General features: G+C 27.8%; 54 protein-coding genes, 1 pseudogene and 1 other annotated feature (2 of these 56 running past the window's edge). Of the genes and pseudogenes, 41 read left to right on the top strand and 14 right to left on the bottom strand.

Annotation, left to right across the window (positions count from 1 at the left end; genetic code table 11):
- The 7 genes and pseudogenes from CLPU_RS04175 to CLPU_RS04140 all read left to right on the top strand — a co-directional run.
- Positions 1 to 48: the 3' end of a metallophosphoesterase family protein gene (locus CLPU_RS04175; protein WP_050354395.1), read on the top strand. The gene continues 1,152 nt to the left of window position 1, outside the view; only the last 48 of its 1,200 coding nucleotides appear in the window; its start codon lies beyond the left edge, outside the window; it ends in the stop codon at positions 46 to 48.
- A 1-nt stretch (position 49) separates the two neighbouring features.
- Entirely contained in the window at positions 50 to 3,586 is a 3,537-nt protein-coding gene (locus CLPU_RS04170) for an AAA family ATPase (RefSeq protein WP_050354394.1), read from the top strand.
- 155 nt (positions 3,587 to 3,741) lie between these two features.
- Positions 3,742 to 4,358: pseudogene (locus CLPU_RS17800) on the top strand (lactate utilization protein).
- A 151-nt stretch (positions 4,359 to 4,509) separates the two neighbouring features.
- Positions 4,510 to 4,977, top strand: a complete 468-nt coding sequence (locus CLPU_RS04155; RefSeq protein ID WP_050354391.1) for a YdeI/OmpD-associated family protein — start codon at positions 4,510 to 4,512, stop codon at positions 4,975 to 4,977.
- An 82-nt stretch (positions 4,978 to 5,059) separates the two neighbouring features.
- On the top strand, positions 5,060 to 5,704 hold the full coding sequence (locus tag CLPU_RS04150; protein WP_082154065.1) for a class I SAM-dependent methyltransferase: 645 nt from the start codon (positions 5,060 to 5,062) through the stop codon (positions 5,702 to 5,704).
- A gap of 76 nt (positions 5,705 to 5,780) precedes the next feature.
- Positions 5,781 to 7,547, top strand: a complete 1,767-nt coding sequence (locus CLPU_RS04145; protein ID WP_050354390.1) for an ABC transporter ATP-binding protein — start codon at positions 5,781 to 5,783, stop codon at positions 7,545 to 7,547.
- A 238-nt stretch (positions 7,548 to 7,785) separates the two neighbouring features.
- Positions 7,786 to 8,685, top strand: a complete 900-nt coding sequence (locus tag CLPU_RS04140) for a radical SAM protein (RefSeq protein ID WP_050354389.1) — start codon at positions 7,786 to 7,788, stop codon at positions 8,683 to 8,685.
- Between the two features lie 65 nt (positions 8,686 to 8,750).
- On the opposite strand, the gene CLPU_RS04135 is transcribed toward CLPU_RS04140, so the two are convergent.
- On the bottom strand, positions 8,751 to 9,137 hold the full coding sequence (locus CLPU_RS04135; RefSeq protein ID WP_050354388.1) for a hypothetical protein: 387 nt from the start codon (positions 9,135 to 9,137) through the stop codon (positions 8,751 to 8,753).
- A 273-nt stretch (positions 9,138 to 9,410) separates the two neighbouring features.
- Here CLPU_RS04135 and CLPU_RS17970 point away from each other — a divergent pair, with 273 nt between their 5' ends.
- Complete coding sequence (locus CLPU_RS17970; protein WP_268760445.1) at positions 9,411 to 9,542, top strand: hypothetical protein; 132 nt, start codon at positions 9,411 to 9,413, stop codon at positions 9,540 to 9,542.
- 112 nt (positions 9,543 to 9,654) lie between these two features.
- On the opposite strand, the gene CLPU_RS17965 is transcribed toward CLPU_RS17970, so the two are convergent.
- Entirely contained in the window at positions 9,655 to 9,783 is a 129-nt protein-coding gene (locus CLPU_RS17965; RefSeq protein ID WP_268760444.1) for a hypothetical protein, read from the bottom strand.
- A gap of 178 nt (positions 9,784 to 9,961) precedes the next feature.
- Between CLPU_RS17965 and CLPU_RS04130 the strand changes: the two genes are divergently transcribed.
- Positions 9,962 to 10,198: a DUF2164 domain-containing protein gene (locus CLPU_RS04130; RefSeq protein WP_235436098.1), complete on the top strand. Its 237-nt coding sequence runs from the start codon at positions 9,962 to 9,964 to the stop codon at positions 10,196 to 10,198.
- Between the two features lie 73 nt (positions 10,199 to 10,271).
- Here CLPU_RS04130 and CLPU_RS04125 read toward each other — a convergent pair whose 3' ends face one another.
- Entirely contained in the window at positions 10,272 to 11,363 is a 1,092-nt protein-coding gene (locus tag CLPU_RS04125) for a glycerol dehydrogenase (protein ID WP_200898479.1), read from the bottom strand.
- A gap of 372 nt (positions 11,364 to 11,735) precedes the next feature.
- Positions 11,736 to 12,572 carry a hypothetical protein gene (locus CLPU_RS04120; protein WP_050354385.1) on the bottom strand — a complete coding sequence of 279 codons (837 nt, stop codon included), beginning with the start codon at positions 12,570 to 12,572 and terminating at the stop codon, positions 11,736 to 11,738.
- A gap of 57 nt (positions 12,573 to 12,629) precedes the next feature.
- On the opposite strand from CLPU_RS04120, the gene CLPU_RS04115 reads away from it, so the two are divergent.
- Positions 12,630 to 12,908, top strand: coding sequence for a hypothetical protein (locus CLPU_RS04115; protein WP_050354384.1), 279 nt, complete (start codon positions 12,630 to 12,632; stop codon positions 12,906 to 12,908).
- 138 nt (positions 12,909 to 13,046) lie between these two features.
- Positions 13,047 to 13,544: a coiled-coil domain-containing protein gene (locus CLPU_RS04110; RefSeq protein WP_050354383.1), complete on the top strand. Its 498-nt coding sequence runs from the start codon at positions 13,047 to 13,049 to the stop codon at positions 13,542 to 13,544.
- A gap of 70 nt (positions 13,545 to 13,614) precedes the next feature.
- Here CLPU_RS04110 and CLPU_RS04105 read toward each other — a convergent pair whose 3' ends face one another.
- From CLPU_RS04105 to CLPU_RS04085, 5 genes are read right to left on the bottom strand one after another with little or no spacing between them, the layout of a single operon-like run.
- Entirely contained in the window at positions 13,615 to 15,036 is a 1,422-nt protein-coding gene (locus CLPU_RS04105) for a HAMP domain-containing sensor histidine kinase (protein WP_050354382.1), read from the bottom strand.
- Positions 15,033 to 15,722: a response regulator transcription factor gene (locus CLPU_RS04100; protein ID WP_050354381.1), complete on the bottom strand. Its 690-nt coding sequence runs from the start codon at positions 15,720 to 15,722 to the stop codon at positions 15,033 to 15,035. The genes CLPU_RS04105 and CLPU_RS04100 overlap by 4 nt, the downstream gene beginning before the upstream one ends.
- A gap of 45 nt (positions 15,723 to 15,767) precedes the next feature.
- Positions 15,768 to 16,538, bottom strand: a complete 771-nt coding sequence (locus CLPU_RS04095) for an ABC transporter permease (protein ID WP_050354380.1) — start codon at positions 16,536 to 16,538, stop codon at positions 15,768 to 15,770.
- 39 nt (positions 16,539 to 16,577) lie between these two features.
- Complete coding sequence (locus CLPU_RS04090) at positions 16,578 to 17,402, bottom strand: ABC transporter permease subunit (RefSeq protein ID WP_050354379.1); 825 nt, start codon at positions 17,400 to 17,402, stop codon at positions 16,578 to 16,580.
- Positions 17,403 to 17,405: 3 nt separating this feature from the next.
- A complete protein-coding gene (locus CLPU_RS04085; RefSeq protein ID WP_050354378.1) occupies positions 17,406 to 18,155 on the bottom strand; it encodes an ABC transporter ATP-binding protein in 750 nt (249 codons plus the stop codon).
- Positions 18,156 to 18,492: 337 nt separating this feature from the next.
- On the opposite strand from CLPU_RS04085, the gene CLPU_RS04080 reads away from it, so the two are divergent.
- The 3 genes from CLPU_RS04080 to CLPU_RS04075 all read left to right on the top strand — a co-directional run bounded on the left by CLPU_RS04080 (position 18,493) and on the right by CLPU_RS04075 (position 21,665).
- Positions 18,493 to 19,581: an ATP-binding protein gene (locus CLPU_RS04080; RefSeq protein ID WP_050354377.1), complete on the top strand. Its 1,089-nt coding sequence runs from the start codon at positions 18,493 to 18,495 to the stop codon at positions 19,579 to 19,581.
- 81 nt (positions 19,582 to 19,662) lie between these two features.
- Positions 19,663 to 19,827: a hypothetical protein gene (locus CLPU_RS17170; protein ID WP_157857701.1), complete on the top strand. Its 165-nt coding sequence runs from the start codon at positions 19,663 to 19,665 to the stop codon at positions 19,825 to 19,827.
- Positions 19,828 to 20,009: 182 nt separating this feature from the next.
- Positions 20,010 to 21,665: a glutamine--tRNA ligase/YqeY domain fusion protein gene (locus CLPU_RS04075; protein ID WP_050354376.1), complete on the top strand. Its 1,656-nt coding sequence runs from the start codon at positions 20,010 to 20,012 to the stop codon at positions 21,663 to 21,665.
- 81 nt (positions 21,666 to 21,746) lie between these two features.
- On the opposite strand, the gene CLPU_RS04070 is transcribed toward CLPU_RS04075, so the two are convergent.
- Positions 21,747 to 23,090: a uracil-xanthine permease family protein gene (locus tag CLPU_RS04070; protein ID WP_050354375.1), complete on the bottom strand. Its 1,344-nt coding sequence runs from the start codon at positions 23,088 to 23,090 to the stop codon at positions 21,747 to 21,749.
- Between the two features lie 350 nt (positions 23,091 to 23,440).
- Positions 23,441 to 23,700, top strand: a binding site (T-box leader).
- A gap of 57 nt (positions 23,701 to 23,757) precedes the next feature.
- Between CLPU_RS04070 and argC the strand changes: the two genes are divergently transcribed.
- The 6 genes from argC to CLPU_RS04040 all read left to right on the top strand — a co-directional run bounded on the left by argC (position 23,758) and on the right by CLPU_RS04040 (position 30,269).
- Positions 23,758 to 24,801, top strand: coding sequence for an N-acetyl-gamma-glutamyl-phosphate reductase (gene argC / locus CLPU_RS04065; RefSeq protein WP_050354374.1), 1,044 nt, complete (start codon positions 23,758 to 23,760; stop codon positions 24,799 to 24,801).
- 35 nt (positions 24,802 to 24,836) lie between these two features.
- On the top strand, positions 24,837 to 26,057 hold the full coding sequence (gene argJ / locus CLPU_RS04060) for a bifunctional glutamate N-acetyltransferase/amino-acid acetyltransferase ArgJ (RefSeq protein WP_050354373.1): 1,221 nt from the start codon (positions 24,837 to 24,839) through the stop codon (positions 26,055 to 26,057).
- Between the two features lie 97 nt (positions 26,058 to 26,154).
- Positions 26,155 to 27,012, top strand: a complete 858-nt coding sequence (argB, locus tag CLPU_RS04055) for an acetylglutamate kinase (RefSeq protein ID WP_050354372.1) — start codon at positions 26,155 to 26,157, stop codon at positions 27,010 to 27,012.
- 12 nt (positions 27,013 to 27,024) lie between these two features.
- Entirely contained in the window at positions 27,025 to 28,218 is a 1,194-nt protein-coding gene (locus CLPU_RS04050) for an aspartate aminotransferase family protein (RefSeq protein WP_050354371.1), read from the top strand.
- 336 nt (positions 28,219 to 28,554) lie between these two features.
- A complete protein-coding gene (locus CLPU_RS04045; RefSeq protein WP_050354370.1) occupies positions 28,555 to 28,944 on the top strand; it encodes a bacteriohemerythrin in 390 nt (129 codons plus the stop codon).
- An 80-nt stretch (positions 28,945 to 29,024) separates the two neighbouring features.
- On the top strand, positions 29,025 to 30,269 hold the full coding sequence (locus CLPU_RS04040) for an aminopeptidase P family protein (RefSeq protein WP_050354369.1): 1,245 nt from the start codon (positions 29,025 to 29,027) through the stop codon (positions 30,267 to 30,269).
- A gap of 107 nt (positions 30,270 to 30,376) precedes the next feature.
- Here CLPU_RS04040 and CLPU_RS04035 read toward each other — a convergent pair whose 3' ends face one another.
- The 3 genes from CLPU_RS04035 to CLPU_RS04025 all read right to left on the bottom strand — a co-directional run bounded on the left by CLPU_RS04035 (position 30,377) and on the right by CLPU_RS04025 (position 33,269).
- The gene (locus CLPU_RS04035) at positions 30,377 to 30,850 is read right to left on the bottom strand and encodes a phosphatidylglycerophosphatase A family protein (RefSeq protein WP_050354368.1); all 474 of its coding nucleotides are present in this window, start codon (positions 30,848 to 30,850) and stop codon (positions 30,377 to 30,379) included.
- 128 nt (positions 30,851 to 30,978) lie between these two features.
- Positions 30,979 to 32,178: an alanyl-tRNA editing protein gene (locus CLPU_RS04030; RefSeq protein ID WP_050354367.1), complete on the bottom strand. Its 1,200-nt coding sequence runs from the start codon at positions 32,176 to 32,178 to the stop codon at positions 30,979 to 30,981.
- Positions 32,179 to 32,243: 65 nt separating this feature from the next.
- On the bottom strand, positions 32,244 to 33,269 hold the full coding sequence (locus CLPU_RS04025) for a hypothetical protein (RefSeq protein WP_050354366.1): 1,026 nt from the start codon (positions 33,267 to 33,269) through the stop codon (positions 32,244 to 32,246).
- A gap of 362 nt (positions 33,270 to 33,631) precedes the next feature.
- Between CLPU_RS04025 and CLPU_RS04020 the strand changes: the two genes are divergently transcribed.
- The 6 genes from CLPU_RS04020 (at position 33,632) to holA (ending at position 41,502) form a co-directional block, all read left to right on the top strand.
- Positions 33,632 to 34,312 (top strand): Crp/Fnr family transcriptional regulator, encoded by a 681-nt coding sequence (locus CLPU_RS04020; RefSeq protein WP_050354365.1) that lies wholly within the window; start codon positions 33,632 to 33,634, stop codon positions 34,310 to 34,312.
- 254 nt (positions 34,313 to 34,566) lie between these two features.
- On the top strand, positions 34,567 to 35,481 hold the full coding sequence (locus tag CLPU_RS04015; protein ID WP_050354364.1) for an aminoglycoside phosphotransferase family protein: 915 nt from the start codon (positions 34,567 to 34,569) through the stop codon (positions 35,479 to 35,481).
- Between the two features lie 283 nt (positions 35,482 to 35,764).
- Positions 35,765 to 36,571 carry an ECF transporter S component gene (locus CLPU_RS04010; RefSeq protein WP_050354363.1) on the top strand — a complete coding sequence of 269 codons (807 nt, stop codon included), beginning with the start codon at positions 35,765 to 35,767 and terminating at the stop codon, positions 36,569 to 36,571.
- Between the two features lie 166 nt (positions 36,572 to 36,737).
- Positions 36,738 to 37,730, top strand: coding sequence for an ornithine carbamoyltransferase (argF, locus tag CLPU_RS04005; protein ID WP_050354362.1), 993 nt, complete (start codon positions 36,738 to 36,740; stop codon positions 37,728 to 37,730).
- Positions 37,731 to 37,981: 251 nt separating this feature from the next.
- Positions 37,982 to 40,450 (top strand): DNA internalization-related competence protein ComEC/Rec2, encoded by a 2,469-nt coding sequence (locus CLPU_RS04000; protein ID WP_050354361.1) that lies wholly within the window; start codon positions 37,982 to 37,984, stop codon positions 40,448 to 40,450.
- Entirely contained in the window at positions 40,447 to 41,502 is a 1,056-nt protein-coding gene (gene holA / locus CLPU_RS03995; protein ID WP_050354360.1) for a DNA polymerase III subunit delta, read from the top strand. The genes CLPU_RS04000 and holA overlap by 4 nt, the downstream gene beginning before the upstream one ends.
- 41 nt (positions 41,503 to 41,543) lie before the next feature.
- Here holA and rpsT read toward each other — a convergent pair whose 3' ends face one another.
- Entirely contained in the window at positions 41,544 to 41,807 is a 264-nt protein-coding gene (rpsT, locus tag CLPU_RS03990; protein WP_050354359.1) for a 30S ribosomal protein S20, read from the bottom strand.
- A gap of 218 nt (positions 41,808 to 42,025) precedes the next feature.
- Between rpsT and gpr the strand changes: the two genes are divergently transcribed.
- The 15 genes from gpr to CLPU_RS03915 form a co-directional block, all read left to right on the top strand.
- The gene (gene gpr / locus CLPU_RS03985; protein WP_050354358.1) at positions 42,026 to 43,000 is read left to right on the top strand and encodes a GPR endopeptidase; all 975 of its coding nucleotides are present in this window, start codon (positions 42,026 to 42,028) and stop codon (positions 42,998 to 43,000) included.
- A 118-nt stretch (positions 43,001 to 43,118) separates the two neighbouring features.
- Positions 43,119 to 44,387 (top strand): stage II sporulation protein P, encoded by a 1,269-nt coding sequence (gene spoIIP, locus CLPU_RS03980; protein WP_050354357.1) that lies wholly within the window; start codon positions 43,119 to 43,121, stop codon positions 44,385 to 44,387.
- 111 nt (positions 44,388 to 44,498) lie between these two features.
- Positions 44,499 to 45,026 carry a signal peptidase I gene (lepB, locus tag CLPU_RS03975; protein WP_050354356.1) on the top strand — a complete coding sequence of 176 codons (528 nt, stop codon included), beginning with the start codon at positions 44,499 to 44,501 and terminating at the stop codon, positions 45,024 to 45,026.
- 159 nt (positions 45,027 to 45,185) lie between these two features.
- On the top strand, positions 45,186 to 45,719 hold the full coding sequence (gene lepB, locus CLPU_RS03970; protein ID WP_200898478.1) for a signal peptidase I: 534 nt from the start codon (positions 45,186 to 45,188) through the stop codon (positions 45,717 to 45,719).
- A gap of 46 nt (positions 45,720 to 45,765) precedes the next feature.
- Positions 45,766 to 46,092: a hypothetical protein gene (locus CLPU_RS03965; RefSeq protein WP_050354355.1), complete on the top strand. Its 327-nt coding sequence runs from the start codon at positions 45,766 to 45,768 to the stop codon at positions 46,090 to 46,092.
- Between the two features lie 89 nt (positions 46,093 to 46,181).
- A complete protein-coding gene (lepA, locus tag CLPU_RS03960; protein ID WP_050354354.1) occupies positions 46,182 to 47,993 on the top strand; it encodes a translation elongation factor 4 in 1,812 nt (603 codons plus the stop codon).
- A gap of 52 nt (positions 47,994 to 48,045) precedes the next feature.
- On the top strand, positions 48,046 to 49,200 hold the full coding sequence (gene hemW / locus CLPU_RS03955) for a radical SAM family heme chaperone HemW (protein ID WP_235436097.1): 1,155 nt from the start codon (positions 48,046 to 48,048) through the stop codon (positions 49,198 to 49,200).
- Between the two features lie 154 nt (positions 49,201 to 49,354).
- Positions 49,355 to 50,389 carry a heat-inducible transcriptional repressor HrcA gene (gene hrcA / locus CLPU_RS03950; protein ID WP_050354353.1) on the top strand — a complete coding sequence of 345 codons (1,035 nt, stop codon included), beginning with the start codon at positions 49,355 to 49,357 and terminating at the stop codon, positions 50,387 to 50,389.
- Positions 50,390 to 50,442: 53 nt separating this feature from the next.
- Positions 50,443 to 51,024 (top strand): nucleotide exchange factor GrpE, encoded by a 582-nt coding sequence (gene grpE / locus CLPU_RS03945; protein ID WP_050354352.1) that lies wholly within the window; start codon positions 50,443 to 50,445, stop codon positions 51,022 to 51,024.
- 27 nt (positions 51,025 to 51,051) lie between these two features.
- Positions 51,052 to 52,899 carry a molecular chaperone DnaK gene (gene dnaK, locus CLPU_RS03940; protein WP_050354351.1) on the top strand — a complete coding sequence of 616 codons (1,848 nt, stop codon included), beginning with the start codon at positions 51,052 to 51,054 and terminating at the stop codon, positions 52,897 to 52,899.
- Positions 52,900 to 52,990: 91 nt separating this feature from the next.
- Positions 52,991 to 54,136, top strand: coding sequence for a molecular chaperone DnaJ (gene dnaJ, locus CLPU_RS03935; protein WP_050354350.1), 1,146 nt, complete (start codon positions 52,991 to 52,993; stop codon positions 54,134 to 54,136).
- A 158-nt stretch (positions 54,137 to 54,294) separates the two neighbouring features.
- On the top strand, positions 54,295 to 55,251 hold the full coding sequence (prmA, locus tag CLPU_RS03930) for a 50S ribosomal protein L11 methyltransferase (protein ID WP_050354349.1): 957 nt from the start codon (positions 54,295 to 54,297) through the stop codon (positions 55,249 to 55,251).
- Entirely contained in the window at positions 55,244 to 55,990 is a 747-nt protein-coding gene (locus CLPU_RS03925; RefSeq protein ID WP_050354348.1) for a 16S rRNA (uracil(1498)-N(3))-methyltransferase, read from the top strand. The genes prmA and CLPU_RS03925 overlap by 8 nt, the downstream gene beginning before the upstream one ends.
- Entirely contained in the window at positions 55,990 to 57,300 is a 1,311-nt protein-coding gene (gene mtaB, locus CLPU_RS03920; protein WP_050354347.1) for a tRNA (N(6)-L-threonylcarbamoyladenosine(37)-C(2))-methylthiotransferase MtaB, read from the top strand. Before CLPU_RS03925 ends, mtaB begins: the two co-directional genes overlap by 1 nt.
- Positions 57,301 to 57,361: 61 nt before the next feature.
- Positions 57,362 to 57,671, top strand: partial view of a histidine triad nucleotide-binding protein gene (locus CLPU_RS03915; RefSeq protein WP_050354346.1) — the 5' portion only. 35 nt of this gene lie beyond the right edge of the window; only the first 310 of its 345 coding nucleotides appear in the window; its start codon is at positions 57,362 to 57,364; the stop codon falls past the right edge of the window.

The raw sequence follows: 57,671 nt of genomic DNA, 5'->3' as shown, positions 1-57,671 counted from the left end.
GAGTTTATGACTGTGTTTTCTGAGATAGTATTGGAAGAAGGTGAATAGATTGAGACCTATAAATCTTAAGATAAAGGGATTAAATAGCTTTTTACAAGAAGAAGAAATAGATTTTTCAAAGCTAGTGGAAAAAGGTTTGTTCGGAATATTTGGACCTACTGGTAGTGGAAAATCAACTATACTAGATGCTATTACATTGGCTATATATGGACAAGTAGCTAGAAAAAGCACATCTTATATAAATACAGAAACAGATAAACTCTATATTTCTTTTGAATTTAAAGCTGGGAATGGAAAGAACAGAAAAAAATATAAAATAGAAAGAAGTATAAAAAGAAAAAAAGATGGTGGAATAAGTACTGTTTTTGCAAAGCTAATAACTTATAATAATCTAGGTGAAGAAGAGAATATAGTAGAGAAAACTACAGAAGTTAGAAAAGAAATAGAAAATAATATTATAGGATTAAATTTCGAAGATTTTATAAAAACAGTAGTTCTTCCTCAAGGTAAATTTAGTGAATTTTTAACTTTAGCAGGCGCAGAAAGAAATAGAATGTTAGAAAGAATATTAGGATTAGAAGAGTACGGAGAAAAGCTAAGTCAAAAAATAAAAGTAAGAAAAGACTTAGTCAATGAAGAACTGAGAATATTAAATGGAGAGCTAAATAGATACGAAGGAGTATCAGTAGAGAATATTAAAATCTTAAAAGAAGAACAAAAAAACTTGTTAGAAGAAGAAGAAAAATTAAAACAGCAAATAACAATATTAAATGAAAAGTATGAAAAATACAAAAGAGTTTGGGAACTGCAGCAACAACTAGCTTTACATGAAGTTAAACATGAAAAACTAATAGAGAATAAAGAAAATATAGAAGATAAGAAAACTATTCTACAAAAAGGTAGAAATGCCTTAGCAGTTATTCCATACATACATAGTCTAGAAAAAAACAATAGAGATATATCAGAAAGTAAAAGATTATTAGAGAAATATAAAGAGTCACTGAGAGATTTGACCGTCCAAACTAAAAATAAAGAAGATGAATATAAAGTTTTTTATGACAAAAAGGAAAATGATATTCCATTATGTAGAGATAAAAAAAGAGAAGTAGAAGAAGCAATAAAACTAGAAGAAGAAAAAAATGATTTAGAAGCTGAAAGAAAAATATTAATGCAAAAACAAGAAAACACAAAGTCTAAAATAAATAGCTTATCACTTAAACTAGAAGAGATAAGGACAAATAAAAAACATATAGAATCTGAAATGCAGAAAAGAGAAGAATACATATCTAAAAGAACTATATCGTCAGAATATAGAACAAAGATTATAGAGGGATCTAGACTGGAAGAAAAGTATATTGAAATTTTAAAAGATATAAAAGAAAGTAGTATATCAAAAGAAAATATACTAGTCCAAATAGAAAATCTAGAAAAAGATAAAAGAATACTAGAAGAAGAACTGAGTAATAAAAATAATGAAATAAAGAAGTTAGATAGCAGAAAAAAAGAGCTTGAAAACTCTAAACCAGATAATAATGATATTATCTTTATCTTAAGAGAAAATATATTTGAAATTACTAATAAAATCAAAGAATGTAAAGAGATAAATTTAAAAGTAAATGACTTAAAAAACATAAAATTAGAATTAGATAAAAATATAAATGAAAATAATGAAAAGCTGAAAGTTTTAAATAAAGATTTGAAGTCTAAAGAGAATTCATTAGAAAGTCTAAAGAAAGATATAAAAGACTTAGAATATAAAAACTTAGCAAATATTCTTAGCAAAGAGCTGAAAGAAGGTAACGAATGTCCAGTTTGTGGATCAACTACACATCCTAAACTAGCAGACATAGTAGATAATAGTGAGATAGAAGAAAAGCAACAAATACAAGTAAGACTAGAAAAAGCGATAAACGATTTAAGAAATAATATAAACAAAATAGAGATAGAAGTATCTTCTCTTAAGAAAGATAGTGAAAATAAAGAATCAGAGATAAAAGAGCTTTCGAAAAGAATATTAGGATTAAATGAGGAAGAGTTAAAAAGAGAAAAAAATAGTTTGGAAGAAAGGCTTAAAAAGTCTCAAGCTTATTTGGAGAAGTGGAATACTGAAAATGAAAAAATAGAGAATGAGCTGAAGGTAAAAACAGAAGAGAAATATAAACTAGAAAATAAAGAGACCGGATATATAACTAAACTAGAAAATCATATAAAAAATAAAAATGAACTAGAAGAAAAGTTAAAAATATTAGAAGAAGAGCATGAAATCATATTAGATAAATATATAAAAATAAAAGAAGAATTGAGCTTGAAAAATATAAAAGAAAAACTAGAGGAAGTAACTAATATAGATAAAGAGTTAGAAAAAATAAATAAAACCTTGAGAGAACAAAAAGAAAATGTAAAGAAGTTAGAACAAGATAAAGATGAAACAGAGTTAAATATAAATAACTATAAAGATGAAATGGTCAAAATAGAACAGTCTATAAATTCAAAAGAAGAAATAGTACAAAGAAACAATAAAAAGATAGAAGAAGTATCAAAGGGGAAAGACTTAAAAGAATTAAAAGTAAAAATAGAAAGATATGTAGAGAATGTATTAAATAAAGAAAATCGATTAAAGTTAGAGTTAGAAGGATTACAAGATAAATTAAATAAATTAAAAGAAGAAATAAGTGGAGTAGAAAAGACTATATTTACACTAGAAAACAATTTAAAAGATATAGAAGAAAAACTAGAAGTAGCCCTTAGAGAGAATAACTTTAAAAATGTAGAGGAAGTAAAGGAAAATAGTATAGAAAGAATTAAACTAGAAGCGTTGGAAAAAGAAATAAAAGCCTATGAAGAAGAATTAAATATACTAACATCAAATATAGAAAAGATAAAAATTCAACTTGAAGGAAGAAAGATAACGAAAGAAGAATGGGAGAGTTTAGTTGAAAATAGAGAAGAGAAAAATAACTATAACAATGAGATACAAGAGAAAAAAGGACAAGTAAGAGAAAAGATAAATGAAATGAGTAAGAATTTAGACAGAGTTAAGGAAATTCAAAAAGAAATTAAAAAGTTAGAGACAAAGAATGATTCATTAGAAGAAATGTTTGATCTAACTAAAGGAAAAAAGTTTGTTGAATATATAAGTAGAAGTCATTTAAAGCTAATAGCTAAAATAGCAACATCAAAACTAAAAGAAATAACTAGAGAGAGATATGGATTAGAAATAAGTGAAGATAATAACTTCATAATAATAGATAACTATAATGGTGGAGTAAAAAGAGAATGTAACTCCTTATCTGGTGGAGAAACTTTCTTAGTATCACTATCTTTAGCATTAGCCCTTTCAACTAAAATACAACTAAAAGGAAATACATCTATAGAGTTCTTTTTCTTAGACGAAGGATTTGGAACACTAGATACAACAACCTTAGATGTAGCTATGACATCTCTAGAAAAACTTCATAGAGAGAAGTTAAGTGTTGGAATAATAAGTCATGTTGAAGAACTTAAGAATAGAGTACCAGTAAAACTATTAGTATCACCACCTATACCAGGGGTTTGTGGTAGTAGAGTTAAGGTGGAGTATAGTTAGAAGATGTTAACTATAGATTTTAGCATCACTAAGCTAATTCATTATGTCAGTTATAAAAGATTAAAAAATACTCTATTGTTTTAGGTTATAGATATTATATACTATCAACTTAAAGAACTAAATGATAGTTACATTCTTAAATAGAGGGGGAAATCATGAATATAGATTTTGAATCAGAATTAATTAATAATTTTAAGACAAGGAATATAGAATTAACATTTTTTGAAACGTTAGAAGAGACTAAGAATAAAATTATTGAACTAATACCTAAAAAATCTACAGTTGGTATTGGAAATTCTAAAACGCTAAAGGATATGAATATATCTCAGGTTTTGAATGAAAGAGGGAACATTGTATTTGATAAAACATTAGCAAAAAATAAAGAAGAGAGTAAAGCGATGAAGAAAAAATCTTTATTGTCTGATTGGTTTATAACAGGGACAAATGCTATTTCAAAAGATGGACATATAGTAAATATAGATCTAGTGGTAATAGATTAGCAGCAATGATTTATGGGCCAGACAATGTAATTATTGTTGTCGGTAAAAATAAGGTATGTAATACATTGGATGAAGCGATTCAAAGAGCAAAGAATATTTCGGCACTCCTTAATGCGAAAAGAGCTGGATATAATCCTCCGTGTGTAGAATTAAGCAAGTGTGTAGATTGTAAAACTGATCAAAGAGTATGTTTTAATTTAGTTATTTTAGAAGGTCAATATGTAAAAAATAGAATGAAGATATTTTTGATAAGAGAAGATTTAGGATTTTAATATAAATTAACTAATTTACTTATGATATAACATATTTAAGTTAATATGTAAGATGCATATAAGGGATTCAAAAAATCTCTATAGAATTCACAACATACTGGACAAGCATATAAATAGATTATCTGATATCTAGAAAAGGAAGTGAATGCAAATGAAAATATATGAATTTGATGCTGTAATAAAAAAACATGATTCTATAGATGCTACTTTTGTTGAGTTTCCTTATGATGTGGAAAAAGAATTCGGGATAAAAGGACAGGTAAAAGTTAAAGCCATTTTTGATGATTATGAATATAGAGGGTCATTAGTAAAAATGGGACATCATTGTCATTGTATTGGAATAACTCAAAAAATAAGAAAAGAAATTAATAAACAGGATGGGGATTTAGTACATGTTGCTATTACAAAAGATGATGATCCACGAATTGTTGAAATACCTGAAGATTTTAAGATAGAACTTGAGGAAAATGTAGAAGCAAAAAATATTTTTGATAGTTTATCTTATAGCAATCAAAAAAAGTTTACTGAATGGATTACAAATGCAAAGAAAATAGAAACAAGAGATAAGAGACTTAAAAAAACTATATCGATGTTGTTAGAGGGAACAAAGCATCCTTAAGTATTTATGAGACTTAATTTATATATACTCTTATTAGATTAATTGTACTAAATCAAAAATTCAAAGAAAAGAATAACAGTTAATGTCAAACTATATTTCAAATATGGAAGATTATTGGAGTAATAGATTTATCAAAGAAGATCACATATGGGGAGAAAAGGCTAGTAAAACTGCTTTTTATGCACTAAATTTATTTGATAAAAGAAATATTAAAGATATTCTGGTTCCAGGCTCAGGATATGGGCGTAATACAAAACTATTTTCTTCAAATAATTACAATGTTGTAGGTATAGAAATATCAAAGAAAGCCTTTGATTTAGCTAAAGAATTTGATCCAAATACAACATTCTATAAAGGTAATATTATGGATATATCTAATAAAGATAAATTGTATGATGCGATATATTGTTTTAATGTAATACATTTATTTAGAGAAAAGAATAGAGAAATATTTTTAGAAAACTGTTCTAATAAATTGAAAGATAGAGGATATATATTTCTTACTGCTTTTTCTGAGAAAGAAAAAAGTTTTGGTAAAGGTAAAGAAGTTGAAAAAAATACAGTTGAAAGTAAACCAGGAAGACCTGTCCATTATTATGAAGAAGATGATTTAGTTAATCAGTTTAAGACTTTTAATATAATTGAAACTGGAATAATAGAAGACCCTGAAGACCATGGTGAAGGACCTCATACTCATATTTTAAGATATATTTTTGCACAGAAATAGTTATTAAATATTAACGATCTAACATAAAAAGAAGAAAAAATCAGATGTGTAAAAAACTCAAGGAGGAAGAAAATAGATGAAGGAAGGAATAAAATACAAGGAATTAGGAAACTGGAGAATGTTTATTCAGCTAATGAAAGAAACAAATCCATCTAAGTTAACACTAATAGTTGCACTATGTATGAGTGTAATAACAACAGGAATAGGATTTACTGTTCCGTTATTTACAAAGAAATTAGTAGATGGATTTTCATTGGATGCATTGAATCACTTGCAAATTATTATGTTAGTAGTTGCGTTTGTATTACAGGCAATAGCAAGTGGGCTTTCAATCTATCTATTGAATCGTATTGGACATAATGTAGTAGCAAATTTAAGAGATATGTTATGGAAAAAAATAATTCATTTACCGATACATTATTACGATAAGTACGAAACAGGAGAAACATTAAGTCGTGTAATAAATGATACAGCAGTTGTAAAAGAGTTAATTACAGAATATTTAGCAAACTGTTTAGCTGGTGTAATTTCAATTATTGGTTCAGTTATAATTTTATTATTTCTTGATTGGAAGATGACGTTAGTAATGCTTATTGCAATACCACTTTCAATGGTTGTTCTAACGTTATTAGGAAAAAAGATGTTTAATATTTCTAAAGGAATGCAAGAGGAAACTGCACGATTTACCTCAGTTCTTAATCAAGTACTACCAGAAATTCGTTTAGTAAAAGCATCAAATGCAGAGGAAATTGAATATGATAGGGGAAAAACTGGCATTACAAATATTTTTAAATTTGGTTTGAAGGAAGCAAAAGTTCAAGCTCTAATTACGCCAATGATTTCTTTTATTTTAATGATAATACTTGTGGCTATTGTTGGATATGGAGGAGTACGTGTATCTTCAGGTGCATTAACAGCAGGTGATATGGTTGCATTTATCTTGTATCTAATTCAAATAATTATGCCAATGGCTCAGCTAACAGTATTTTTTACACAATTACAAAAAGCAATGGGTGCAACAGAACGTATTACTACGGTTCTAGAACATGAAGTAGAAGACTTACATGTGGGAAAAAAATTAAAGGAAATAAATGAAACCATAACAGTAGAAAACGTTGACTTTGCTTATGAGGAAGAAAAAGTTTTATCTAATATGAACTTTACTATTGAACATGGAAAAGTAACCGCAATTGTTGGACCTAGTGGCGGAGGTAAGACAACTATGTTCTCTCTTCTTGAACGATATTATAAACCAACGAATGGAGTTATTAAGCTTGGAAATACACCAATTGATGAATTTACATTAGAATCTTGGAGAAGTAATATGGGCTATGTTGCACAAGAAAGTACGCTTATTTATGGAACAATTCGTGACAATATTTGTTACGGAATAGATAAAGATGTTAGTGACGAAGAGTTAGAAAGGGTAACAAAAATGGCATATGCTTATAATTTCATTAGTGAATTTCCAAATAAATTTGATACAGAAGTAGGAGAAAGAGGAATTAAGTTATCAGGTGGACAGCGTCAAAGAATTGCTATTGCACGTGCATTACTACGTGATCCACAAATTTTGATGCTTGATGAAGCAACATCAAGTCTTGATAGTAAATCAGAAATTTATGTACAAAAGGCACTTGATAACTTAATGAAAGGAAGAACAACACTTGTCATTGCTCATCGTCTTTCTACTGTTATAGATTCAGATAAGATATTATTTGTAGAGAAAGGCCATATTACTGGAAGTGGTACACATGAGGAATTATTTAAAACACATGATATGTACCGAGAATTTGCTACACAACAGTTACGAATTCAAGAATGTGAAAAAAGTGAGTTGTAGCTATGACGAAAATATTAGTTGTATATGATGGCCCACATATTAGAAAACTTATAAAAGTATTTTTACAAAACTAAGAAATAGAAGTAATTAAAGCGGTATGATATTTCTATATTATTACAACGAGTTAATTTAGAATCCATTTCATTTAAGATTAGTAGAAATTTTAAAACAAGTTTACATATTATTTTCTAATAAAGGCAAATATATATTTAAGTATCATTAGGAAAGGATGAGATATATGTACCAACCTAGTTATCTCAATTTATTAGAAAATGGTGAACTTGAAAAACGTGCTAATAAACTTAAAACAATGTTGGAAAATTGTGTCCTATGTCCACATCAATGTGAAGTCAATAGAATAAAAGGCGAGAGAGGTTATTGTAAAACTCTAGATAAGACTGTTGTCTCTGGAGCAGAAGCACATTTTGGTGAAGAAAATGAACTTGTTGGAAAATATGGATCAGGTACTATCTTTTTTTCTCATTGCAATTTAAAATGTGTATTTTGTCAAAACTATGAGATTAGTCACTGTGGTATTGGAGAAGAAGTTAGTGCTGAAGAATTAGCAGACATGATGTTATATCTTCAAAAAAGAAAATGTCATAATATAAATCTTGTTTCTCCAGGACATATTGTTGCACAAATTGTTGAGGCTATCTTTATAGCTGCAAAGAATGGATTAAATATACCTATTGTATACAATACTAATGGCTATGATCTAACAGACACTTTAAGATTTTTAGATGGTATTGTAGATATTTATATGCCTGATATAAAGTTTTCTGATGATAACACTGCACGAACATATCTAGGTGTAAAAAATTATTACTCTATAGCAAAAAATGCAGTAAAAGAAATGTATAGACAAGTTGGAAATTTAAAAGTTGATAATAATATAGCTTATAGTGGATTAATGATTCGTCATTTAGTTATGCCTGAGAATATTGCAGGAACAGAAAAAATTATGAAATTTATTGCAGAGGAAATATCCAAAGATACTTATGTAAATATTATGGCTCAGTATTATCCAATGCATAAGGCAAATGAATTTGAAGAATTAAAAAGGAGAATTACAAGAGAAGAATTTTTAAATGCAATTTCATCAGCTAAATCAGTAGGGTTAAAAAATATAAGATAAAAAATCTAGAAAATATTAAATATAAAAAAATAAGAGACTCTGAATCTAGAGTCTTTTTATTCTATTTACTTTCTATCATCCAAATCAGATCTAATTTCATGATTCAAGATTTCTTCAATTTTTCTTTCAATTCTACCTATATCAAGATTAGCTTCTTTTTTAATGCTTTTCCTAAGCATAGGTCCAATTTGTTCTACATCATCTAAAATATCTTGTAAAAGCTCTAATGCAGCAGTAGCTTCTAGTACTTCTTGAGGAATCTCAACAATATTGCCTATAATAGATGTTTCGGTACGAGAAGCAATAATAGGGTTAATCATTTCCTCAACATATACTTTTGTACGACGTCCAGGCCCTCTATCATCTTCTATAGGTTCTAAGGCAACAATTTTGTCAGATCTAACAAATTTACCATATCCTAAAGGAACAATAACATTTTCTCTTATTTCCATAATCATAATTCTCCTAACAAAATATTTATTATATGTATTTTCTGTTTATTCTCACTAAACTATACTTAAAAATAACCGTCAAATTCTGTTAGTTTATGTAGTTGAATCCAAAACCTTATATATAAAGTAAAGTTACTTATACAATTAAACACTTTAATTAGATTTAATAAAGACCAAAGTAATTATGGTAATTCTTATTACATAGTGCATGAATAGAGTATTATATTTTTTACAAATACTATAAGTACTAATGATCTAAAAGGAGAGAGTTAATTGAATTTTACTTGGCAATACATGTTTACTCCAGTATTACGCAATAGAGTTAATTTAGTTATTTTTATTATATATGCTTTGTTTATATTAGGAATAGCTATGTTAATAATGGTTAAAAGGCAAAGAAAGTGAAAAAAGTGAATATTATAAATTCAAATAAGGAAGTCTTATAGAAGAACTTCCTTAATTAAATACTTTGATTATATAAATTCTCTTATTTCTATTAGTCACTTATTTTCTAAAATTATCTATCTTTATTATCATCTCTTTTATTACTACAACAATCATTATTAGAGTTATTTTTCATATTATCTTGTTTTTTATTTTTTTGTTTCATTTTATTATTTTTATTATTATCTTTAGAGTTTTTCATAATTAACACCTCCTTTATATATACAAATGTATACTCCCAAATTAGTTTGCGTAAATTTTATAATTTAATACAGTAAAAAGTTTCAACTTAAATATAAGTTTTAATTTTGATGTATAATATATTAAAACTAGACTTGTAATAGTGTAATATTATGAAGACAAAAAATGGGGGAATTGATTTGAATAATAAAATTAATTTGAGTAAAGAAAAAAGGAATCATATGGTTTCTTTAATTCAATCTTACTTTCAAAATGAACGGGATGAAGATATAGGGGAGCTTGCTTCAAGTCTTATTTTAGATTTTATTATAGAAGAACTAGCACCAGTGTTCTACAATGAAGGTGTTGCAGATTCATATAAATATATGACTGACAAAATTGAAGACCTATTGGGAATTCAAAAACTTTTGAGATAATAATATTATTAATAAAATTACTACTAAAATAAAAACAACACACTATTAAAAAAGTGTGTTGTTTTTATTATAACTATTGATATTGTTTGCTCAACTCATTAGCAGCAAGAATTGCGTTATATACATCTTGTGGAGTAACATCAAATGGCATATTTCCCATAGTGTCTCCTTCTGCACAAGAAAGTTCTGCTACTTTCATTATATCTTCTTCATTAATATTTTCTAAACCTAATTCTTCTAAAGTTGTTGGTAATCCAACTTCTTTACAGAAATAAATCACTTCTTCAATTTCTTCTAATGGAGCATTTTCCAAAGTAAGTTGTGCTAATAATCCAAATGTTACCTTTTCACCGTGAGAAACATGATGTAATTCATTAATAGCAGTCATACCATTATGAATAGCGTGTGCAGCTGCAAGTCCTCCACTTTCAGCTCCTACACCACTAAGATAAATGGTTGCTTCAATAACATTTTCCACAGCTTTAGTAACAAGATTTTTATTTACGGCAACAGTTGCTTGGACGCCATATTCTAATAACATATCATAACACATTTCTGCTATTCCCATACCTGTTTGAGAGACTTTCATATTTACTAAGTTATCACCATTTGCTTGATAACATGCTCTTGCTTCAAAATATGTTGCCAGTGCATCGCCTATTCCAGCAACAAAGAAATGGGTTGGAGCATTGGCAAGAATTTGTGTGTCAGCTAAAACTACGTCTGGATTGCTAGGAAGGAAAAGATACTCATCAAATTCTCCCGTTTCTGTATAAATTACTGATAATGCTGTACATGGCGAATCTGTTGAAGCAATGGTTGGAATAATTACCACTGGTAGGTTCTCATAATAGGCTACTGCTTTAGCAGTATCAAGTGTTTTTCCGCCTCCAATACCAATAATTACATTACTTTTTGAAGTATGTATAAGTTCTTGTAATCGCTGGATTTCTTTTTTAGAACATTCTCCTCCAAACTTTTCAAATGTTACTTTATGATTGATAGCAGAAAAGCTTTCAGTCATTTTTCCCTTTGCTTCATTTAAAATAAATTCGTCACAAATAGCGAAAGCGCTATCTCCTAATACTTTTGTATATTCACTTGCATTTTCTAATATATTCTGTCCAATAATAAATTTTTTAGGTGAAGTAATTGATTTAACCATACTTAACATCTCCTTATTTTAATATTTAATTACCTTTACTTGTTTTACTAATAGATTAGCTAAATTTAGATTGATTCATTATTTTTGTACTTATATTATTTTGCATTATACTTCTTTTTTTAATTCGTTATTTTGTTAAAAGTTTTACAATAAGCTGTTATTATTTCTATACCACTAGATTAGTTTATGTAAACTTTATAATTAAATACAATAAAAAGCTTAAGTTAGAGAGAGAATTATAATTATTAAACAAAATTAAAGAGGCTTTTTCAAATGTGAATCTTAACTATCACTTTTGAGAAAACCTCTATTAATTGTGAGAAATTATAGTAAATAAAATATACAAAATAATAAATGCTTTATATAAGATTTTTAAACTCTAATATCAATGGTACTTTTCTTTTCATTTTCTGATGGAATCATATTTTTACTTATATTTTTATACACGTCTAAGACTACTTTATTCACTACTGTACCCATATAAGAAAATATTATAATATCAAATATAATACCTATTGTACCTAGCCTTAATAATAAATATATAGGTATACTTAAAACTGAAAAAATAACACTTGGGAAAAATATAACTTTAAGAGTCATCTTTAAATTATTACTTAATACTAATATACTTTTTTTACAATGATCTATAAATGACAAATTATCAGCTACAAAAGAATACTTGAGATAAAACAATAATAAAAATATAACTGCAAAAATAACAGATAGAAATGCAAAGTCTCTATTCATAATAAACAAAGCGATAGGTATAATTGAAATGATATCTACTATAAAGAACTTAAACCATACTTTATTACCAAGTATAAAAAAATCTTTTATACTGCTTTTTTCTTTATTTAACTTATTTACTATACTTAAATATCCTCCATTAATAAAACTAAGTATTAGAGTTACTAAAATTAGAAGAGATACATTAAATAAAGAAAAGCTGTTGACTACTCCACTTAATTTCATATTATTATATTCAAATAAGTAAGAAGGAAGATCTTCAAATATAAACTTAATACTAGGAGGAATAGACACTATACCTATTTTTATTAGAAAGAGTTTTGATGTTGGTGTATAAGTAGTGTTGAATATTTTATTGTATAAAAAGAATTTGTGTAAATCAAGTAATATTGGAACTATTATAATCCATAAAGATTTGTTTAGAGATTTTATACTTTCAATTAATTTATCAGTTAATCTCATTAGATATATTTCCCCCTTTACAAAAAAATCCATTATCATGTAATTGAATTATACCATATGGATGGAGGTAATTATGAAAAATATCATTTAGTTTATACATCATATAGTAAAAAACATAGAGGGAAAATAAAGTTACCAAGTAATAACAACAAGTCAAGAATAATTATAAAAGATAATAATTTATTTGGAACTTTTGATATTTCAAGAAAGAATATAAATGGAATAGACAATAATTATATTATTTATTTTACTAATGAAGAAAATAAAATAAAAGTTACAATATGTGATATTAATGGCAATAATATAAAGGATATTACTGATATGATTATAAATTAATTCATTATGATGTTTGAATTTTCAATTTGAAAGTTTTTACTAAAGAATGATATAATTAATTAACAGTTAATAATGATCGGGCATAAAAAACTTCTACATAGATATTAATTGTAATAATAAAAAGTAGGAGAGTGTAGAATGGAACATATGTTAAAAGAAATATTAGAAAAAATTAATACTATGGATAACAAGATTAGCACTATGGATGACAAAATCAATGATATGAGTAATGAAATTAGCACAATAAATAATAAAATTGGCATAATGGATGGTAGAATTGACTCAATAGAAAGTAAGATTGGCATAATGGATAGTAGAATTGACTCAATAGAAAGTAAAATTGACGTAATGGATGGTAGAATTGATTCAATAGAAAATAAATTTAATGATATGGATATTAGAGTAACTTCAATGGAAACTGAGATTAAAGAAACTAGAAAAGATATTAAATCTTTAGATGAAAGAGTTTCTGATGAACACAATACAACAAGACTAGAATTAAAACAAGAAGCACAAACTGTTTATAGAGAAGTTAAGGACATGCGTGTGGATATAAATACTGTTGAAATAAATACTGTTGAAATGGCAACTTCAAAAAATTGGAATGATATAGCTAAATTAAAATTTATTAAATAGTAAAAAAGCTGAATTAGTTATTTATAACTCGTTCAGCTTTATTTATATTTAAATTTTTCATAAATTACTTCTATAATTCATTTATATAAAACTTAACGTAAGCACCGTCTTCTTCATTATTTTGAACGGATATATGTCCTTTATGTTTTTCTATTAGGCACTTAGATATATAAAGTCCTAATCCAGAATGTCCTTTTTCTTTAGAACGAGTAGAATCCCCACAATAAAATTTTTTAAATACATTTTTTAAGTCAGCAGAGGAGAATCCAAATCCATTGTCTTTAATATGAAAAGTTATTTTTTTGTTTTGTATATATATCCTTAGTGAAATGGTCCCATATTCAGGAGTAAATCTAAAACTATTGAATATGATATTATCTAATATTTGGGAAATTCTATAACTATCTATATTCATAAAGTCATTATTTTTTCTCATATCTTCTACAGAAACATTAAAATCTATATGCTTCTTATTTAAGAGAGATTTATAATCAATAATTTTTTTATCTATAAATTCAATTACATTTGTTAAACTAGGACTTAGTTCAAAGTCTATATTATCTACTTCAGAAACAGAATTCATATCTTTAATTAGATTTATTGCTCTAAGAGTATTCTCTTCGATAGTATTTAGATACTGTTTTAATCTTTCCTTGTTATTTAAATTACTTTCTTGTAGCACTTCTATATGTCCTTTTATAATAGTTAAGGGTGTTCTTAGATCATGAGCTATAGCAGATATCATATCCTTTCTTTCTTGTTCAATGTTCCACTGGCGATTCAAAGAAATACTTAATTCATTTTTCATATTTTCAAACGATTGACAAAGCTCACCGAGTTCATTTGGTTCATCATAATCTATAGTAAAATTTAAATTTTGTTCACGAATTTTTTCGGAAGCAGTTATTAGGTTATTTATAGGTTTATTAATATTTTTACTAAATTGTCTAGAAAACAACCAAGTGAAGAAAATTATATAAATAAATGGAGATAAAATAAGTAAAAATTCGTTTGATATTAAAAAATTATATTTTGGATTTCTTGCAGTAGGTGTAAGTTTATAGCTTAATATTACAACTCCTTTTATAGAAGACTCTTTTTTTATAGGTATATATCGAATAACATTTTGACCATAAAATACTTTTTCATTGTTATCATATATAATATCTTTATTTTCTATATTTACATTTTTAAATGTTCCATATATATAACTAAGACTATCATCTAATACAGCATATTCAATTCCTTCCAAAGGTATTTTGTTTTCTAAATTCTTTTTTTCTGTTTTATTTAACAGTAGCTCACTTTTTTCTTCAACATAGTTAATAATATCAGGTACTTTTTGTTCATAATAATTACTTGGAAGAATAGCACCAATGTCTATGAGTATGAAAAACAAACTATAAGTTAAGATGGAAAGAGTTAAACTACATACTATGATAAAAATAAAATTCCATATAAATTGTTTTTTAAAAGAAAGTCTTTTTATCAATCACATCTCTCCCATCTATACCCAATTCCCCACACTGTTTTTATATAGTTTGCATTTGGAGAAATAGAATTTAGTTTTGAACGTATATTTTTTACATGTTCTGCAATACTAGAAGAATTACCTTCAGCATCATATCCACAGACTCTTTCATATAACAACTCTTTGGAGAAAACTTGATTAGGATGAAGACAAAGAACTTCTATTATATCAAATTCACGTCTTGTCATATCAATTAATGTATTTTCATAATAAACTTCTCTACTATTAAGATTTACACTTAATTTTCCAAAACGCAACTTAGATTTACTGAAATTAGATACTATCCTTTGTTGTCTTCGTAAATGAGCATTAACTCTTGCTTTTAATTCTTTTAGGCTAAATGGTTTTACTATATAGTCATCTCCACCTAAGGCTAATCCCTTAATTTTATCGGATTCTTCTTGTTTTGCAGTTAGAAATATTATAGGGCCTGAAAATATATCTCTTATAATTTTACATACTTCATATCCGTTTTTTCCAGGCATCATAATATCAAGTAATATTAAATCTGGGTTTAAGCTGATTTTACTTATGGCTTCATCTCCATTATATGCAGTTAATATTTCATAATTTTCATCAGATAGAGCATCTTTAATGAAAGACACAATACCTTTTTCATCATCAACTATTAATATTTTCTCATACATAATTACTCTCCTATAAAAGTACATGATATTTGATTTTTCTAAATTTTAAAATAGAAAATCCCTTTTCTCCCATATAATTATACTACAAGATAAGCCTGAAACTATTAATGTTAGAATAATACTGTAAAAATCTAAAGAAGGTAAACCACCTAGTATGTCAAAAATAGTTTTGGTACTAGATAGAAAAAATTCAAAAATATCTGATACATATATAGAACCTACGAAGAATCCCATTGTTATAAACATAGATAAAACAGAATTAGGAATAATGCTACATATAATACTGTTTATTGAAAGTAGGGTAAGTAAAATAAAAAATTCTAATCCATAGAACTTTAAACTATATATCAACGCCCTAGTAGTATCAAATACTTCTTTTGTTTTAAAAAACATTGTAGTATCTACAGGCTTAAGAAAGAAGTAAGCAAATAGGTTTGTAATTATAAACACTATAGATAATACAATAATAGTTATTATAGTTTGAGTAAGTAACTTAGACACTATAAAGTGCCATTTTTTATAAGGGCGGGTAATTATGTTACGATAACTTCCCATAGTATGTTCTGCGTTTAAACTATCTGTATAAAGTAATGGTAAAGCTATAAACATTAGAAATATGTGAAGGTCTCTTAAAATAAAAACAGAGAAATTTAGATTATTAAGAGAAATAGTATTATTAGCATCATAAAATCCTACATTCCACTGTCTCATGCTATTACTCCATATTAAAGTAATTAGAATAAGCATTACTAAAATAACTTTGGTTTTAGAACGTGACCAAATACGTTCTAACTCACTTACTACAAGATTTATCATTTTAATTTCCTCCTTGCTATGATATTGATAAATGTCTTTTTAAATATATTTAGAAGTTTTAGTAAAACATAAATACGATAATACTGTAAAAATAGTTGTATAGATTAATAATATTGAAAAATTCCATCCTACTAGAGAAGGATACTCTCCAAGAGAAATAGCTATTCCCATATGTTGAATATGAGTTAATGATAAAAACTGTAACTTAGCTACTTTCATTGTCAATTTACCGAAAAACATTAAAAGAATCTGAGGATATATAATTGAAGACAATAAGAAACCTATACTCAATCCTACACCAGTTGTAACTGTTTGGCTTACTGTGGATATAAACATAATAGTAGAAGCCATGGCAATAAGAGTTAAAAAAGATAATAAGTAATATTTTACTCCATATATAAAAGAAGATAGTGTAGCAAATAATTCATTATGATAAAAGATACTAACCTTTTCGAGCTTAGGCATAAGTAGATATCCTATTGGAATACTAAAAAAATAGTATGCGGTAATAAGTAAGAATATAGTTATAATAACAGTAATAAACTTTGCAAAAAATAGTTTACTAAATGATATTTGTCTAATCATTATCATTCTTATTTGCCCAGTTCTATATTCTTCTGTTACTGACAGAACTAGAAGTAAAATTACAGCTAAGTTAAAAAAAGTTATTAACTGTTCTTGCATAGCTGCAATAGGAAAATTAGCAAATGAAGTAAACTCTGGACTGGTTGTAGTTACTAATACATTATGACTTAAATAGTATTTAGCTGAAGCATATAATACTAAGGGAATGGATATAAATATTAACCAAGTGTTTTTTTTAGTCCATAATCTCTCAAATTCACTTATAAATAAAGATTTCATAGTTTATCTATTTCCTCCTTGGGACATGAGTTCTATAAAAACATCTTCTAGTCTGTTGCTGTCTTCTCTTCTAGACAACAATTCTTCATAAGACCCTTTCCACAATAATTTTCCGTCATTTATGATGATGAATCTATTACACATTTGTTGAAGTTCATCCAAGAGATGGCTGGAAATAAAGAAAGTAATTCCTTTTTCTTTATTTAACTTTATAATTAATTCTCTTAATTCTTTCATTCCCATAGGATCTAATCCATTAGCTGGTTCGTCTAAGATTATAACTTCGGGATTGTTTAATAATGCTTGTGCAATACCAAGTCGTTGGTTCATTCCAAGTGAGTAAGTCTTTACTTTATCGTTACCTCTATCTTTTAATCCAACAATCTCCAAAGATTCTTCGACTTTATTAAGTTGATCTTTACGATTCATATCTGGATTAAGTCTTGCTAAGTTCTGAAGATTCTTTCTACCAGACATATATGGAAAAAATATAGGCGATTCTACAATAGCACCAACTTTTGAGAGAGCATTTATACGATCTTTGCAAACATCATTTCCTGATATAAGTATGCTCCCTGTTGTAGGAGCAACAAGTCCCATAATCATTCTAATTGTAGTCGTTTTTCCAGAACCATTAGGACCTAGGAAACCACAGATGTCTCCTTTATATACTTCAAAAGACATGTCATTTATTATGGTTCTTTTCCTTATATTCTTAGTTAAGTTAACTATCTCTAACTTTTTATCTTTCATAATAACCCTTCCTTCTTAAAAAAATTTTATAAATGTAATCTTACATACTTATGATAAATATAATTTTTAAAGAATTTATAAAGAAAGGTAAAAATTTATATGGTATGAGATAATTTCAATTAAATATAAGATGAAATAAAGGATTTAGGTTTAAGAAATTTTAAATTTTATTATTTAATCATAAAAAATAAAAGATGAGACTATTTATTTAAAATGTAATTGTAATATACATAGATGGGAATAATTATATTAATGATTAAATAAACTAACACTAGATACTATAATAATATATTTCACTTTATGTACTTAATAAAAGTCAATTGAAAGGAGAGTTATTATGGCTGGGAAATCAAGAAAGATGTTTCCAGGTGGAAACACATCAGAAGGATTTTATTCTTATTTTAACTATATTCTAGGGGATGATGCAAATAGAATTTTTATATTAAAAGGAGGACCAGGAACAGGCAAATCTTCTATTATGAAAAAGGTAGCAGAAAAATTATTAGAACTAGAATATGATATTGAGTTTTTTCATTGTGCATCAGATAGTGAATCTATAGATGCGATTGCTTCTCCTGAATTAAAAATAGCAGTTTTGGATGGAACAGCACCACATGTTACTGATCCTAAGTTTCCTGGGGCAATAGATGAAATAATAAATTTAGGAGATTTTTGGAATAGTGAGGAGATTGTAAAAAATAAAGATGAAATAAAAAAAGTAATAGTTAGAAACTCTAAATTTTATAAAAGAGCTTATAAATACTTAAAAGCTGCTAGAATCATACAAGAAGATATAGTTTGGAAAAATGAAGAAGCACTAAATGTTGGTCAATTAAGTGTAGAAATTCAAAGCTTAGTAGATGAAATATTAGGAGATATAGATTTTACTGAATTTATAGGAAAGGAAAGACATCTATTTGGCAGTGCATATACTCCTAGTGGATTAGTTGATTACTCGGGAAATTTACTTCAACATATAGTAGATATATATTATATAAAAGGAGACTTTGGAACAGGAAGAACTAAACTATTAGAAAATGTGTGTAAAGAAGCGGTTAAAAGAGGGTTAGATGTAGAAATATTCCATACTCCACTTATACCAGAACAAATAGAAACAGTTATTTTAAAAGATTTAAATATTGCTCTTACTACAAGTACTGTAGCTCAGGCAAATAATAAAAAAGTCATAGACTTAGATAAGTATCTAGATGAAGATAAGTTAAAAGATTATAAAGATGATATTAAAGAAGATAAAAGAATATATGAACAACTAATTAAAATAGCCATATCTAATTTAAACAAAGCTAAGAAGAATCACGATGAAATAGAAAAATATTATGCACCATATATGGATTTTTCTAAGTCTCAAAAAGTTATAGACGATATAATTAGTAAATCACTAGAATTTAAAAACAAGGAACAATAGTGTTCCTTGTTTTTAAATTCTAATATTTGGACAAATTTATAATATATAAATAATTGATACTTTATTAGAAAAGGAGTGCGTATGGGAATTACATTAGTTATTTTAATTACATTTTTGATTGGAATTGTAACGTTATTTCCAGGGTTTGTAATAAACAGTGATGTATTAAAAGGTTTGGGAGGCACACTTATAATTGGATCGTTATTAATGTTTTTAGCTACTATTATAATATTAGCAGGTATGTAAATATTAAAAACGACTTAAGTTTTTTAACTCTATATCGATATATTAACATAAAGATGAATAAAAGCTGACAAAACAACAAAAATATTATATTATAGTAAGAGATAATGACTTTATTCCGATATTATAACAATACATATTGATAACATATAGTCTTCTATTACTAAAGAAAGGTGCGTGCTAAAATGAGTGAGAAACAAATCTCATCAAATTTTATTAGAAATATAGTTATTAATGACTTAGAATCTGGAAAGCATAAAGAAATAATAACTCGTTTTCCTCCAGAACCAAACGGATATTTACACATAGGTCATGCTAAATCTATAACACTAAATTTTGAACTAGCAAATGAATTTAATGGAAAAACAAACTTAAGATTTGATGATACTAATCCTATGAAAGAAGATGCAGAGTATGTAGAATCTATAAAAGAAGATGTAAAGTGGTTAGGTTTTGAATGGAATAATCTATACTTTGCTTCTGACTACTTTGAAGAAATGTATAATCGTGCTATTTTACTTATTAAAAAGGGTAAAGCATATGTTTGTGACTTAACGGCTGAAGAAATAAGAGAGTATAGAGGAACTTTAACGGAACCAGGTAAAGAAAGTCCTTATAGAGATAGAACGATAGAAGAAAATTTAGAGCTATTTGAAGCTATGTGTAAAGGTAAGTTTAAAGATGGAGAAAAAGTTTTGAGAGCTAAAATAGATATGACATCTCCTAACATAAATATGAGAGACCCTGTAATATATCGTATAGCACATGTTTCACATCATAATACAGGAGATAAATGGTGTATATACCCTATGTATGCCTTTGCACATCCATTAGAAGATGCTATAGAAGGGATAACTCATTCAATATGTACTCTAGAATTTGAAGATCAAAGACCATTTTATGATTGGGTAGTAAATGAATGTGAAATGGAAAGCAAACCTAGACAAATAGAATTCGCAAGACTTAACCTCACTAATACAGTAACGAGTAAAAGAAAACTTAAACAACTAGTTGATGAAGGGATAGTAGATGGATGGGATGATCCAAGAATGCCTACTATAAGTGGATTAAGAAGAAAAGGATATACTCCAGAATCGATTAGAAATTTTTGTAGGGAAATAGGAGTTTCAAAGAGTAATAGTTTAGTAGATGAGCAAATGCTACAACATTTTATAAGAGAAGATCTAAAAGTTAAATCTCCTAGAACTATGGCTGTATTAAGACCTTTAAAAATAGTTATAACTAACTATCCAGAAGGTGAAACGGAAATGCTAGAGGCTGAAAATAATGCAGATAATCCTGAATTAGGATCTCGTCAAATACCATTTTCTAGAGAAATATATATAGAGCAAGAGGACTTTATGGAAAGTCCGGTTCCAAAATATTTCAGACTATTTCCTGGAAACGAAGTAAGACTTAAGAATGCCTACTTTATAAAATGTACAGATGTAGTTAAAGATGAAAATGGAGAAATAGTTGAGGTTCACTGTACTTATGATCCAGAAACTAAAAGTGGCACAGGATTTACAGGAAGAAAAGTTAAAAGTACAATTCATTGGGTAGATGCAAAACATGCTGTACCAGCTGAATTTAGATTATACGAGCCTTTAATATTAGATGAAGAAAATGAAGGAGAATCATTCTTAGATAATATCAACCATAATTCTTTAGAGATTGTTAATGGATTCGTAGAACCAAGTATGAAAGATTCTAAGGTGCAAGATAAGTTCCAATTCTTTAGACATGGTTACTTCAATGTTGACCCTAGGTATACATCTAAAGAAAAACTTGTATTTAATAGAATAGTATCTTTAAAAAGTTCTTTTAAAATAAAAAAATAGTAAAAAGCAAGTTAAACATAATGTTTAACTTGCTTTTTTAGTTTTAACATTAGAAATACTTTTAATATAAGAGCTTATATTCTATGTTACAACTTCATTATCATTGTCTTCTTCCTTTAAAAGGATATTTAATAATAGAGCAAAAACTGTACCTGTACTTATTCCAGATGAAAATATCATTTGGAATACAGATGGTAAACTTGATATATATTCAGGCTTTACAGTCACTCCAAGACCAAGCCCTAATGAAACAGCTATTATTATGAGATTTCTATTATTTAAATTAACTTTACCTAGAGTTTTAATTCCAGAGGCGGCAACAAGACCAAACATAACAATTCCCGCTCCTCCTAATACCGGATTTGGCATAATAGCTATTAGTGTGCTAAATTTAGGAAAAATGCCTAGTAAGACTAAGATTATACCAGAAATAGATACAACGTATCTACTGGCCACTCTAGTTAAAGGAATTAATCCAACATTTTGACTAAATGATGTAGTTGGTCCCGCACCTAAAAAGCCAGCTAAAAAACTACCAACGCCATCAGCTAATATACCATTTGCTATAGATTTATCTGTTAGCTCTTTTTGTGATACTTCACTAATGGCAAACAATACACCAACCGTACTAATTATAGCGACTAGGTAGGCTGGAGCAAAAGAAATAAATGCTTCTGGACTAAAGTTGATTCCGTATTTAAGAAATCCAGGTAGAGCAATCCAGCTAGCATTTTTAACTTCTTGAAAATTAACTAGACCAAAAGGATAACTAATTATGTATCCTACAACTATACCTATTAGTACAGAAGCGCTACTGATCATACCTTTTCCATATCTATTTAAGAATATAATAATTAATAATACTAATAAAGATATACAAAAATTTATTAAACTTCCATATCCTTTTGTACCAACTCCACCTGCAGCCCAGTCTATAGCAACTGGAAGCAAGGTAGTTCCTATTAAAGTAACAACTGTTCCAGTGACTACTGGTGGAAAAAATTTCATTAGAGGTTTGAAGAATCTACTAGCAATTATTTCAATGAATGATCCCATTATAGTTGCACTAAAGATTCCTGATAAACCTAATCCCATTTTACTTCCTATAGCTATTGAAGGAGCAACAAATGTAAAATCTGTTCCCATAACACATGGTAACTTAGCTCCTACAGGTCCGATAGCTTTAGATTGAATAAAGGTAGCTATTCCTGAGGTGAAAATGGTAGCACTAACTAATAAAGCCATATCAGATACAGAAAGTCCAAGTGCTTGTCCGATAACTAATGGAACAGCTACAATTCCACCAAATGCAGTTATTATATGTTGAAATCCAAATAAAATAGATATACCTAAGGGTGGTTTATCATCAATCTTATATAATAGTTCAGAAGAATTATTATTTACATCATTAGGATTATCTTTCATATTTAAACCTCCTTGTTGTAAGCATACTTATTTACTGAAACATCTAAGGTTATTACTTCTATAATATGTATTATAAACACTATGACATATAATATACTGAATGAAAAATCTTATTTTTGATCTACAATAAAAATAAATAGGTTATTTTGAAAGAAATATACATTTTCTTAGACTAATAAAATAAAAGTAAAAATTTAATATAAATCTTAAATTATTAAAATAAAAATAATTGTAATGTTATAAGTGATGATTATTGTTTTAATATAAAAATATTAGAATAAATATTCAATAATTGTATTGACATTATAGTAAATATTTTATATACTCTTATTTAAATAAAAACTAAATTATGAAATCTAATGATTGGAAGAGTAAACATGCCTTAGTTTTAAGCGAACTAGAGAATGGTGTGAGTCTAGTAACGGGTTATGTTGAAAAGAGTCCATGAAGATATACTTTGAAAATATTTATCATTATATGCATAAATATTAGTATAGGTATACAGTGACAACTGTTAAAATGCTAGAGAGAGAATGAATAAATATACACTATAATCATAATATTCATTCTAATAAGAGTGGTAACGCGAAACAAACCTTTCGTCTCTTAATTAAATGAGATGAGGGGTTTTTATTTTATATATCTATAAATTAGGGAGGTCTTTAAAGTGATAAAGGCGGGAATAATAGGAGCCACAGGATATGTTGGAACGGAATTAGTAAGACTTTTAAAGAATCATAATAATGTGGATATAAAGTTTATAACATCTCAAAGTTATATAGATAAAGAATACGATAGCATATATGAAAATTTTAGAGATGTGTTTCCAATGAAGTGTACCGAGCAGAATGTAGAATTAATTGCGAATGAGGTAGATGTTATATTTATGGCATTGCCACATGGAATAGCAAGTAAAGAAATAGATTCTAAAATACTAGAAAAAACAAAAGTTATAGACTTAGGGGCAGATTATAGAATAAGTGATAGGGAAATATATGAAAACTGGTATAATACGAGTCATCTTTCATCAGAACTTTTAGATGAAGCTGTTTATGGGCTATGTGAAATAAATAGAGAAAAAATAAAAAAAGCTAGACTTATTGCTAATCCAGGATGTTATCCTACATGTAGCATATTAACGTTAGCACCACTTTTTAAAGAAAACATAATAGACATAGAAAGTATAATAATAGATGCAAAATCAGGAGTAACAGGAGCAGGGAGAAGTTTAAATATAGGGACACACTATACAGAGTGTAATGAATCTATGAAAGCATATGGAATAGCTTCTCACAGACATACGCCAGAAATTGAAGAACAATTAAGTTGTATAGCTAATAACAATGTATTTGTAAGTTTTACTCCACATTTAATTCCTATGAACAGAGGAATATTAACAACTTCATATGCAAAATTGAAAGATAAGCTTACATATGAAGAAGTTAAAAAGATTTATGAAAAGCATTATAAGGATGAATACTTTATAAGACTTACAAAAGAAAATGTATTACCAGAAACAAAGTGGGTTAAAGGATCTAATTTTTGCGATATAGGATTTAAAATAGACGATAGAACAGGACGAATTATAGTAGTCGGAGCAATTGACAATATGATTAAAGGAGCAGCTGGTCAGGCTGTACAAAATATGAATATATTATTTGGATTAGATGAATCAACTGGAATTAACGGTGTATCCATATTCCCAGTATAGTTTATAGATATAAAAAATACAGGTAGGTGAGTCAAATGAAAGTAATACAAGGGGGAGTTACGAATCCTAAAGGATTTAAGGCTACAGGATTTTTTGCAGGAGTTAGGAAAAAGAAGAATGATATGGCTCTAATATTTAGTGAAGTACCAGCTAATGCAGTAGGTGTTTTTACTAAAAATACTGTCAAAGCTGCACCCGTATTATGGGATCAACAAATACTAGAACTGAAGAAAAAAGTTCAGGCTGTTGTAGTTAATAGTGGAAACGCTAATGCTTGTACTGGAGAAATTGGAAAAAAGCATACCGAAATAATGGCAGAAGTAGTTGCAGAATGTTTAAATTTAAAGAAACAAGAAGTCTTAGTCTCTTCTACTGGAGTTATAGGAGTATTACTACCAATAGATAAAATAACAAATGGAATAAAAGAAAACTATAGTAAACTAGGATACTCAAATATAGATGGTGATTTAGCAGCGGAAGCTATAATGACTACAGACACATTTCCTAAGAAAATAGCTATTGAGCTAGATATAGATGGGAAGATTGTTAAGATAGGTGGTATAGCCAAAGGTTCTGGAATGATACATCCTAATATGGGTACTATGCTTGCATATATAACTACGGATGTAAATATTAGTAGAGAATTACTAGATAAGGCTTTAAAAGAAAGTACATTGGATTCGTATAATATGATTTCTGTAGATGGAGATACAAGTACAAATGATACTGTTATAGTTATGGCAAATGGACTTGCAGAAAATAAAAAAATTACAAAAGAAAATGAAGATTATATTAAATTCAAAGAGGCACTTCACTTTGTTAATACAAGTCTTTCACAACAAATAGTTAAAGATGGAGAAGGAGCAGGGAAATTTATAAGTGTAACGGTAAAAGGAGCTAATACAAAGGAAGATGCAAGAACACTTACTAAGTCTGTTATAAATTCTAATCTTGTTAAGACAGCCTTTTTTGGAGAAGATGCCAACTGGGGAAGAATAGTTTGTGCATTAGGATATACAGGCATAGATTTTAATTTGGATAAAACATCCATATATTTTACTAGTGATGGGAAAAAGATTGATCTAATGAGAGACGGAGTTCCTGTAGAATTTGACGAAGAGGTTGCTAAAGATATTTTAAAAGCTTCAGAAATAGAAGTAAATATTCTATTAGATGAAGGAAATGAAGAAGCAACTGCTTGGGGATGTGACTTAAGCTATGATTATGTAAAAATAAATGCTGACTATAGAACCTAAAAATAAAAATATATTAATAGAATTCTACAAGATTATTTTATTACTTTATCTTTTATTTATTGTCTATAATTATGATTTTAAAAGAAGGTGGCTGGTTATGGAAAAGCATATAAATAAGGCTAAAACACTAATAGAAGCTATACCATATATACAGTCTTTTCGTGGCAAAACTGTAGTTATTAAATATGGTGGAAGTGCTATGATTGATGAAGAAATAAAAGCCATGATGATGCAGGATATAGCATTATTGAAGCTTATAGGGATAGAAATAGTTTTGGTACATGGGGGAGGTCCTTTTATAAATGAAACACTTCATAGAATGAATAAGGAGTCAAAATTCATAGATGGACTTAGAGTGACTGATAAAGAAACCATGGAAATAGCTGAGATGGTCCTATCTGGGAAAATAAACAAAGAGATAGTAAATGACATAGAGAAAAATGGATTAAAAGCAGTAGGAATAAGTGGAAAAGATGGTATGACATTAAAGGCTAAAAAGAAGATTGTAAATGGAATAGATATAGGATATGTAGGAGATATAGTAGATGTTGATACTAATCTTATAACATGTTTATTACAATGTGGATATATACCAGTAATAGCTCCTATAGGAAGAGATGAGGAAGGGAATACGTATAATATAAATGCTGATTATGCTGCTGTTGCTATAGCTGGTGCATTAAATGCACAAAAACTTGTATATGTAACAGATGTAAAAGGAGTTATGGAAGATATAAATGATCCAAAATCTCTTATAACTCTTATGACAGTGAATGAGGCTAAGAAAAATATAGAATCTGGGACCATATATGGTGGTATGATTCCAAAAGTTGAGTGCTGTGTTAGTGCAGTAGAAAAGGGAGTTGATACTGTTCATATTATAGATGGTAGAGTTGAACATAGTATACTCTTAGAAATATTTACTCAAGAAGGTATTGGAACGATGTTTAAATAAGGGGGAGACATTATGGATAAAGAATGGATTGATACAGGTAAAAAATTTATAATGAATACTTATAGCTCTTTTCCTATAGTTTTAGAAAAAGGGGAAGGATGCTATGTATATGATAAAGAAGGAAAGAGATATTTAGACTTTGTTTCAGGAATAGCAGTTAATAGTTTAGGATATAGCAATGAGGATTTTGTAAATGCTTTAAATGAACAATTAAAGAAAATTCATCACTGTTCTAACTTATATTGGTCGGAACCTACTATAACTTTAGCTAAATTATTAGTTGAAAATAGTGCATTTGATAAAGTATTCTTTTGTAATAGTGGAACGGAATCTGTTGAAGCTGGGCTAAAACTGAGCCGAAAATATGGTAATCTAAAACGTGGAGAAGAATGTTATGAAATTATAACTATGAAAAATTCTTTTCATGGAAGAACATTTGGATCAATTACAGCTACAGGACAAGAAAAATATCAAAATGGATTTGGACCATTACTTCCTGGAGTAAAATATGCTCCTTATAATGACTTTGAAACTTTAAAAAGCATGGTAAATAAAAATACTTGTGCTATTGTTGTAGAGGCTATACAAGGAGAAGGTGGAATCTGTCCTGCTGAAAAAGAATATTTAAAAAATATTAGAAAACTATGTGATGAACTTGATATAGTACTAATATTTGATGAAGTGCAAAGTGGAATTGGTCGTACTGGAAAGTTATTTGCTTATGAAATATATAATATAGAACCAGACATTATATGCTTGGCAAAAGGATTAGGTGGTGGATTTCCTATAGGAGCTATGATGGCTGTTGAAAAAATAGCAAATGTATTTGAACCGGGAAATCATGCTTCTACATTTGGAGGAAATCCATTAGCTTGTACGGCAGGAATAACAGTTCTTAATAAGTTGCTTAATGAAGGAGTACTTCAAAATGTAGAGAAACAAGGTGAATATTTAAAGAAAAAATTATTATCTCTTAAAGAAAAGGTATCTTTTATAAAGGATGTAAGAGGATACGGACTTATGCAAGGAATTGAGATAGAAGAAACTTCACCATCCGATATAATAAATAAGTGTATAGAAAAAGGACTATTATTAGTAGGAGCTGGAGCTAATGTTATAAGATTTGTACCACCTCTTACTATAAAAGAAAAGGAAATTGATGAAGCTGTAGAAATACTAGGAGAAGTTCTAAGTTTAGTAAAATAAAAATTAATTTAGATGAAGAATTTGTTTATGTAAATTTAACTATGCAATTATAAAAAATATATTATTTTTAATTGGCGTCTATTAGATAGGCGTCAATTTTTGAATTTTATAAAACTATTAAGAATGATTATTAGTTGTGTTATTCAACTTTAAAAAATATTTTATAAATTGGTATTAAAAATAAGTTTAATATCATATAATGCTTATTTTAACATATACTTGTTTTGAAAAAGTAAAAATATTTGATAAAATATACGAGGGGAATTGAGTGTATTTACAATAGACATGAGATTATAATAGTTTATAATTTAAGGATATAATTAAGGGGGATAAGAAATGATATTTAAATGGAAAGAGGATTTTGAAACTGGGATTAGTGAAATTGATACTCAGCACAAAAGATTGTTTGAGTTAGGATCAGAATTATATAATTTGGTGAAAGTAAAAACTCAACAAGATAAATATGATGACATAGTTACAATAATAGAAGAATTAAAAGACTATGCTATATATCATTTTAAGTATGAAGAAAACTATATGAAGGAAATAAACTTTAAAGATTTAAAAGAACATAGAATAAAGCATAACGTGTTTATAGAGAAAATATTGGAATATGAAACTGATGATATAGATTATAATCAAACAAAAGTATTACTAGATATGATTAACTTTATAGCAAGTTGGATTAGTAATCATATTTTAAAAGATGATTTAAAATATAGATAATAAGTCATTTTAAACTTTTATAGTATAGTTAATTTACTAAAGAATAAGATTGTATAGAAGTTATAGGACGGTGATTAATATTGAATAAAGAATTTTTTATTAATAAAAGAGAGGAACTTGTAAACTTAATAGAGGATGGTTCGTTAGTAGTATTCTTTTCAGGATGTGCTCCACAAAAATCTGCTGATGAAAAATATGATTTTGTAGTTAATAAAAATTTTTATTATTTAACAGGAATAGAAAGAGAGAACTTTATACTACTTTTAGGTAAAAGAGATGGAAAATATGAAGAGACATTGTTTATTGAAAAAGTTAGCTTAAAAGAAGAAAAATGGACAGGAAAAAGATTAACTGAAGAAGAATCTAAGGAAATATCAGGTATTGAGAATATATACTCTTTACAAGAATTTAAAAACATGTTTAATAATCTTTTAAAGAATGACTATGAATACATATACTTAGACTTAGAAAAGACAAGCTGGGAATCTGTAGATACTCCTGCATTATCATTTGCAAAAGATATTAATAATAAGTATCCTTATCTAAAGATAAAGAATATATATGGATTAGTTTCTAGACTTAGAATGATAAAAAGTGAAGAAGAAGTAAAAGAAATACGAAAAGCTATAAAGATAACTAATGATGGGATTAAAAGTCTTATGAAGAATAGTAAAGTAGGAATGAAAGAGTATCAACTTGAAGCCTACTTTGACTTTACAATAAAAGTCTTAGGAGCAAAAAGACATTCGTTTAAAACAATAGCAGCATCAGGAGCAAATGCTACGATTCTTCACTATGACAAAAATGATAGTGAAATAAACAGTAATAATCTTATACTATTTGACTTAGGATCCCAATATAATAACTATTGTGCAGATATATCTAGGACATTTCCTATAAATGGTAGATTTACAGAAAGACAGAAGCAGATATATAATATAGTTTTAAAGGCACAGCAAGAAACTATAGAAGCTATTAGACCTGGAGTTAAGTATGCAAAATTAAATGAGATAACCAAAAAAGTTCTAATTGAAGAATGTAAGAAAATAAATCTTATAAATAAAGATAACGAAATATCGAAATATTACTATCATGGAGTCAGCCATTATTTAGGACTAGATACACATGATGTTGGAATATATGGCCCTGAGGTTGAATTAGAAGAAGGAATGGTAATAACTATAGAACCGGGTTTATATATAGAAGAAGAAAGTATAGGAATAAGGATAGAAGATAATATATTAGTAACTGAAGATGGATATGAAAATCTTTCCCAAAATATAATAAAGACAGTGGAAGATATAGAAAAATTTATGAATAATTAAGATAGTAAAATAATATAAAAAATAAACTGCATACTCCTTGATTTTATATATAAAAAACAAAGCAAGGAATATACAGTTTATTTTATTTTAAAAATTTTGAATATGTTTTAATTATCACTTGCAGCATGAGCTATTTTTGCACAAGCTGCTGCTACTATTCCACATATTAGATCATCTAAAAAAGTGTGTACTTTGTCAGAAGATTTACCTAATCTATCAAGTTCTCCTATTATACCTACTTTTACTTTATCTAGGTATCCAAAGTTAGTAAATCCAATGGAACCATATATGTTAGTTATGCTAAGTGCCAATATTTCATCTATACCATATAGTGATTCATCTTGCTTTACTATAGATAAAAGAGGTTCATCTAATAAATCTTTTTCAGCTAATTCATCTATTTGTATTCCAGTTAGTACTGCATTTTGAACCTCTCTTTTCTCTAAAATTCTTTCAACATTTTTAATACAGTATTCTAGAGTAATATTAACATAATTTTTTTGAAGATCATAAACTATTTTAGCAATATCTTCTACAGTAGCTCCTCTTTGCTCCATTTTCTTAATAACAATATCTTTCATAAGTTGGCCTCCCATATTTCCAATATATATCATGAGCTATAAGAAATAATAAACTATACGTGTTATTTCAAGTTGGTATAATAATTATATGAAAAATATTATCACATATATGATAACTAATCATAATTTTATAGTTTTGATTTTATTAAATTCAAAGCAGTATCCATACAGAAACTTAATTCTTTTATATTACTGCCACCACCTTGAACTAATTGAGAGTTTCCTCCACCACGACCAGATATCAGATCAATAACAGAATCAAATATTTCTTTCATATCTAGATCTATGTTTTCAGATCTTCCCAAAATTAATTGACATCTGTCATTTTCAACTAATCCAAGGATACACGTTGTATTAGTATTAGATATTATATTAGACGCTATGTATCTAATATCTTTTAAATTATTATTTTCAAATATTTTTTTTACTATTTTAATTTCATTAAACTTTATACAATTATATAGAAGTTCCTTACTCTTATACACTAAAAGCTCTTCTTTTAAACTAGATAAATCTTTTTGTAAGGATATATTTTCCTCTAAAAGTTTTTCCACTCCTTTATATGTATCATTATCTTTAAGAGAAAGTAAGGAGGAGATATCATTTATATAGTTATTTTTCCATGTATAATCTTTAAGTGCTCTGTTTCCACATACAAATTCTATTCTTGTATTTCCTTTGTATTTTTCCCATTTTCTAATTTTTAATATGCCTATTTCCCCAATATTTCTGCAGTGAGTACCGGCACATGGAGAAAAATCTATATTGTCTATTTCCACTATTCTTATATTAGAGTCAACTGTAGGTTGCTTTCTAAGAGGAAGCCTTGCTAAATCACTTTTTCCTACTGTGTAAGCTTTTATATTGAAATTAGAGTAAATTATTTTATTAGCAAATTTTTCGATTCTTTCTATATCATGATGAGTTAGTCTTGGAATAGTTACATCTATATATACATATTTACTTCCAAGATGAAAACCTACTGTATCCGCATTATAAAGTTTATATATAACTGCTGACAACAAATGTTGGCCTGTATGTTGCTGCATATGATCAAATCTAGTCTCCCAATCTATAGAAAGATTAACGTTTTTAGAATCTATATTATCATTAAGTACATGTACAATTTTTCCATTTTCTTCAAAAACATTTTTAACTTCTATATCATTCATAGTTCCTTTGTCTCGTGGCTGACCACCTGACATATGAGGATAAAAAATAGTTCTATTTAATGTTATATAGTATTCGTTATTTATACGTTCTTTTTTTATTACTTTAGCAGTAAATTCTCTTAAATAAGGATTTTCAATGTAAACTTTTTCTATCACATAATTCACCTCTTCTATTGCAAAGTGCTTGTACAAAATGAACTTAAAAAAATATATAGATAAATTTAATCTGGTTTTTTATCAGAATAATTTTCTAAAATTTCAATTTCACTACTCTTGATAGTCTTTATTTCACCATTTCTATTTATCACTTTATAGTATTTATCTCCTAAATTCAATAGATAATCCACTGTTTGAGTATTATCTTCTATTATACCTACTATTTCATTAGATGAGATAACTTTACCTTCACCCATGATAAAAAATTTGTATTTTTCTTTCCATATATATATTGTATCAAAATTCTTTTCAGTTACTAAGTCAAATTGTTTATTATTAAGATTAGTATCTGTATCTTTACTTTCATATTTTGATAAGTTTTTAGATACGAATAGAGTTAAGTCTTTAGTACCTTCTGAAACATGATCAATAACACTTTTTTCGACTAATTTAAACCATTTAGGATTTTTTAGAGAGGGATTAGTCCATTTTTCAAAAAGAAATGCCGTATAATCAGTAGATTGTCTAAATACTTCTTTAAATTGATTGTCTACTTTAGTGAATATTCTAGTAAAATTATCGATAAAATAGCTTCCAGTTTGTTCATCCAATAATTCTTCAACTATTATAAAACTTTTTTTATCAGACTCATTCTTTATAAAGGAGATATTCTTTATTTTAGTTAAGTTATCTATTTTATGAGAATATACATATTTATCATTGTAAGGCTTATATATAGCTATTGCTCCTAAGTCTTTAGATAAATTAACTCCAATAACAAGATCTTCTTCTAAAGTATCAATTATGTCTACAGGATATACCAATAACTCTATATATTCAGAGTAGTTTGACCAATCTTTATATCCCAAATCTTTTAAGAGTACTTCTTTTATAATAGATTCAGCTTCTTTTTTTAACTTTTCATTTTTCGAAAAATAGTTTTCTATAACTTTTTTATTTAATGTTTGTTTAACGGGATTAAATGTAGTTAGGCTTACATTGTTTAACTTAGACTCGTAATAAACCTTTCCTATAAAAGTAATAGTTAAAATGCAGAATATAATAGTTATTATTTTTAAAGTATTTTTCATATAATCACTCCCTTAGAGGATAAAAATAGTCTTACTTCAATACTTATTTTTGAAAAATGTTTTTATTCAATATTGATATTAAAATATAATAAGAAATAAACAAAATTTTAGGATAGATTCTTTAAAAAAGAATCTATATGAATTAAATTTGATTAAGTAAGTGCTTTTATTGCTGATAAAGATGGTTATCGATAAATTGCATAATAAAACTAAAATCTCTATATAATTGCTTATTAATAAATATGACTATAGAGTTATTAGGGTAATTTTATAAAAATATATATTATATAACTTGTAAGGAATGACAGATTCTATATATAATAGGTTTAAACAAATAGTAAATAATATTGATAGGTGATTATATGATAACTAATGAATATTTAAGAAAGATACCGCTTTTTTCTCAATTAAATGATAATGAGATAGAAAAAGTTAAATTAGTTACTAAGGAAAGATTCTTTAAAAGAGGAAACATAGTAATTTCAGAAGGAAGTAAAGGAGAGGCTGTATACATAATTAAGACAGGAAAAGTTAAGATATATAAAACTGATAGCAGTGGAAGAGAGGTTATATTAGATATTAAAGGAGAAGGAAAGATGTTTGCAGAAGTAACGTTATTTAGTGACATGCCTAATCCAGCTACGGTTATGACAATAGAAGATAGTTATATATATACTATTAGTAATATTGATATTGAAGATGTCATTAAAAATAATCCTGTCATGGCTTTAGAAATAATAAAGGTTTTAAATAAGAGACTACAAGAAGCACAATCAAAAGTGAAGAATATAGTATTAAATGATACATATGTTAGAACAGCGTATACATTAATAAAACTTTCTCAAAAATATGGGATAAAATTAGGTGATAAGATAGAACTTGATTTGAGTATTACTAGAGAGGAGTTAGCAAGTCTGGTAGGAACATCTAGAGAAACTGTAAGTAGAGCATTGAGTCAATTTAATAAAGAAAAGTCTATAGAAATAAAAGGAAGAAAAATAATAATATCCGATATAAATAAACTGAAGGAGTGGTTAAATTAGCAAATGAATACACTTATATATATAAATACTGCCTTAAGCAGTATTAGAAATCAAAATAGTAAGCATTTAGCACCCTATTTTATTATAATAGGTATGTTTATATTAGTATTTACATTCAATAGATTAGGAAGAAAGAAATATAAATAAACAAAAACTTGTATTTTTATATATTTATCAACGGACTTATATTTTCTCTATTAGAATTTCTAAGGAATTATGAGCAAAAATAATGTTAAAAGAAGAGGTACAATAAAGTGAGTAAAATTTTTAGTGATATACCCAGTTTTCATACATGGGATATTGTGGAGAAGATTAATAAAGGTTGGTCAAAAGATGAAAAGTATTATATCAAGGCTATAGATGGTAATGAATTATTACTTAGGATATCAGATATATCTCAATATGATAATAAGAAACGGGAATTTGAAGCTATAAAAAAGCTTGGTGATATTGATATTTTAATGTCCAGACCAATTGATTTCGGAATTTGTAATAACGGTCAATTAACATATTCTTTATTCACTTGGATTGAAGGAGAAGATGCAGAAAAAGTTATTCCTACATTAAGTGATAAAGATCAGTACCAACTTGGTGTTAAATCAGGGGAGTTTTTAAGGAAAATGCATCAAATCCCTCCAAAGAAAAATCAAGTGTCATGGGAAAAATATTATAACCGTAAAATCAATAGAAACATGACAAACTATAAAGAATGTGGTATTCATTTAGGAGGATCAGATAAAATAATCAAATATATTGAGCAAAATCGATATTTATTAGCAAGTCGTCCTCAGTCTTTTCAACATGGTGATTATCATGTTGGAAATATGATTGTTACAAAGTCTGGTGAACTAGGCATCATTGACTTTAATAGGTTTGATTATGGTGATCCATGGGAAGAATTTAATCGTATAACTTGGTGTGCAGGAATAAGTGCATTATTTGCATCGGGTCGTATTAATGGATATTTTAACAACAATGTTCCTGAACTATTTTTTAAACTAATGGCTTTATATATTGCAAGCAATCAACTTTCATCAATTCACTGGGCGATTCCATTTGGAAAGAAAGAAGTTGAAGTTATGATAAAACAAGCTGAAACTGTTTTAGGTTGGTATGATGAATTTCAAACATACATACCTAACTGGTATTTACCAAACTACATTGAATAGTATATTTTAATTAGTGATTATTTATAATAAAGTTTCTCTAATGCATTAGATATGTTTAATGGGTTAGAGAAACTTTATTTTTTTATGAATTTACAGAAACTAAGTCTTGATAGATATATAATAAAATCTTATTTATATTTAAATAACAATTGTAACGATACAATATATAAAAAGATAAAAAACACACTTGACTATACATACAATATTGGTATAAAATGATAATATCAATACAGAATGCAAAACGATTTACATAATAACAATTTTGTAATAGGGAGGTATTACAGTGAATTCAAAGATAAGAAGATTATCTTACTACGCTTTAATGATAGCATTAGTACTTGTAGCTACTGCTGCAATACAAATACCGATTCCTTTTACTAACGGATACATTCATGCTGGTGATAGTATGATTTTTATAGCAGGTATTATGTTAGGATGGAAAGGGGGAGCTATTTCAGGGGGATTAGGATCTGCTTTAGCTGATTTAATGCTTGGATATCCACACTGGTCTATTCCGACTTTAATTATTAAAAGTGTAATGGGTGGAATAGTAGGATTCATGTCTCAAGACTATGATGAAAAAAGATTAAACTCTCTAAAAAAAATGATATCTGTTATAATTAGTAGTGGATGGATAGTTTTAATGCTAGTATTAAAGAGCTTTTTAACAAAGAAAGTTGGAGGTTTTAGTAGTACGACTTATACAACTAATCTTATAACAAAACTTGAATTAGATGGAATTAGTAGCCTAAAAAACTTATATCAATCAGTCCAAACCTCACTTAGTTTAGCTTTAATATTAATACCAATTGTAATTATAATTTTATATATTATACTAAGACTTAAAGATAAAGAAATGTTTAGCTTAAGTAGTCTAATAGGGATTATATTAGCAGGAGTATGGATGGTAACAGGATACTATGTAGCTGGGGGAATATTACAAGGAAGTATGATTGCTTCTATATTTACTATTCCACCTAATATTATTCAATTTGTAGGTGGAATGGTAATAGCTTATCCTATTTTATTAGGACTTAAAAGAACAAAGTATTTTGAAGAAACATTAAAAAACTCTAAATCATCTTTATAGATTTAGAGTTTTTCTTTATTGAAAAATGAATATATAAATAAAAAAATGAATAAAAAATCATAAATATATTGACAATTAAGGATGAGTACGGTTATAATCAGATAAATATACTTTTGAAATAGCTTAAGTCTTGCATATGACGTGAATAAAATGGGAGGGAAGAATAGTGCCATTTAATTTAAAAGGAAGAAGTTTTCTAAAGTTATTAGACTTTACGTCAGATGAAATAACATACTTAATTGATTTAGCTGATGAGCTTAAGAGATTGAAGTATGCAGGAATAAAGCCTAGAAATTTAGAAGGAAAAAATATAGCATTAATATTTGAGAAACCTTCAACTAGAACAAGATGTGCTTTTGTGGTTGCTGCTGTTGATGAAGGAGCACATCCAGAATATTTAGGAAAAGATGATATTCAATTAGGAAAAAAAGAATCTGTAGCAGATACTGCTAGAGTATTAGGAAGAATGTTTGACGGAATACAGTTTAGAGGATTTAAACATGAAACAGTAGAAGAGCTTTCAAAATATGCAGGTGTTCCAGTATGGAATGGATTAACGGATAGATTTCATCCTACACAAATATTGGCTGATTTCTTAACTATAAAGGAGAAAAAGGGATATTTAAAAGGCATAAAGTTTGCTTATGTAGGTGATGGAAGAAATAACATGGCTAACTCTTTGATGATAGGTGCTGCAAAACTTGGGATGGATTTTAGAATAGTTGCTCCAAAAGAACTATATCCAGAGGTTGAATTAGTTAATATAGTGAAAGATATAATAAAAGATACAAATGGTAAATTAACTATAACAGATTCTATTAATGAAGGTGTAGATGGGGTAGATGTTATATATACTGATGTTTGGGTTTCAATGGGAGAAGAAGATCAATTTGAAGAAAGAATAAAGTTACTTAAGCCATATCAAGTAAATATGGATATGATAAATAAAGCAGATGATGAAGTTATATTCATGCATTGTTTACCGGCATTTCATGACAGAAAAACTAGCGTAGGAGAAGAAGTTTTTAATAAATATGGATTAGACGCAATGGAAGTTACAGATGAAGTGTTTGAAAGTAAATATTCAGTAGTATTCGATGAAGCTGAAAATAGAGTACATACTATAAAAGCAGTTATGGTTGCAACTCTAGGAAAATAGGAAGAACTTCTTAATGAAGTTCTTTTTTATTTTAGAATAGGACTATCATTGTTTATAACTATTTTATAATATATTATAAAATAGTTACTATAAGTCTTCACTAAGAAAATGGTTATATTTTACAATTTCATGGTTAAAAAAATTATTAAAATATACTATAATCATAATTAAGTATAGATTATGCAGTCTTTATATTTTTCTTAAATTTTATTAAATGTTTAAAATAAAAATGTTTAAGTAGGATTATGAATATGAAAAGACCATTTATTCATTTAGTTGTACCTTTTATGCTTGGAATTTATATATGTAACAAAATAGAAATTAATGTTAGCCTTAGTGCTTTCATGATACTAATTGTTATTATTATGAAAATAATATATATAATTTTTTTGAAAAGAAGAAATTATATATTTTTATGGATACTTTTTTTATTATTAGGTAATATGGCGGGATATAATCATTTAAATAAAAGTGAGTTAGATAGATTTTCTGATGAAAAAGTGTCTCTAAAAGGTGTTGTAAAGAATGAAGTGGTTAAAAGTAAAGGCTATGAAAAATATGTAATAGAAGTTAGTAATATAACTTATAAGAACAAACACTACAATGTAAAAGAAAAGCTAATATTAACAATATATGATAATTCAGATATAAGACTAGGAGATAACATATTAGTTAGGGATAAGATAAAGGTACCAAAAGAAAATACTAATCCTATGTTGTTCAACTATAAACTGTACTTACAGAGTAATGACATTTTTACAATTATGTCAACTAATAAGTATTCGGTTAATATAATTAAAAGAAATAATCTTAGTAAAGGAGAAAGAATATCTCAGAAATTTAAAAAGAAAATATCTTTTATACTGGATAAGAATCTAGATACTGAAAATAGTTCAATTATAAAGTCTATAATACTTGGAGATAGTACTTATCTTGATGAGAATACTCAGAATAAATTTAGAAACTTAGGGATAGCCCACGTGCTAGCAGTATCAGGACTACATATAGGAATAATATTTGCTTTTATACTATATATTTTAAACTTTTTGAAGGTTCATAGGAAAATAGCTAGTATATTAGCAATTATATTAATACTAATATATGGATATATAATAGGCTATCCACCGTCAGTGGTAAGATCTTCTGTCATGTTTAGTTTACTTATAGTATCGACTATAACATATAGAAGATATGATTCTATAAATATTCTAGCGTTATCAGCATTTATAATGTTAATATATAAACCTCTATGGTTATTTAATATGGGGTTCCAACTTTCATATGTAGCAACTCTTTCAATTCTTCTGTTTAATAGTAAAGTCAAAAAAATATTTTCAAATAAATTTAGATTTCTAGCTGATATACTATCACCAATTATATCTGTATACATAGGAATGTTGCCAATAAGTCTATATTATTTTAATAGCTTACAGATAATATCTATATTATCTAACTTAGTATTGGTACCATTATTGTCTTTAAGTTTAATAATATCTTTTATAATGATAATAACATATCTAATGAGTTCAATAGTTAGTAATGTTATAGGATATTTTATAAATATATTGCTAGTTATATTTACAAAGAGTATGAATTTAGTACATAATTTAAGTTATAACATAATTGTTCATTCACCTAATTTTATAGAGATGATAATGTATTATGTTTTAATTTGTATAGCTCTAAATATTATTAAGACTGACTTTTTAAACAGAAAGTTTATACGTATAATAAATTATTATTTAATATTAATTATATTTATAGTATCTACTAATTATTTAATTGAAGAATATGCTATTATTGACTTTATAGATGTAGGACAAGGTGATAGCTGTATTGTTAGATTAAAAGATAAAAATATACTTATAGATACAGGAGGAAGTATTTTAAATAATTTTGATGTTGGAAAGAATATAGTGCTTCCCTATTTACAGAAGAATGGAATAAATTCTCTAGATGGAGTATTTATTAGTCATTTCCATGAAGATCATGCTGAAGGACTACTATCTTTAATAGGGAATATAAAAATAAAAAATATATTTATAGGATATAAAAGCCAAAATAACAAACTTTACAGAGATATTATTAAATTATCCTCAAAGCATAATATTCCTATACGACTAATAAAAAAAGATGATAAAATTATATTAAATAAAAATAGTGCAATAGATATTCTAAGTCCTGAAAGGAAAGAGGATGTTAACTTTAAAAATGAAAATAATATGTCCTTGGTTTTTATATTAAAAACTTATAATAAATCACTTCTATTTACTGGTGATATAGAAAAGGAAAAAGAAAAGGATATTGTAAAAATAAATTATAAACATAAAGTAGATATAATAAAAATACCACATCATGGAAGTAAAACTTCATCAACTGAAGAATTTATAAAAAGGTTCGAACCAAGATATGGAATAATTCAAGTGGGAAAAAATAATTTTGGACATCCTAATAAAGAGGTCTTAGAGAATTATGAGAAACATGAGATAAAATTATATAGAAATGATACTATGGGACTTATAACTGTATTAATATCAGAAAATGATTTTAAAATAGAAAACTATTTAAAATCAAAACCAGTTCTAGAAGATGTACTTAAAAGTTATATATTAGACTTAGGAATTATATCTATGTATATGATAATATGGATAGTGATGATATATAATTATAAACTAAGTGATTTAGATAAGATAAACATAGATGATGAGGTGCTTATATGAGTTATAAAGACTTTTTAAGAGATGTAGAAAAAAATGAGCTGAAGAAAGTATATTTGATTTTTGGAAAAGAAATGTACTTAAAAGATATGTTATTATCCACATTAAAAAATAAATATATAGACAAGGCATTTGAGTCCTTAAACTACATACATATGGATGGCAAGTCTATAAGTTCTGATATGATAATAAATGCTTGCGAGACACTTCCATTTATGGCGGATAAAAAGATTGTAGTAGTAGAGGATTTATCTAGCTTTAAAAGTGGAAATAAAGAAGGGAATTTTAGTGGTGAAGAGGATTTAATTAAATACATACCAAAAATAAGTGACTTTTGTTGCCTAGTTTTTATTATAAAAGAAGATAAAGTAGATAGTAGAAAAAAGATAGTTAAAAGTATAAAAAAAGAAGGATTAATAGTACAACTGGATAAGCTCAAAGATGAAGAATTGAATAAATGGGTGATAGACATATTTAAGAAGAACAATAAAAAACTTGTAAGGAATGTATTGATTCATTTTATACAGTGTTCATCTTATTTTGATACTAACACTAATAAAACTCTATATGATCTGGAAAATGAAATATTTAAAATATGTAACTATATGGGAGAAAGAGAGGAAGTAACTAAAGAAGATATAGATAAAATGATAACAAAATCCTTACAAAACAATATATTTAAACTTGTAGATTTTATTGGACAAAGAAATTCTTCTAATGCATTATCTGTATTTAACGAAATGATAATGGAAGATGAACCACTTCAAGTTATATTACATATGGTTATTAGGCAATTCAGACTCTTACTTATGACTAAGTTGTTGAATGAAAAAGGATATAGTCAAGGAAACATAGCTCAAAAAATTGGTATACATACTTTTGTTGTCCAAAAGCTAACTTCTCAATGTAGAAACTTTAATAGTGATGAATTAACTAATATATTAAAAGCCTGTATGGAACTAGATCAGAACATAAAGACAGGAAAGGTAGATGGTAAGATAGGTATAGAAATATTGATAGTAGAGATTTCTAATAAGATAAAGAAAATAAACTAAAAACTTCGGGCACTGCCCGAAGTTCGTTTATTTAACGGAAACTATATAGCTTCGTTTAATTTCTTTGCTAAACGACTAATTTTTCTTGAAACCGCATTTCTGTGAATAGTATTCTTAGCAGCAGCTCTTGAAAGTTTTTTCTCAACAATTTTAAGTAATCCTTTAGCTTCATCAAGATTTCCGTTTTCTAAAGCGTTATCAAACTTTGTTATATAAGTTTTGATTTCAGATTTTCTTGACTTATTTATACCAGTTTTAACTTTGATAACATCAATTCTCTTTTTAGCTGATTTTATATTTGCCAACAGGTTCACCCCCTTCGAATGCAATTAACAAAGGTAATTTTATCACGAAGACTGATAAAATGCAAGGAAAATATGCTATTTGTTTTATTAACAATAAATATAAAAAGTATACAGTTTAGGAATAATAAATATATAAAAAACACAAATTAATATATGAAAAACTTATACATAGTTTTAATATGATATTTTATCAAAAACTAACTGGAGGAGATAGATAAATGTTTCAAGTTAGAACAGATTTAGCAGTTGAAGCTAGAGAGTTATATAAAGAAAGTAACAATATGGAAGTGTCAGGGGTAGAAGTCGAAAAAAAAGAAGAAGAAAATTACTCAATAACAAGGGTTAAGGTTCTAAATGAATCAGGAGCAGAAAAAATGGGAAAACCTATAGGAATATATACTACTATTGAAGTTCCTGCTCTTAAGAAAGCTGATCAAGATTTAAAAGATGAGATTAGTAAAGTATTATCTAAAGAATTAAAGGAAATTATAAAACCAGATAAACAGACAAAGTCATTGGTTGTAGGATTAGGAAACTGGAATGTAACACCAGATGCATTAGGACCTAAAGTTATTGAAAAAGTGTATGTAACTAGACATTTTTTTAAAGCATATGAAAAGACAGAAGATGAAACTATGTCAAATGTTTCTGCTATATCACCTGGAGTAATGGGGCTTACAGGAATAGAAACTAGCGAAACTATAAAAGGTATAGTAGAGAAAACTAATCCTGATGTAGTGGTTGCAATAGATGCACTAGCTTCCAGAAAAATGGATAGGGTAAGTACTACTATACAAATAACGGATACTGGTATAAGTCCAGGATCTGGAGTTGGAAATCAGAGAAAGACTTTAAATAAAGAATACTTAGGAGTTCCTGTGATAGCTATTGGAATACCTACAGTTGTAGATGCTGCTACTATGGTAAGTGACACGATGGACTTAATAATAGGAAGTATGAAGAAACAATCAGAAGCAGGAACTCAGTTCTATGAAATATTGGAACAATTAAACTCACAAGATAAGTATGAACTTATAAAAGAAGTTTTGACTCCTTTTATGCCTAACATAGTAGTAACTCCAAAAGAAATAGATGATATGATAAATGACCTTTCACAGGTAGTTGCAAATGCAATAAATATTTCATTACATCATGGTATAGATCTAAAAGATGTAAATAGATATTTAAACTAAAATTCACAGTTTTCAGCTGTGATTTTTTTTGATTTAAAATCAATCATAATATTAATAAGACAAGAATATAATCTTATATAATTTTAAAACACTTTAGAAAAAGTTAGGAGTGTTAAATGTGATTAGAAAGATTAGAAATACTAAAGGATTAATACCTATTATAATATGTGTTCTTTGTATAGCAAATTTAGCATTAGGATTTGAGCTAATTAAAAAAATTACAAAGACAGAGAGATTGGGGATTAATAGAGAAGTAAATGTTGGACAAGAGGAGACAGTATCAACTTTTAGCAATTCTAAAAACAACGCAGATAACAAATCAATTGAAAATAAAAATTTAAAAAAAGAAACAAAACAAGAGACTAAACTAAATAGTAATAAAAAATCTAATGATAAATTAAGTAATATTTTAATGAGGCTACTTATAGATAGTAATGCTTATATGAATGTAGCTTTTGAAGAAAATTATAAAAAAGATAGAAAAATAGAGACTATATCTACAACTGATTATGTTATATCTAAAGTTTCTAGGTTTTTCGAACCAAAAAAATACTTAAAAAGTCAGTTACCTGCAATATTAAATCTAGTAGATGATGAAAGAAAAATTCAAACTGTTGATAAAAATATCAAGAATGAAAAATATGAAGATATAGTTTTTGTTGAAGATTTCGCAGAATCGACTGAAGGTGTAGAAATAACTTCAACAGAAGACAATAATTCTGGACAAAAGCCTAATTCTATAAAAATAAATGATGCAGATCCTTATATTTTAATATACCATACACATGGAACAGAATCTTTTTTACCAGCTACAGAAGGAAACTTTCACTCTACTAGGAGAGAATATAATATATTAACTATAGGTGAAATAGTAGGTACAGTCTTAAAAGAAAAAGGACATAAATTGAAACATATAGATATGTATCATGATACACCATCTTTTAATAAATCATATGTAAGATCTTTGGAAACTGTGAAAGATGAATTAAATAAGAATAAAAATTTAAAGGTACTCCTTGATATACATAGAGATGGAGTAGACGAGAAAAATGTTCAATATGCTGCAAAAATTAAGGAAAGATCTAAAATAAAAGTAAATGGAAAAGATGTAGCTACATTTTCGTTAGTAGTTGGACCACAAAATCCTAATAAAGATAAATTATTAGAATTTGCTAGATATATAAAAGAAGTTGCAAATCAAATGTATCCTGGAATATGTAGAGGAGTTACAGTAAAATCCTATGGTAAATTTAATCAATATGTTAGTGATTATTCTGCACTAATAGAAGTGGGAAGTAACTTAAACACTATAGAAGAAGCTAAGGAAAGTGGAAAACTATTAGGAGAGATATTAAACAAAGTAATAACAGATATAAAACAGGAATAATGTAAAAAAATAGATAAAATGAACAAAGAAAGATATAAGTCGTCTTTCTTTTTCTTCATAAAAAATGGTATAATGGATTTTATAACACGTTGATGATAAGAGGGGGTAACTATGAGCGCAAGACAAGAAGCAAAAGAATGGATAAAATGTATAGTTGTATCAATAGTAATAGCATTTATTATAAGAACTTTTTTATTTAATAGTACAAAAGTTTTGGGTAGTTCTATGTATCCTACTTTACATGAAAATGATAGGCTATTTACGAATAGAATAGTATACACTTTAGGAGAACCAAAAAGAGGGGATATAGTTATATTAAAAGCACCAGATGATAAAAATAAAGACTATATAAAAAGGATAATAGGTGTAGCAGGAGATAAAGTAGAAATAAAAGATGGTAAAGTATATGTTAATGGAGAAGAGATAAAAGAAGATTATACCGAAAAAGGAGCTTATACTTATTCGGATGAAAGTATGTGGGAAGTTCCAAAAGGTAGTGTATTTGTACTAGGAGATAATAGACAAATGGGGGCTAGTAAAGATAGTAGAGCTTTAGGATTAATTCCTGTTGATCTTATAAAAGGAAAAGCATCATATAGATATTTTCCTATAGATAGATTTGGATCACTTTATAAGTAAAAAAATAAAATATAATTTATAATTACTGTAACCAAATTGAAATATAAATGATTATGTTTCATAAAGGGAAAATAATACTAATAGAGAAAGATATATATATCTTTCTTTTTTTATTTATAAGTTACTATTAATTAAGTCATATACAATTGGAGGGGGATTATGATATTTAATGGAAAAATGAAAAAAGAAATAAAAGGATGGGTAAAATGTATAACAATATCCATTGTCGTAGGTTTATTTGTAAGAATGTTTTTATTTAATAATACAAAAGTATCAGGACAATCTATGTATCCTACATTATATGATAATGATAGACTTTTCACTAATAAACTAGCATATTCTTTAGGAGAACCAAAAAGAGGAGATATAGTAGTATTAGATGCTCCTACAGAGCCTGGAAAAAGATACATAAAAAGAGTAGTGGGGATATCAGGTGATAAAATAGAAATAAAAGATGGAAAAGTATATGTTAATAACAATGAGTTGAAAGAAAAATACATAAAAAAGGGTGTTCAAACATATTCGGAACAAAATATCTGGGAAGTTCCAAAAGGTCATGTGTTTGTACTAGGAGATAATCGATTAGCTAGCGAAGATAGTAGAATGTTAGGTACCGTTCCTATTAACTCTATAAAAGAAAAAGCATCATATAGATATTTTCCTTTAAACAGATTTGGCTCATTGAATAACTAAAGAATAGAAAATCTTTAAAAAGCTCATAATAATCTTGGTGATTATTATGGGAACTAGAATGGAACGATATGAAAGGAAGCAACGTCAGAAAAGCAAAAATAAGCTAAAAGTTTTTTTTATACTAGCTTTAGTAATAGGTCTTATATTCGGACTTAGCCTATTAGATGATATACTAAGAAATATGACTGATACTAAGGAACAACAAATCTATGGGATAAAACTGGAAGATGATAGTTATACTATTCAACTGTTTGGTAAGGATTATACTATAGATCAAGAAATTATAAATAGCATAATAAATAATATTAAATCTGCTGGAGAAAATGTAATAGATATAGTTGACAAATATAAAGATAAAATATTAAATAAATAAAAGACCAGATTAATCTGGTCTTTTAACTGTTTTTTTATTATGCTATAATTGTTTAGTATTAGTACTTCCATTTATCAAGGAGGATAAATATGACACAGGATAGACAAAACAGAATAAGGAATTTTTCGATAATAGCTCATATAGATCATGGAAAATCTACACTTGCAGATAGACTTATAGAAAAAACAGGTCTTTTAACACAAAGAGAAATGCAAGATCAGTTATTGGATAACATGGATTTAGAGAGAGAAAGAGGAATAACAATAAAACTGCAAACAACAAGACTTATATATAAAGCTAAAGATGGTAAGGAATATTATCTTAATCTTATAGATACTCCAGGACATGTTGACTTTAATTATGAAGTTTCTAGAAGTCTAGCAGCATGTGAAGGTGCAATACTTATAGTTGATGCGGCTCAAGGAATAGAAGCACAAACTTTAGCCAATGTTTATTTAGCACTTGATCAAGATCTAGAGATTGTACCAGTTATAAATAAAATTGATCTACCTAGTGCTAGACCAGATGAAATAAAGCAAGAGATAGAGGATGTAATAGGATTGGATGCCTCAAATGCGCCATTGATATCTGCAAAAGAAGGATTAAATATAGAAGATGTATTAGAGAGTATAGTTAATGAGATACCATCTCCTAAAGGTGATAAAAATAATCCTTTAAAAGCTCTTATTTTTGATTCATACTATGACAATTATAAAGGTGTTGTTGCACTAATAAGAGTAGTAGAGGGAACTATAAAGCCTGGTATGGAAATAAAAATGATGGCTACGAATAAAAAGTTTGAAGTTACAGAAGTAGGTGTATTTGCTCCAAGACAAATACAAGTTAATGAACTATCAGCTGGAGAAGTAGGTTACGTGTCAGCAAGTATAAAGAATGTAAAAGATGCGACAGTGGGAGATACAATAACAGATGCAGATAATCCAACAAGTGAACCATTACCAGGATATAAGAAAGTTACTCCTATGGTATATTGTGGGATTTATCCTGCTGAAGGAGAAGATTATAATAACATAAGAGAAGCTTTAGAAAAATTGCAAGTAAATGATGCGTCACTAACGTTTGAAGCTGAAAACTCTGTAGCCCTAGGATTTGGATTTAGATGTGGATTTTTAGGACTATTACACATGGAAATAATTCAAGAAAGATTAGAAAGAGAATTTAATCTAAATATAATAACTACTGCACCAAGTGTTATATATAGAATTATGAAAAAAAGTGGGGAAGAGATAATGCTACAAAACCCTACGAATCTACCACCTTTAACGGAAATAGAATATATGGAAGAACCTATTGTAAATGTCTCTATAATGACTCCAACAGATTATGTAGGAGCTATAATGGAGCTATGTCAGAATAGAAGAGGAACTTTCAAGGATATGGAGTATATGGAACAGACCAGGGTTACTATGAACTATGAGCTTCCTTTGAATGAAGTTATATATGACTTTTTTGATGCTTTAAAATCAAAAACAAAAGGATATGCATCTTTAGATTATGAATTAAAAGGATATCAAAAATCAAGCTTAGTAAAGATGGATATAGTTATAAATGGAGAGTTAGTAGATGCATTCTCTGTTATAGTACATCAAGATAAGGCTTATGAAAGAGGAAGAATGATAGCAGAAAAGCTAAAGGATGTTATACCTAGACATCAATTTGCAATACCTATACAAGCATCAGTAGGTGGAAAAGTAATTGCAAGAGAAACAGTAAGAGCATTAAGAAAAGATGTACTGGCAAAATGCTACGGTGGAGACATTAGTAGAAAGAAAAAGCTACTAGAAAAACAAAAAGAGGGTAAAAAGAGAATGAGACAGCTAGGAAACGTAGAAGTTCCTCAAGAAGCATTTCTAGCAGTGCTTAAATATGATGATAAGTAAAAAAATGCACACTTAAAGTGTGCATTTTTTAAAAGGAGAGATAAAGAAATTAATGAACATGGAAAAGAAAGACTTAGGACTTTACATTCATATACCCTTCTGTGAAAGTAAGTGTTATTACTGTGATTTTAATTCTCATGTAAATAAAAACTATCTAGTAGAAAAATATATTATGTATTTAAAAAAAGAACTTGATTTGTATATTAATGATTTAAAGGGATATAATTTAAAAACGATATTCTTTGGAGGAGGAACCCCTTCAGCTATAGACGAAAAATATATTTACGATATATTGAACCACATATATAAAAATGCAGATATATCACATTTGAAAGAGATTACATTAGAAGCTAATCCAAAAACTTTGAATACTGAAAAACTAAAAGTATATAAATCATTAGGAATAAATAGAATAAGTTTAGGGGTACAAACTTTAAATGATAGTTTATTAACTCAAATAGGTAGAATTCATACTACTCGTGACTTTCTTGATACCTATGAATTAATTAGAAGTCAAGGTTTTGAAAATATAAATACAGATATAATGTTTAACTTGCCAAATCAAACATATAAAGACGTCATCAAAACTTTAAAAGAGATTATAAAATTAGATATAAAACACATATCATATTATAGTTTGAAGATAGAAGAGGGAACACCATTTCATGTTAAATATGAAAAAGATGAACTAAGACTTCCAGAAGAAGATGTAGAGAGAAAGATGTATCATGGAGCAATAGAATTGTTGGAGAAAAATGGATATAAACAATATGAAATATCTAATTTTGCAAAACAGGGATATGAGTGTAATCATAACATCATCTATTGGAAAGTAAAACCTTATATTGGAGTTGGATTATCAGCTCATTCAAATATAAATTCTTATAGATATGGAAATACAGAAAAATTTGAAGAATACTTTAAAATGATAGATGAGAACAAACTTCCAATATACGAAGAAGAGAAGGAATTCATAGATAAAGATATGGAAATTGCAGAATATATAATATTAGGACTTAGACTAATACATGGGATAAATAAAGAATATTTTAGTAAGAGATTTGGTATTACAATAAGAGATGTATTAGGTAAAAAATTAGACAAATTTATCGAAGAAGGATTATTAGAAGAAAATGATTATAATGTAAAACTTACTAAAAAAGGATTAGATTTATGTAATATTGTTTTTATGGAGGTACTTCCTTAAAAAACAATGTAAATGAGATTAAATAGCTTATAAATCTTTAAAAAAGGTATTGACAAAATAATTTAACAATGATAATTTAAAAACATAAATATTAGCACTCTATACTACTGAGTGCTAATAAAAGGATTAAAGCCTTACAGGATGTGATGCTAGTATGATGCTTGATGAAAGGAAGTTACAAGTTTTACATGCTATTATACAGAGTTATATAATAAGTGCAGAGCCTATTGGATCTAGAACTATATCTAAAAAATTTGACTTAGGAGTTAGTTCTGCTACTATAAGAAACGAGATGTCTGATTTGGAAGAACTTGGCTATTTAGTTCAGCCTCATACTTCTGCGGGAAGAATTCCATCAGATAAAGCATATAGACTATATGTTAATAAGCTCATGACATCATTAGATATAGGATCAATATTATCTAATGACTTAAAAGATAAATTAACAGAAGGAAGAAGAGAAATAGATCAACTGATTCAAGGAGCAGCAAAAATATTAGCTAGTATAACTAATTATACGTCATTAGCTATAGCTCCTCAAATAAAAAGAAGTTCTATTAAACGTATACAATTAGTTCCAGTTGATGATTCAAAAATACTAGCAGTTCTAGTTACAGATTCAGGTATACTAAAAAATGCAGTTTTTAGAACAAATGATAATATATCTTATGATAATTTAAATGTCATGACTAATTTCCTAAATGAAAAGTTAAAAGGACTTACTATAGAAGATATAGGATACGATTTTCAAGAAGGACTAATTAGAGAAATGTATGAACTTAAATATTCTATTAGTAGCATTATGCCAGTAATACTACAATCTTTAGAAGATACAGAAGATATGGGAATATACTTCGATGGTGTTACTAACATATTTAACTTCCCAGAATATAATGATATATCTAAAGCCAAACAATTTTTATCATTTATTGAAGATAAAAATAGTGTTATGGATATGCTGATAAATAGTGAATTTAGTGACGTTCAAGTAACCATAGGAAGTGAGAATATTTATGAAGAGATACAAGATTGTAGTGTCATAACAGCAGTCTATAGTATAAATGGAAAAACTATAGGCAAAATAGGAGTTATAGGACCTACGAGAATGGATTACTTGAGAGTAATAACAGCTGTAAAATCACTGTCTTTAGATTTAAATGAGATAATTAAAAATTATCTTTCAGAGTAATAGGTGTAAGATATATCTTGCACCTATATAAAGAATTTCGAGGGGGGAATGTTTTGAGTAATGAAGATATTACAAAAAAAGATGATTTGGTTAATGATGAACTAGAAGATGAGATATGTGAAGAAGCAGATAGCAATTTAGAAGCTACAATAAAAGAAGCTAATGAAAATGAAAATATTCAAGAACTAAAAAGCAAGTATGAAAATAGTATAAAGGATATGGAAGAATTAAATAATAGGTTCTTAAGACTACAAGCAGATTTTACCAATTACAAAAAAAGGGTAGAAAAAGAAAAAGAATCAACAATAGCATATGCAGTTGAAAACCTATTAACTCAAATATTACCTGTATTAGATAATTTCGATAGAGCATTATCAGTAGAGTGTAGTGATGAAAATAAAGCTCTTTATGAAGGCATGGAAATGGTATACAAACAATTCATTGATATACTAAAAAATCATGGTTTAGAAGAAATAGAGGCTTTAAATGAAAAATTTGATCCAAATTATCACTATGCAGTTTCTCAGCAAGAGAGTAATGAGCATGAAGAAGATACAATAATACAAGTATTAGGTAAAGGATATAAATTAAAAGATAAAGTCATTAGACCAAGTATGGTAATGGTATCTAAATAGATAATTACATAAGAAGGAGGAATTAATATGAGTAAAATTATTGGTATTGACTTAGGTACTACAAACTCTTGTGTTGCTGTTATGGAAGGTGGAGAACCTATAGTTATTGCTAATACTGAAGGAAATAGAACTACACCTTCTGTTGTTGCATTTACAAAAGAAGGAGAAAGATTAGTAGGGGAAACTGCAAAAAGACAGTCTGTTACTAATCCAGATAGAACTATTGCGTCTATAAAAAGACATATGGGTACAAATCATAAAGATACTATAGATGGAAAGGAATATACTCCTCAAGATATATCAGCTATGATACTACAAAAACTAAAATCAGATGCTGAAGCATACTTAGGAGAAACTATTACAGATGTAGTTATCACAGTTCCAGCTTATTATACAGATGCTCAAAGACAGGCTACTAAAGATGCTGGAAAAATAGCAGGATTAAATGTTAGAAGAATTATAAATGAACCAACTGCTGCATCTTTAGCTTATGGGTTAGATAAAGATGAAGAACAACACAAAATAATGGTATTTGACTTAGGTGGAGGTACATTTGACGTATCGATACTAGAGTTAGGTGATGGAGTATTTGAAGTTATTTCTACAAGTGGAGATAATAGCCTTGGTGGAGATGATTTTGACCAAGCAATAATTGATTACTTAGCTGAAGAATTTAAGAAAGAAAATGGTGTTGACCTAAGAAATGATAACATGTCTCTTCAAAGATTAAAAGAGGCAGCAGAAAAAGCTAAGAAAGAGTTATCAAGTGTAATGTCAAGTAATATTAATTTACCATTTATTACAGCTACACAAGAAGGACCTAAACACTTAAATATAGATTTATCAAGAGCTAAATTTGAAGAATTAACTAGTCATTTAGTTCAAAGAACATTAGATCCAGTTAAAAAAGCTTTAAATGATGCAGGATTAACTCCAGCAGATATAGATAAAGTTATATTAGTAGGTGGATCAACAAGAATACCAGCTGTACAGCAAGCAGTTAAGAATTTAACTGGTAAAGATCCTCATAGAGGAGTTAACCCTGATGAGGTAGTTGCATTAGGTGCTGCTATTCAAGCAGGTGTATTAAGTGGAGAAGTAAAAGACTTATTACTATTAGATGTTACTCCACTTTCACTAGGTATAGAAACTTTAGGTGGAGTATTTACAAAGCTTATAGAAAGAAATACAACTATACCAACTAAGAAAAGCCAAGTGTTCTCTACAGCAGCTGATAATCAAACAGCAGTTGACATACATGTACTTCAAGGGGAACGTGAAATGGCTAGTGGGAATACTACATTAGGAAGATTCCAATTAACAGGAATACCACCAGCTCCAAGAGGAGTTCCTCAAATAGAAGTTAGTTTTGATATAGATGCAAATGGTATAGTAAATGTTTCAGCTAAAGATTTAGGAACAGGAAAAGAACAAAAAATTACAATAACAGCTTCAACAAATCTTTCGGAAGAAGAAATTCAAAGAAAAGTTAAAGAGGCTGAACAATTTGCAGAAGAAGATAAAAAGAATAAAGAATCTATTGAAGTTAGAAATAATGCAGACTCATTAGTATATCAAACTGAAAAAACTTTAAAAGATTTAGAAGGCAAAGTAAGTGAAGATGAAAAGTCAAAAGTTCAAGCTAAATTAGATGAATTGAAAAAAGCATTAGAAGGAACAGATATAGATGATATTAAAGCTAAAACTGAAGAATTAACAAACGAGTTCCATGGGTTATCACAAAAAATGTATGAGCAAGCAGCTCAAGCACAACAAGCCCAAGGTGGAGACAATACTCAACAATCAGGTGAACCAAAAGATGATAATGTTGTAGATGCAGACTATGAAGTTGTTGACGAAGACGATAAAAAATAATAAAATAAGTCAAAGCTAAATCTTTTGATTTAGCTTTGATTTTTGGATTAAATGAAAAAAATAATACTACACATTGAAAGGCGGTGAAAATGTGAGTAAAAGAGATTACTATGAGGTTCTTGGTGTAAGTAAAAGTGCAAACGACCAAGAAATAAAAAGAGCATATAGAAAGTTAGCAAAGCAGTATCATCCAGATTTAAATCCTGATAATAAAGAAGCAGAACAAAAATTTAAAGAAGTAAATGAAGCTTATGAAGTTTTAAGTGATCCACAAAAGAAATCTCAATATGATAGATTTGGTCATGCAGGAATGAATGGTCAAGGTGGATTTGGAGGATTTGAAGGATTCTCTGGAAACTTCTCAGGCGGATTTGGAGATATATTTGAAGATATATTCGACATGTTTGGTGGTGGAGGTGGCTTCTCAAATGCCAGAAGAACAGGACCTAGAAAAGGTGCTGACATAAAAATAAAGGTAGATATTGAATTTGAGGAAGCTGCATTTGGTACTGAAAAAGAAATAAAAGTAGATAGAACAGAAAATTGCTCAACTTGTAGTGGAACAGGAGCTAAACCAGGTACAGAAAAACAGACTTGTTCAAACTGTAATGGTACAGGAGAAGTCCAATATGCACAAAAAACTCCATTTGGTCAGTTTGTAAGAGTAGGAGTTTGTGAAAGTTGTAAAGGTACAGGAGAAACAATAAAAGATCCATGTACAAAGTGTCACGGTAGTGGTAAAGAGAGAAAATCAAGAGTACTCAATATAAAGATTCCAGCAGGTGTGGATAATGGTTCAGTTATATCCTTAAGAGGAGAAGGAGAAGCAGGAGATAAAGGTGGACCTAGAGGGGACTTATACGTTTATATAGAAGTAAAACCACACGAAATTTTCTCAAGAGAAGGCAATGACATTATATGTGAAATACCAATATCATTTACGCAGGCTTCACTAGGTGCAGACTTAGAAGTACCTTCTTTAGATGGTAAGTTAAGATATTCTATACCAGAAGGAACACAAACAGGAACTATATTTAGATTAAAAAACAAAGGAATTCCTAGTCTCAAAACTGGTAGAAGAGGAGATCAATATGTAAGAGTTGTAGTTAAAGTTCCTACTAAGCTTACTGACAAGCAAAGAGAGTTATTAAAACAGCTTGCTGAAGAAAGTGAAGAGTCTATTCATGAAAATAAAAAAGGATTCTTTGATAAAGTAAAGGATGCTTTTGGAAATTAATATAATTATAAGCGTGATAAAAAATCACGCTTATAATTTTTTGGGAGAATTAGTCTATAATCTTGTTTATTCGATATTTTACTAGTTTTTTTAATATATATGGGTTATAATAATTTGTGAAAAACAAACTAGGTAAATTTAAGAAGGATGTGAAAGTTATGAAGTGGATTGAGGTCCAGATAAAAACTACTACTGAGGCGGTTGAAGTTGTATCAAACATTTTATATGAACTAGGTGTTGGTGGATTAGCTATAGAAGATCCGAATGATATAATTTTACAAGCTAAAAATGAGGAAGATTGGGATTATATAGATCCAAATCTACTGGACCAAAAGTTTGAAGGTGTAATAGTTAAGGCTTACTTTCCAGAAAGTGAGGATTTAATTGATAAGATAGAGTTAATAAAACAAAGTATAGAAAAAATACCACAATATAATCTTGATAAAGGGTTAGGTGAAGTATCACTATCTCAAGTAGACGAGAAAGACTGGGAACATGCTTGGAAAAAGTATTATAAGCCAAAAAAAATAGGTGAAAGAGTAGTAGTAAAACCTTCATGGGAAAAATATGAGGAACAAGATGAAGATATAGTTCTTGAATTAGACCCTGGAATGGCTTTTGGAACAGGTACACATGAAACTACGATTCTATGTATAAGAGAGTTAGAAAAGCATGTAAAAAGTGATCATGTAATAGTTGATGTAGGATGTGGAAGTGGAATATTGTCAGTAGCTGCTGCAAAACTTGGAGCTAAAAAAGTAATAGGTGTAGATTTAGATGAATTAGCAATAAAAGTATCTAATGAAAATAAAAAGATAAATAATGTAGATGATATTATAGATATAAGACATGGCAATTTATTAGATGTAGTTGATGAAAAAGCGGATATAATAGTTGCCAATATAATAGCAGAAGTTATAGTTATATTGACTAAAGATATTAAAAAGGTTTTAACTAAAGATGGATTATTTATAGCTTCTGGTATAATATTAGAAAAAATTGATAGGGTAAAGAATGCCCTAGAAGAAGATGGATTAGAAGTAATTGATATAATTACTATGGGAGAATGGGCTTCTATAGTTTCGAAGATAAAAGAAGGGTGTAAAAATGCATAGATTTTTTGTAGATAAAGATAATATTACTGAGAGTAATATAGAAATCATTGGTGAAGATGTTAAGCATATAAAAAATGTATTAAGATTAGATATAGATAGTGTAATATCAATTTGTGATAAAGAAGAAAATGACTATATAGTAAAGATTAAAGAAATAAGTAAGCATAATATATTATGTGAAATTATAGAAAAATATAAATCAAAAGGAGAGCCTCCTATTGAAATAAATTTATATCAAGGTATTCCTAAATCATCAAAGATGGATATTATTGTTCAAAAAGCAACTGAAATAGGAGTAAGGAAAATTATACCTGTTATAACGGATCGAACAGTAGTAAAAATACAAGATAGAAAAAAAGAAGATAAAAAAATAGATAGATGGCAAAGAATAGCTGAAGAAGCTGCAAAACAAAGTAAAAGAGGACTTATTCCTGAAGTTACAAATATATTAACATTAAAGGAAGTTGTGAATATACTAACTAATGAAGATTTTGTATTGGTTCCTTATGAAAATGAAAACCAAGTTTCATTGAAGGATGTAATAAACAGCTACAAAGGAAAAAAAATTAATATATTGATTGGTCCAGAGGGAGGATTTGAAGAGTCAGAAATAAATGAACTAAAGAACATAAATGCTCATATAGTTACTCTTGGTCCTAGAATATTAAGAACTGAAACTGCTGGACTTACTACTTCAGCTATAGTTTTATATGAACTTGGAGATTTAGGAGTGATTTAATGAACAAAAGAGTTGCATTTTATACTCTAGGATGTAAAGTTAATCAATACGAGACAGAGGCTATGTCAGAACTATTTCAAAAAGAAGGTTATGAGATAGTAGGAGAAGAGGATATAGCTGATGTATATGTAATAAATACATGTACAGTTACTAATCTAGGAGATAAAAAGTCTAGACAATTCATTAGAAGATCTAAAAATAAAAATGAAGATGCTGTAATAGCAGTTGTAGGATGTTATGCTCAAGTATCACCTGAAGAAGTATCAAAGATAGAACAAGTAGACATTATTTTAGGGACAAATGATAGAAAAAAAATAGTAAATCTATGTGAAGAAGTTAGAGAAAAAAGAAATAAGATAAATTTAGTTACTGATATAATGGAAATAAGAGAATTTGAAGAAATGAAAATAGATGAAGTAAAAGGCAGAACAAGAGCATTCTTAAAAATACAAGAAGGATGTAATCAGTTTTGTTCATATTGCATAATACCATATGCACGTGGACCTATTAGAAGTAGAAAGTTAGATAATATAATATCAGAAGTGGAAAATCTATCTGAAAAAGGATTTAAAGAAGTTGTACTTACAGGAATACATGTTGCTTCATATGGAAAAGATTTGGGGAAAGTTAGACTTATAGATGTTATAGAAAAAGTAAATGAAATAGAGGGAATAGAACGCATAAGATTAAGCTCTATAGAACCTACTATAGTAACAGATGAATTTATGAATAGATTTTCAAGCTTAAGTAAAGTATGCGATCATTTTCATTTATCATTACAAAGTGGAAGTGATACTGTTCTAAAAAGAATGAATAGGAAATATACTACTAAACAATACAAAGAAATTGTAGATATTATAAAAAAATATATGCCTGATGTAGCACTTACAACCGATATTATAGTTGGATTTCCAGGAGAAACAGAAGCAGAATATAATGAAACATTTAACTTTGTAAAAGAAATAGGATTCTCTAGAATACATGTATTTCAGTATTCACCTAGAAAAGGAACTCCTGCTACTAAACTTGAAGGACAAATTGATGGAAATACTAAACATGAAAGAAGTAAAAAACTCATAAAATTAGGAGAAGAGTTAACTAGAGAATTTAACAATAAATTTATAGATAAAGTTACAGATGTACTATTTGAAGAAGAATCAAAGTATAAGGAAGGATTTATAGAAGGTTATACAACTAACTATGTAAGAGTCTTAGCACCCGGAGATAAGTCTCTAGAGGGAGAAATAGTCCCAGTTACTATTAAGGCTTTAGAAAATGAAAATTTACTTGGAGAAATATTATCAAAATAAAGGAGTCTTTCGACACTTTGTTGAATAATGTAATATAAGTTATTACAAGGGGGTGAAATGGGTGTCAGATTGTATATTCTGTAAAATAGTAAAGGGAGAAATACCAGCAAAAAAAGTTTATGAAGATGATAAAGTAATAGCTTTCAATGACATAAGCCCACAGTCTCCTATTCACATATTAGTAATACCTAAAAATCATATATCTTCTGCAAATGATATAAATGATGAAAATAAAGAAATTATAGGACATATATTTTCTGTAATAAGTAACATAGCCAAAAGCGAGGGAATTGCAGATAAAGGATACAGAATAGTGAATAATTGTGGTGAAGATGGTGGTCAAACAGTATCTCATATACACTTCCACATCC

It is taken from the genome of Gottschalkia purinilytica, from assembly GCF_001190785.1.
Classification (GTDB): domain Bacteria; phylum Bacillota; class Clostridia; order Tissierellales; family Gottschalkiaceae; genus Gottschalkia_A; species Gottschalkia_A purinilytica.
The sequence above is the reverse complement of the archived record's forward strand: the minus strand, read 5'-3'. Positions and strand labels throughout refer to the sequence as shown.

Bases quoted from the DNA above. Each gene is read 5' to 3' on its own strand.
- CLPU_RS04155 (WP_050354391.1), top strand. From the start codon at position 4,510: ATGAAAATATATGAATTTGATGCTGTAATAAAAAAACATGATTCTATA.
- CLPU_RS04150 (WP_082154065.1), top strand. From the start codon at position 5,060: ATGTCAAACTATATTTCAAATATGGAAGATTATTGGAGTAATAGATTT.
- CLPU_RS04145 (WP_050354390.1), top strand. From the start codon at position 5,781: ATGAAGGAAGGAATAAAATACAAGGAATTAGGAAACTGGAGAATGTTT.
- CLPU_RS04140 (WP_050354389.1), top strand. From the start codon at position 7,786: ATGTACCAACCTAGTTATCTCAATTTATTAGAAAATGGTGAACTTGAA.
- CLPU_RS04135 (WP_050354388.1), bottom strand. From the start codon at position 9,137: ATGGAAATAAGAGAAAATGTTATTGTTCCTTTAGGATATGGTAAATTT.
- CLPU_RS17965 (WP_268760444.1), bottom strand. From the start codon at position 9,783: ATGAAAAACTCTAAAGATAATAATAAAAATAATAAAATGAAACAAAAA.
- CLPU_RS04125 (WP_200898479.1), bottom strand. From the start codon at position 11,363: ATGGTTAAATCAATTACTTCACCTAAAAAATTTATTATTGGACAGAAT.
- CLPU_RS04120 (WP_050354385.1), bottom strand. From the start codon at position 12,572: ATGAGATTAACTGATAAATTAATTGAAAGTATAAAATCTCTAAACAAA.
- CLPU_RS04115 (WP_050354384.1), top strand. From the start codon at position 12,630: ATGGATGGAGGTAATTATGAAAAATATCATTTAGTTTATACATCATAT.
- CLPU_RS04110 (WP_050354383.1), top strand. From the start codon at position 13,047: ATGGAACATATGTTAAAAGAAATATTAGAAAAAATTAATACTATGGAT.
- CLPU_RS04100 (WP_050354381.1), bottom strand. From the start codon at position 15,722: ATGTATGAGAAAATATTAATAGTTGATGATGAAAAAGGTATTGTGTCT.
- CLPU_RS04095 (WP_050354380.1), bottom strand. From the start codon at position 16,538: ATGATAAATCTTGTAGTAAGTGAGTTAGAACGTATTTGGTCACGTTCT.
- CLPU_RS04090 (WP_050354379.1), bottom strand. From the start codon at position 17,402: ATGAAATCTTTATTTATAAGTGAATTTGAGAGATTATGGACTAAAAAA.
- CLPU_RS04085 (WP_050354378.1), bottom strand. From the start codon at position 18,155: ATGAAAGATAAAAAGTTAGAGATAGTTAACTTAACTAAGAATATAAGG.
- CLPU_RS04080 (WP_050354377.1), top strand. From the start codon at position 18,493: ATGGCTGGGAAATCAAGAAAGATGTTTCCAGGTGGAAACACATCAGAA.
- CLPU_RS17170 (WP_157857701.1), top strand. From the start codon at position 19,663: ATGGGAATTACATTAGTTATTTTAATTACATTTTTGATTGGAATTGTA.
- CLPU_RS04075 (WP_050354376.1), top strand. From the start codon at position 20,010: ATGAGTGAGAAACAAATCTCATCAAATTTTATTAGAAATATAGTTATT.
- CLPU_RS04070 (WP_050354375.1), bottom strand. From the start codon at position 23,090: ATGAAAGATAATCCTAATGATGTAAATAATAATTCTTCTGAACTATTA.
- argJ (WP_050354373.1), top strand. From the start codon at position 24,837: ATGAAAGTAATACAAGGGGGAGTTACGAATCCTAAAGGATTTAAGGCT.
- argB (WP_050354372.1), top strand. From the start codon at position 26,155: ATGGAAAAGCATATAAATAAGGCTAAAACACTAATAGAAGCTATACCA.
- CLPU_RS04050 (WP_050354371.1), top strand. From the start codon at position 27,025: ATGGATAAAGAATGGATTGATACAGGTAAAAAATTTATAATGAATACT.
- CLPU_RS04045 (WP_050354370.1), top strand. From the start codon at position 28,555: ATGATATTTAAATGGAAAGAGGATTTTGAAACTGGGATTAGTGAAATT.
- CLPU_RS04035 (WP_050354368.1), bottom strand. From the start codon at position 30,850: ATGAAAGATATTGTTATTAAGAAAATGGAGCAAAGAGGAGCTACTGTA.
- CLPU_RS04025 (WP_050354366.1), bottom strand. From the start codon at position 33,269: ATGAAAAATACTTTAAAAATAATAACTATTATATTCTGCATTTTAACT.
- CLPU_RS04020 (WP_050354365.1), top strand. From the start codon at position 33,632: ATGATAACTAATGAATATTTAAGAAAGATACCGCTTTTTTCTCAATTA.
- CLPU_RS04000 (WP_050354361.1), top strand. From the start codon at position 37,982: ATGAAAAGACCATTTATTCATTTAGTTGTACCTTTTATGCTTGGAATT.
- holA (WP_050354360.1), top strand. From the start codon at position 40,447: ATGAGTTATAAAGACTTTTTAAGAGATGTAGAAAAAAATGAGCTGAAG.
- gpr (WP_050354358.1), top strand. From the start codon at position 42,026: ATGTTTCAAGTTAGAACAGATTTAGCAGTTGAAGCTAGAGAGTTATAT.
- lepB (WP_050354356.1), top strand. From the start codon at position 44,499: ATGAGCGCAAGACAAGAAGCAAAAGAATGGATAAAATGTATAGTTGTA.
- lepB (WP_200898478.1), top strand. From the start codon at position 45,186: ATGATATTTAATGGAAAAATGAAAAAAGAAATAAAAGGATGGGTAAAA.
- CLPU_RS03965 (WP_050354355.1), top strand. From the start codon at position 45,766: ATGGGAACTAGAATGGAACGATATGAAAGGAAGCAACGTCAGAAAAGC.
- lepA (WP_050354354.1), top strand. From the start codon at position 46,182: ATGACACAGGATAGACAAAACAGAATAAGGAATTTTTCGATAATAGCT.
- hemW (WP_235436097.1), top strand. From the start codon at position 48,046: ATGAACATGGAAAAGAAAGACTTAGGACTTTACATTCATATACCCTTC.
- hrcA (WP_050354353.1), top strand. From the start codon at position 49,355: ATGATGCTTGATGAAAGGAAGTTACAAGTTTTACATGCTATTATACAG.
- dnaK (WP_050354351.1), top strand. From the start codon at position 51,052: ATGAGTAAAATTATTGGTATTGACTTAGGTACTACAAACTCTTGTGTT.
- prmA (WP_050354349.1), top strand. From the start codon at position 54,295: ATGAAGTGGATTGAGGTCCAGATAAAAACTACTACTGAGGCGGTTGAA.
- CLPU_RS03925 (WP_050354348.1), top strand. From the start codon at position 55,244: ATGCATAGATTTTTTGTAGATAAAGATAATATTACTGAGAGTAATATA.
- mtaB (WP_050354347.1), top strand. From the start codon at position 55,990: ATGAACAAAAGAGTTGCATTTTATACTCTAGGATGTAAAGTTAATCAA.